Genomic DNA, 57671 nt, shown 5'->3' on the forward strand with positions numbered 1-57671 from the left:
TGGAACATCATCGGCCTTGCGGGCCAGCCAGAGGCGTCGATCTACATCTTCGACCGCTACGGCAAGCTCGTGAAGCAGATCAGCCCTGCGGGCTCTGGATGGGACGGCACGATGAACGGCCGCCCTCTTCCTTCGACCGACTACTGGTTCAAGGTCCTGTACCAGGAGAACGGGACGGGCAAGGAGTTCAGGGCGCACTTCTCACTCAAGAGATAAAAGATAATTTTTGTTTAGGTTTATTTTGATTGATAAAAGGAGCTTCTGTAATAACGGAAGCTCCTTTTTGATTTTGATGAAGAATGGATGAGCAGATTAAGAATCAACCCTTATAAATTCTCCTTGGGCGTTAAATACCAAATCTAGGCCACTGGAAAGCTCGATGTCGTAGCCGGTTGTTTCAATTTCGATAGTGTTTATGGTCTGCCCTGCATAATTTGCAGTAACATACGAAGTGATAGATGCTGGAATAATGGCGACAGGAACAGCTTGAGTATTTCCGTCAACATCTGTCCAATTTCCATTTGTGTCGAAGTCAATTTCGAAACCATTGGAAAGATAAACGTCATAGATGGAGCCGTCATCATCGGCAACAGAATTTTGTTTTACCAAAGTATACGTTGCTTCAGGAAAATGCGTCGTTATAAAGTTTCGAGCATTTTCAGGAAGGGCACTAGATTCAATAACATTCGAGTTGTTATTTTCATTATCATCGCTGGAACAAGAAGCCAGTATCAGCATGAATGATGCAAAAAATCCGGCTAGCAATACATTTTTAATAGTTTTCATATCTTTAATAATTTAAATGAATTAATTGTCTATTCTTAAGAATTTACCATTGGAGTCAAATTCTAATTCTATTCCGTTACTAAGATCAACTTCATAGCCCCAATGACCTTTGTCAATTTTAGTGATTGAAACCTCCTTATAATTTGACTTTACATAAGAAGCTATTTTTGCTGGAATAGTAGTGGTTGGAATTGGAGTATGGTTTCCGTCAATTTCTTCCCAGTTGCCTTTACTGTCAAATTCAACCTCGGTATTATTCGAAAATCGAACCTTATAGTCTGTTGAAAATGTCTCTTTGTCTTTTACGATAGAGACAGGATTTTCATTTGCGAAATGTTCCTTTAGAAAGGCTTGTGCTTTTGCAGGAAGCTCTGCTGTTGTGATTGTAGTTTTTTGTGCATGAGCCGAAAAACTGAATAGTAGACCTGCAATTAGGCTTAAACTCATTTGTGTTTTCATAACTAGTTGTTTTAAATTCTATACAAGATTACATGCAGAATTTGGAAACAATTAGGAATAAATGCCCAATAGCTTATTTTTTTGGAAAAATTATTTTAAACTGGTGGTTTCCATTAAAAGTATACGCAATGGAAATAGAGCAAGTATTGGTAATCGATTTTACGATTGCCAAGCCCAAACCAGTAGATTCATTGGTATTTGTAAGCCTGTAAAATCGGTTGAAAATGATTTCAGGATTTAAGGACGAAGCCGTGCCAGAGTTCGAGATTATGAAATCATGTTCATTTATTATAAATTCGACTGAACCGCCTTGATAGTTATGGATTAAAGCATTTTTAAGGAGATTGCTTACCAATGCCGTAGCCAGTCCTTTGTTCATGTTGAATTGAAGCGAGGCGGTTTCTTCGATAGTAATAGTAACTTTTTTGAAATCGGCTAAATCTGAAAAATCATCTGCTAATTGACGAATGAGTTCATTAAAATTGATAGGTTCTTCTTCTGAAAATTGTTGGTTTTCAATCTTAGACAGCATTAATAGCGATTTGTTCAAACGTACCAATCGATTTAGCGTATCTGTAATTTTTCCTATTTCGATCATCTGTTCGTCAGGAAGCGTATTGTTTTCTGCGAACAGCTCTAATTTGTTGATGCTGATAGCCAATGGCGTCTGCAATTCGTGCGAGGCATTTTCGATAAATTGTTTTTGGCTGGAATAGATCATTTCGTTGCGTTGCAGCATTTCTTCTACTTCTTTCGCCAAAGTCTTAAACTCGTCAATTGGAGAACTTACTGATTTTATACGAGCGCCCGTTCCTAATTTAAAGTTTTTCAGATTGGCCAGAATAGCGTGAAACGATTTCCAGATTCGCTTCAAGAGAAAATGATTTACGACCAAAATACTTATGACCAACATGACGTATAGGCCCAAAAGTGCTAAAAGCAAGTCTTCTAAAAGTTCGTCTTCTTCAACGATAGAAGCTTTGATGATGAGCTCGTGCGGCTTTCCATTTTTGTCGTTGAATACAGTTTTCAGGGTTCGGATGGGCTCGTCGTCATCGTCATATTCCATAAATTCTGCCGCTGTAAAGAATTCGTCTTTATAGGAGTAATTTCCTTTTGGAAGCGGCTTTATCGTGAATTTATTAATTCCAAATTCAGGGGTATTGAGCAATTTTTCATCAGCAAAAGCCTGTCTGATGATGATGATTTTTGAGTTTTTAAGATCGTCGTCGATATTGTCATAGACTTCATCCAAAATCAGTACATAAAACAAGCCCGCCCAGATTGGGATTACGGCAAGAAGCGTAATGGCCAGATAGCGTAGCGTGTAATTTTGTAGTTTCATCAGCTCATTTTATAACCAATGCCGTAAACTGCTTGAATGTCGATTTCGGCATCAGCATCTTTCAGTTTTTTGCGAAGGTTTTTTATTTGCGAATATACGAAATCTAGATTGTCGGCTTGGTCAGTATGGTCGCCCCAAACGTATTCAGCCAAGGCCGTTTTGTTAATCAGCCGATTCGGATTGATGACAAAATAATACAGCAAGTCAAACTCTTTTCGGTTCAAGACCAGATTTTCATTGTTGACGGAAACGCTTCGTTGTTCTGGAGATAGGGTCAGGTTTTTCCAAGTAATAAGATTGTCGCCATTGTGGCTTTTTCTGCGGATAGCGGATTTAATTCGGGCATGCAATTCTGCAAGATGAAATGGTTTGCTCAAATAATCGTCGGCACCCAAATCCAAACCTTTTACTTTGTCATCTACGGCATCTTTTGCAGAAATGATAATCACGGCTTCTTGTTTCCGCTGTTTTTTTATTTCGGCAAGCAAATCCAGACCGCTACCGTTGGGAAGCATGATATCGATCAAGACACAATCATAATCATAAGAACCGAGCTTGTCCAAACTGGAAATAAAATCGTGTGCTGTTTCAACGATGTATTTTTCCTTTTCGAGCGATTGTTGGATCACTTCCCTAAGTCCGGCTTCGTCTTCAATGATTAAGATTTTCATGCTTTTGAAATTTTTGGATTTGCAGCCAAAATAAAATCAGATTTTGGAAACAATTGGGAATACTAGTGAATAGCTTGGTTTTTTGAATTATACTTTGCTCTTTTTTACGCGTCGCAAATCCAGCATATTTAGCGGATTTATTCCCAACCCAGAAACATTTTTTCTAGTAAAACGAGCGACTTTGTCATAGAATAACAGAATTACAGGTGCCTCTTTCATGATCAAGGCATCCATTTTTTGATAAGTAGTAAAGCGCTTTGCATTGTCCGTTTCTAAAAAAGCCTGCTCGTATAATCGGTCAAATTCATCATTTTTGAAATGAGTATAATTAGGGCCGTTTGGAGCGAAATTTTTACTATAGAATAAGGAAAGATAATTTTCGGCATCAGGATAATCGGCAATCCAGCTGGCTCTGAAAAAAGAAACTTTCCCTGTGGAAATAGCTTGTCTCAATGTGGCAGGCGGGTTCACATCTATAGCAACATCCAGCCCGATTTTTTTCCATTCGCGCTGTAAATATTCTGAAATGTCCAGATAAGTAGCATTCGTACTCAATGCAATTTTTGGATTGAGATCTCCAGTTGTTTTTTTATAATCAGCTACCAAAGCTTTTGCTTTTTGGATGTCATAATCATATCCGATTTTTGTAGTATCAAAACTTGGCAATCCGGCCGGAATCATTCCATTGATGGCGGGAGTTCCCATACCATTTCTTAAATAAGTGACCAATTTCTGCCTGTCAAAACCATAATTCATGGCTTGTCGAATTCTTTTGTCAAGTACGGCCTTTTCTTTTGAATCCATGCGAAAGCCTAAATATTCGGTATTCAGATAAGGCCCGGTAATCATGTTCACGTCTTTCTTGTATTTTTCCTGAAGCTGTCCGCTTTGCGTCAGGATTTCATCTTTATAAGAAGGATGAAGGCCTGAAACAAAATCAATCTTTCCTTGTGCAAATTGAAGGAAACCGCTTTGTTTGTCTGGTAAAAAGGTAACAGCTACGGCTTCTAAATAAGGCAACTGATTTCCCTTTTCATCTTTTTCAAAATACAAAGGATTTTTTCTCAGAACTAACTTTACGTTTTCTTCCCAAAGCTTGAATTGAAAAGGACCAGTTCCTATCGGGTTTGTCCTAAAATCATAACCAGACATGGCAAAGGCTTCTTTCGGAACCACAGAAGCATATTTCATAGAAAGCAATCCTAAAAAGGCAGGAAATGGTTTCTTTAAATTGATTTCAAAAACAGAATCATTTTTCGCTTTAAAATTTTCAACATTCTGCATGATCCATCCGCCAGGAGAAGCTACTTTTTCATCTAAAAGACGATGGAAACTGTATTCAAAATCATTTGCATTTATAGTTCGAGTGGAATCTTTTCTGTTGACAAATACTTTGTTTTTGTGAAAAAAGACATCCTTTCTCAGCGTAAACGTATAGGTTTTTCCGTCTTCAGAAATTGCCCAAGATTTGGCTAGGTCTGGTTTTATGTTCAAGCTATCATCCAATTGAACAAGCCCGTTATAGAGCTGATTGCACATCCAGATATTCTCTTGTGATTTTGCAAAAGCCGGATCAAGGGAACTTACATTGGCATCTTGATTGAATCGAAAAACTTCATGGTCGCGATTTTCTTTCGCATCTTTTCCACAGGAAAATAAAGTTAACGATATCCAAAATATTGATATATAGTAAATTATTGATTTCATTTTGAAAAATATTGTATGTAAATTTGCAGGCTATTTGCAAAATGTAAATATAGCTAAAGATACCAATTTCCCAATTTCTCGGAGGATTTATAATGATAGAGAACAGAAAAAAAGTTGCCTTTTATACCTTGGGATGTAAGCTGAATTTTTCAGAAACATCTACAATTGCCCGTAATTTTCAAGACGAAGGTTTTGACCGTGTCGAATTTGAAGAAGTGGCTGATATTTACGTTATCAATACGTGTTCCGTAACTGAAAACGCAGACAAGCAGTTCAAGCAAGTCGTAAAAAAGGCAATGAAACTAAATGATAAGGCGTTCGTAGCGGCCGTTGGTTGTTATGCACAATTGAAGCCAGAAGAACTCGCGGCGGTTGACGGTGTGGATTTGGTTTTAGGAGCAACAGAGAAATTTAAGATTACCGATTATATAAACGATCTGTCGAAAAATGATTTCGGCGAAGTGCATTCTTGCGAGATTTCAGAAGCCGATTTTTATGTAGGCAGCTATTCTATCGGCGATAGGACGAGGGCCTTTTTGAAAGTACAAGACGGATGTGATTATAAATGTACGTATTGTACGATTCCTTTGGCTAGAGGAATTTCAAGAAGCGATACTTTGGAAAACGTATTGAAAAATGCCAAAGAAATTTCACAGCAAAATATCAAAGAAATTGTCCTGACAGGAGTGAATATTGGCGATTACGGAAAAGGAGAATTTGGCAATAAAAGACACGAACATACTTTTTACGAATTGGTTCAGGAGTTAGACAAAGTTGAAGGTATTGAACGCTTAAGGATTTCTTCAATCGAGCCGAATCTGCTTCGCAATGAAACGATAGAATTTGTTTCAAAATCAAGAACTTTTGTGCCACATTTCCATATTCCGTTGCAATCAGGAAGCAACGATATCTTGAAAAAAATGAAACGCCGTTACTTAAGAGAAGTGTATATGGAGCGTGTGAATAAAATCCGCGAAGTCATGCCGCATGCATGTATCGGTGTTGACGTGATTGTGGGATTTCCAGGTGAAACGGATGAGCATTTCTTAGAAACGTACCACTTCTTAAACAATTTGGATATTTCCTACTTGCATGTTTTTACGTATTCTGAAAGAGATAATACTGAAGCGGCTCAAATGCCAAATCCTGTTCCGGCTAATGTTCGTGCGAAAAGAAGCAAGATGTTGCGCGGACTTTCTGTCAAGAAAAGGAGAGCTTTTTATGAAAGCCAGTTAGGAACCAACAGAACTGTTTTGTTTGAAGGAGAAAACAAAGAAGGCTACATTCACGGTTTTACGGAGAATTACGTAAAAGTAAAAACACCTTGGAATCCAGAATTGGTCAATACATTGCACGAAATCAATCTGACAAAAATTGACGAAGATGGTTCAGTGCGTATGGAATTCTTGAATGTCGAAGCTTAATTAAGCGCTAATATTTATAGTGAAACTTAATTTTGGTCACCCTAAAAACAGACTGTCCGTATTTTTCAATAAATTCAAAAGAATTCCTGCCTGTCTGCTCAAAGCTTACGATGAGGGCGGCAGAGATTTCAAAATACATCTTTTCGCCTTCCATCATCATTCTGTCGCCAGTTTTTCTATAGCCAGAACGAATGAGCGTGAATTCCGATAAATTCCATGTTGTAGAATGGTTGTCAAAACTTTCCGTAAGGCTATAAAGTCCTTCCGTAATTTCAGTCTTGCAGCCGTAATATTTTTCGATGTTTTCGAAGAAGCTGAGGATTTTGAGATTATTTTCTTCCGTCATTGGATAAAAATAATAAAAAATAATATTTCAAAACATTAGAAAAAAAAATAACTTTCTGACTTTCGACTTTAAGACTTTCGACTTAAATTCGGATTCCAGGTGGAAGCAATTCCCTGTAAATAGGATTCTTTTTGAAAAATGCCGCAATTTTTGGGTGAATAGGAACTACTTTTAGCTTTCGCTCCTCTGCAATGGCCATAATGTCCTTTAAAAAGTCATTTATGAATTCGTCATTTTCAAAATGGTCGGGCAGGTTGATTTTGGTGAGGAAAATTTTTTTCTCCTGAAAGGAGTATTCAACCGCAACTAATTTTCCTTCAAACTGTGTTTCAAATTGTCTTGAAAAAGTATTGTCTTTAATTTCCATAACTTAAATAATGTTTCAACGATGTAGCAATCGATAGTTGTAAAAGGCGCGATTTCTCTTTGATTTCGAAAACATTCCTATCCTTAATTTATCGATTATTTAAAATAATGAGAAGAGCGGTTTAGAATAAAAACCATAATTTTATACAAATTTCGTAATAAAAACCTTTTGTTGCTGTTATGATAGCGTTAAAACAATTATGATGGAAAAAATTCCAGTGTATTTTATGCCAGGAATGGCGGCAAGCTCAACAATCTTTGAAAGAATTCATCTTCCCGAAGACCAGTTTGAAATCTTCCTTTTAGAATGGGTACTTCCTTTAGATGGCGAAAGCCTGACGCAATATGCTGAGCGTATTTCAAAAGAAATAAAACATGAAAATCCTGTGCTGGTCGGAGTTTCATTTGGAGGTGTCTTGGTGCAAGAGATGGCCAAATTTGTAAATCCCAGAAAGATTATCATTATTTCAAGCGTCAAAAGCAATGCTGAGTTTCCAAGAAGAATGAAGATGGCAAAGTCTATCAAAGCCTATAAGCTGTTTCCGACCGGACTAATGCAAAATGTAGAGACGTTTGCCAAGTTTTCATTCGGAAATGACAAGATGAACAAAAGGCTGAAGCTTTATGAAAAATTTCTGTCGATGCGAGACAAAAAATATCTAGATTGGGCTTTAGAGCAAATTATTCTGTGGGATAGGACAGAGCCGGATAGTAAAGTGGTTCATATCCATGGAGATGCAGACGAAGTTTTTCCTCCAAAATACATCAAGAATTTTATTCCCGTGAAAGACGGAACGCACATCATGATTATTAATAAATTCAGATGGCTGAATGAACACCTGCCAAAAATTATTCTAGATAATTAAAAATTGGTAAAATGTTTGTAGGTTTACAAAATACACTCAAAGAAAAAAGAACATGAACTTGATGAAAAAGACAGGCTTGATAGCCTCAGTTGTTTTGGTAAGCGGAATTTTAATTCATGCTGTTTCCAATGAAAAAATAGGAGAGAAGGCTCCTGTAGCGAAAGGATATTTTTTTCCAACAGAAATTGATTTTGCTGGCGAAAAAACACCTTTGCATATTGCCGACGTGAAAGAGCGTTTGGACAGAGAATTGCTAGTCAATGCGAATCTGGATGCTTCTACTTTGCTGATCATAAAAAGAGCCAATCGCTCTTTTCCGATAATTGAGCCGATTTTAAAGAAAAATGGCGTTCCAGATGATTTTAAATATTTGGCTGTTGCCGAAAGTGCCTTGATGAATGCGACTTCTTCTGCCGGTGCAAAAGGGTTTTGGCAATTTATGCCCGATACGGCAAAAGAAAGAGGCATGGAGGTAAATGATGGTGTCGATGAAAGATACCACTTAGAAAAATCAACGGAGGCGGCCTGCAAATACTTGCTAGATGCGTATAGAAAATTCGGAAGCTGGACACTAGCCGCTGCTTCGTATAATGGTGGTTTCGGCGGCGTAAACAAACAGATTACAATTCAAGGAGTCACAAATTATTACGATTTGTTGCTAACGGATGAAACGGCGCGTTATGTCTTTAGAATTTTAGCCTTGAAACAGATCATGAAAAATCCAGTTGAATATGGATTTAATGTAGCGCCAGCCGAATTGTATCCAAACATTCCAACTAGAAAGCTAGAAATCGATAGTTCCATAACAGATTTGGCTGCTTTTGCAAAAGCACAAGGCATTAATTACAAGATTTTGAAAATCCACAATCCATGGCTCCGCGATAGAAAATTAACGAATCCGGCCAAGAAGAAATACATAATAGAAATTCCGACTGAAGGATATTAATCAAAAAGCGTTGCACCTGCAGCGCTTTTTTTTAGTTTGTAGCAAGTCGTTCTTTTGATATGTTCTTATTGATTAAGATGGTGCTAAGTCCATCTCGAAACGCATTATAATTTTGGGTATACGCCTTCATGTAGGCAACACTTGGACTTGAATTTCCTCCGCCTCTCTTGATATCTACGATTTTTAAATGCTCATCTAGATAAAAACAAGTAGGAAATCCCAACGTATGCTTGATCGAAGAAATGGCAGGCGCATCGTTTTTATAAGTCTCATGTGCAAAACACACGGTAATATGGCTGTTGAATTTTTTAGCCACTTTTTTGACATTGTGTTTTTTGTCCCAGAACAAAACAACAAACTTTACGTCGTTGCTATATTTTTGTGCCAACTTGTTCAATGCAGGAATTTCTCCTTTGCTGGGAACACACCACGAAGCATACGTAAGAAGGAAGATAGGTTTTTTGGACGATTCTAGATTTAGCTTGCCGCCTTGTATTTTTTTAAAAGAATAATTGTCAAATTTTGTTCCGACAAGCTGTCCTTTTACTAAGGAATCGAATAAGAACTTTCCTCTTTTGAAATCTTTGTTTTTATAGGCCAGATTGCTTTCTGAGCTGTATTTCTTGAAGTTTATTTTGATTGCATCAGAAAAAAACATGTCATGCTCTTGGCTGAAAAGGAAGAGGGGGAATAGTAAAAGTGCTATTTTAACTAATAAATCTTTCATGTATTAGTTAATTTGTTAAGTAAATTTACTGTAATTTATTAAAATAATACGATAAACTTATGTTTTAATCTAAAAATTGCCGAATTCACCGATAAACGAATAAAAAAGCCGTCTTAGAAACTTCCAAGACGGCTTTAAATCTTTTGTATGCAGAAAGCTTATATTTTTTTCATCTGCTCTTTCATCATTTTTATCTGATCTTTTAGCATATTCTGTTTGTCAAGTCTTTTGGCTTCGTTTAATAAATTCGTAGCTTCAATTTTTCGTCTTCTCGACATCGCAACTCCCGCAAGATTTAATTTGGCAACAGCCAAATCCATATCCATAGACAATCCTAATTCGATCGCTTTTTTGAAATACTTCTCAGCTTGCATCAAATTAGTTTGAGAAAGCATCAGTCCGTGAAGGTAGTTGTAGTAACCCTGCTGTTTTCTGACCAAAGCGGTTTCTGGGTTCTTGATATAAGCCAGCCATTTTTGTGCTCCAGCAAAATCTTGCTTCCTTAATTTTAAGAATGCCAAAAGGATGAATTCGTTTTTGAAATAAAGCAGAATGAAGACTAGCGATAAAAGGATAAGAAAAATTCCATTTCCTATATTATTTTCTGTAAATTGCCAAATGCCAGTAGCAATTATTAATCCGGCTAAGATGAGTTTGATATTTCTGTGAAACATAATTTTTACATATTTGAGTCGCAAAGGTAATAAAATCAATTAAAAATATTTTTATAAAACCACTTGCCAGAAAAAAAAGTCTTCGTATATTTGCACTCGGTTTTGGAACAGCATTGATTTCGAACCTATAAAAAGATATTTAATTAAGATTTTTAAAGATACAAAGCAATGAGCAAAAGAACGTTTCAACCATCGAAGAGAAAAAGAAGAAATAAGCACGGTTTTATGGACAGAATGGCTTCTGCCAATGGAAGAAAAGTGCTTGCTCGTAGAAGAGCTAAAGGAAGACATAAACTTACTGTTTCTTCTGAACCAAGACACAAAAAATAATGTTTTAGATAAACATCAATAAAGGCGTTACTTAATGTTAGTATCGCCTTTTTTTATACCTTGTCGCTAAATTAAATAGGCTCAGGGTCATAGATACGAGGTTTGAGGTTGCCTTTTATCTTGAATTCAAAACCCTGCATCCAGAATTAACTACAACAACACACAACAAAATGCCGAAAGACAATTCAATTAAATCAGTTTTAATCATCGGTTCAGGTCCAATTGTTATCGGACAAGCCTGCGAATTTGATTATGCTGGCTCGCAATCTGCACGATCTATCAGAGAAGAAGGAATTGAAGTTATCCTGATCAATTCCAATCCAGCCACAATCATGACCGACCCGTCAATGGCCGACCACATCTATTTAAAGCCACTGACGACAAAGTCGATTATCGAAATCCTTAAAGAACATCCTCAGATTGATGCCGTCTTGCCAACAATGGGCGGACAGACAGCTTTAAACTTATGTCTTGAAGCGGATGAAAAAGGAATCTGGGCTGATTTTGGCGTACGATTGATCGGAGTAGATATCAACGCCATTAATATTACCGAAGACAGAGAGCAGTTCAAACAGCTTTTAGAAAGAATCGAAATACCGACAGCGCCTGCAAAAACAGCTACATCTTTCTTGCAAGGAAAAGAAATCGCGCAAGAATTTGGGTTTCCATTGGTAATTCGTCCGTCGTTTACATTGGGCGGAACTGGAGCAGCTTTTGTTCATACGAAGGAAGAATTCGATGAAAAACTGACTTACGGATTAGAAATGTCCCCAATTCATGAAGTTTTGATTGATAAAGCTTTGTTGGGTTGGAAAGAATACGAATTAGAATTGTTGAGAGATAAAAACGATAATGTCGTGATTATCTGCTCTATTGAAAATATGGATCCAATGGGAATCCACACAGGAGATTCTATTACGGTAGCTCCAGCGATGACTTTATCTGACGCGACTTTCCAAAAAATGCGCGATATGGCCATCAAAATGATGCGAAGCATCGGAAACTTTGCTGGCGGCTGTAACGTACAGTTTGCAGTTTCTCCAGATGAAAAAGAAGATATCGTAGCGATTGAGATCAATCCACGTGTATCTCGTTCTTCAGCTTTGGCTTCAAAAGCAACAGGCTATCCGATTGCGAAAATCGCTTCGAAATTAGCTTTAGGTTATAACTTGGATGAATTGCAGAACCAGATTACAAAATCAACTTCAGCATTATTCGAGCCGACTTTAGACTACGTTATCGTAAAAATTCCACGTTGGAACTTCGATAAATTTGAAGGCGCAGACAGAACTTTAGGACTTCAGATGAAATCTGTTGGAGAAGTGATGGGAATCGGACGTTCGTTCCAAGAAGCGCTTCACAAAGCGACACAATCTCTCGAGATTAAAAGAAACGGTCTTGGTGCTGACGGAAAAGGTTATACCAATTACGAGCAAATCATCGAGAAATTGACGTATGCAAGTTGGGACCGAGTTTTCGTGATTTATGATGCTATCCAGATGGGAATTCCATTGAGCAGGATTCACGAAATCACTAAGATTGACATGTGGTTCCTGAAACAATATGAAGAATTGTATACGTTGGAAAAAGAAATCTCCAACTTCAAGATAGACACGCTTCCAAAAGAATTATTGCTGGAAGCAAAACAGAAAGGTTTTGCAGACAGGCAGATTGCTCACATGATGGGATGTTTGGAAAGCCAGGTGCATAAATTGCGCGAAGACATGAATATTAATCGCGTTTATAAATTGGTAGATACTTGTGCAGCAGAATTTACGGCTAAAACACCGTATTACTATTCTACTTTCGAGGCAGAAATTGAAACTGCCGACGGTAAAAAATACGTTCATAACGAAAGTATTGTAACCGATAAAAAGAAAATCGTTGTCCTAGGTTCGGGCCCAAACAGAATCGGACAAGGAATCGAATTCGATTATTCTTGTGTGCACGGCGTATTGGCTGCGAAAGAATGCGGTTATGAAACCATTATGATCAACTGTAATCCGGAAACGGTTTCTACAGATTTTGATACGGCTGATAAATTATACTTCGAACCAGTATTTTGGGAGCATATTTACGACATCATCCAACATGAAAAACCAGAAGGAGTAATTGTACAATTAGGAGGACAGACGGCTTTAAAATTAGCTGAAAAACTTTCTAAATACGGAATCAAGATTATCGGAACCAGCTTCGATGCTTTGGATTTGGCGGAAGACAGAGGGCGTTTTTCTGAACTTCTGACAGAACTAAAAATTCCTTTCCCACAGTTCGGTATTGCAGAAACAGCTGACGAAGCTGCGGCTTTAGCAGACAAATTAGATTTTCCTTTGCTGGTTCGTCCATCGTATGTTCTTGGCGGACAAGGTATGAAAATCGTAATCAATAAAAAAGAACTAGAAGAGCACGTAATTGATTTATTGCGAAGCATTCCAGGAAACAAATTGCTGCTGGATCATTATTTAGATGGCGCAATCGAAGCGGAAGCCGATGCTATCTGCGATGGCGAAAATGTGTACATCATCGGAATCATGGAACATATCGAGCCATGTGGCGTGCACTCTGGAGATTCTAATGCGACATTGCCTCCTTTTAATCTTGGTGAATTTGTAATGCAGCAGATTAAAGATCATACTAAGAAAATCGCTTTGGCTTTAAGAACTGTTGGACTAATCAACATACAGTTTGCGATCAAAGACGATATGGTGTATATCATTGAGGCCAATCCTAGAGCTTCGAGAACTGTTCCGTTTATCGCGAAAGCGTATGGCGAGCCGTATGTGAATTATGCAACCAAAGTAATGCTCGGACATAACAAAGTGACTGACTTTAATTTTAATCCGCAGCTAAAAGGGTTTGCCATCAAGCAGCCGGTATTCTCTTTCAGCAAATTCGCAGGCGTAAACAAAGCTTTAGGTCCGGAAATGAAATCTACAGGAGAAAGCATTTTGTTTATTGATGATTTGAAAGACGATCAATTCTACGAATTGTACTCCAGAAGAAAAATGTACTTAAGTAAATAATAAAAAATCCCGATTGTAAAATCGGGATTTTTTTTGCTATTCTGGCAAACGATCTCTATCGCTCTTTTTTCGATTCAGTCGATACGTAAATGTGGCATATACTCTAGGACCAACGCTTCTAAAATTATAATCCAAAGTATAGTCATTCCCTCTTACAAGCCCTTTTGAAATTCGGGAGTCAAAAATATTATCCGCCTTTAATGTGATTGTTGCTCTTTCGTTCCAAATGTCTTTCCCCATTCCCAAATCAAACCAGTATTGCGATTTGGAATTGTATTGGCCGCTGCTGGTAGCTCCTAAATAATTCAAATTAGTTTGAAAATTCCATGTTGAAAATTTTATCCGCGTACTTTGTTTTGAGGTAAAATTTTTGTCAGAAACATTAAATATTCCCTTTTGCTCAAAGGTATAGTAGTTCATCTCGCCATTAAGAGTTAGCCATTTTAGTGGAGAATATGAAATACTAATTTCTGCACCAATTCGACTTTCTGTTCCAGAATTTATCGCTTGTTCTACTAAAAAGCCATCAGGGTTTGTGATGCGAATGTCTTCAAAAATGTTTCTTGAAAATTGATGGTACAAACTCGGATTGATAATGAATTTTCTCCATTTTATTAAAGTCCCGAGTTCATAAGAATTGGTATATACCGGATCTAAATCAGGATTTCCGATTCGGATATTTCTTCTGTCTGCAATACCTCCAAACGGATTGAGCTGCCAAAAAGCGGGACGGCTGATACGTCGGCTATAACTTAATTGAAGATTGAAAACATCATTGATTTCATAAGTAAAATGGGCTGTTGGGAAGAAATCAGTATACTTTTTGTCAATATTAAACTGATTGATTTTGTCATTGCTTCCTGTATTTGAATCTTCAATTCGGAGGCCTAACAAATAGTTGAGCTTTTTTATGCTACTTCCGTATTGAACATAAGCACCGATGATTCTTTCATCATAATGCAATAAGTTGTTCAGGCTGTCAATGGCCACGTTATTATCGTAAGCTTGATAATCGCTGTTAATTCTTCGAATTTCGCCTTTTATTCCGAATTCAATTTTAGATTTTTCATTAAACGGCAGACTGTAATCTGATTGAAACAAAAAATCTTTACTGCTTTCAATATTTCTACTTTTTAAGGCTCTGAAGGGTAATGAAACTGGAAAGATTTCTTGCTCAACGATGGATTCGTTTTCATCATCATTCCAAAAGTCATATTGCAGGTTAATTGTGAATTTTTGACCTTCTTTAGCAAATGTTTTGATGTAATTCAATTCAATCTGATTGGCAGTTTGAGGTTCCTTATAAGCTTCCTTGGCATTGGCAATGCGTTCAGGATTGCGGTTTTCATCTAAATAGTTGAAAGCATAATCAACCTTGCTTCTGCTGGTATTGTTTCTGTAAAAATAACTCAACGTAATCATGTTTTTGTCATTAAAATAATAATCACCGCCAAAATACGTGGTAAATGTTCTATTTGTTCTGTCCCTATCAACGGTTCCATTTAAATACGAATCGATAGTATTATCATCGTAAATAGCCCTTGAGCTAGATTCCTTACCGAGGAAATTGATATATCGGTACCTTAAATCAGAAAAAATATTGATTTTTTTATTTTTATAATTCACGTTATAGCCCAATGCATAGTTGTCTGGAATTCCGGCGGTAACTTGAACGGAGCTGCCAAATCCTTTGCTTTTATTTTTCTTTAAAATGATATTAATAATGCCAGCAGTTCCTTCTGAATCGTATTTAGAAGATGGATTGGTAATCACTTCCACCTTTTCTATATTCTCTGCCGGAATTTGCTCGAGACCATTATTGGCAGTTAAAACAGAAGGTTTTCCGTTTATCAGGATTCGAACGCCTGTGTTGCCTCGCAAGCTAACCGCACCATTGTAATTGACGCTTACTGACGGTACATTGTTTAAAATATCGATTGCATTTCCACCTTTTGAAACTAGGTCGCTGCCTACATTAAAGACCTTTTTGTCTAATTTATGCTCTATTGTTGTCTTTTCTGTTTGGATCTCAATAGTTTCGAGTTGGGTTGGCATCTCTTCTAGCAAAAACGGTGGTAAAACCTGATTGTTTTGCAAGTCGAAATTTTCAAGGGTACTGCTTTCTAAACCAATAAACTCCGCTTTGATGTTGTATTTCCCAGGAGTTATTTTTAAGCTATAAGTTCCTTTGCCATCAGTTATCGTTTCTACAATTACTTTGCCGTCCGAACTATTTATTAAAGTGATGGTTGCAAATTCTATTGCAGTAGCCGTCTTTTTTTCGATTACTTTTCCGCTGACAGTTATTGACTTCTGAATTTCCTGTGAATAAATGGTCGTAAAGGAGAGGAAAATTGCTATAAATACTATTTTTTTCATCATGCTTTTGTTTAAGATTACAAGGCAAAGATTGGATGTTTTGTAATGCAGAATAAAGGCATAAGATAGAAACAGGTTTTTTATAGGCAAACAGCCTATTTTAGGTCCTAAAATGGTCTTTAGTTTCAAAAAAAGAGTGTTCAGGAGTTAAAATTGCGTTTTTGTCGACTGTGATTGAATTTAAAAAGTTCTTGATTATCTTTAATTTTTTTTAGCTATGGATTATCTTAAGAAAATATCAGAATATGTCCGGAATAATAGGTTAGCACAGCATCTAGTATTCTGGATGGTTATAGTAGTAACCTACATTCCTGCGGGTTTGCTGGATGAGAATAATGATCCGCTATGGGTAATTTTGTTATTCAATTTTTGCGTCCATATTCCGCAAATGCTGGCGTCTTATTTTCTTGCCTATTACCTGCTTCCTAAGTTTATATTGAAAAAGAGGTATTTTTTGTCACTAATTTTATTTTTCCTGACCTGTTATATCTTTTCTGCCCTTGCCAGGATTTTGACGATTCATGTAGGTGAAGAATTGGTTAGGACGCCGCCTTTTGAACAAGAGTCGGTGTATGAAATTTTGACGGATCTCCATTCGCTGGTAGTTAAATATTTCCCTTCGGTGTATACGGTTTCCTTTCAGTTTTTATTTGTAAAATATTTTTTCAATAACGAACAGAAGAAAAGCGAAGCAACACAATTAGAACAAAAAAAAGTAGAATCTGAGCTAAAGATGCTGAAAGCACAATTAAATCCGCATTTTCTGTTCAATACCTTAAACAATATTTATTCGCTCTCATTGGATAATTCGCCTAAGACAGCCAGCGCTATCGGGAAACTGTCTGATATTCTGGACCACGTCTTGTATAAATGCAATAACCAATTCGTTTCCTTGTCAAGCGAAATAGAACTGATGAAGAATTATATCGAATTGGAAAAATTGAGATACGACAATCGATTAGAAATTACCTTTGATACCGATCTTGAAAACGACATGCAAATTCCGCCATTATTACTTTTGTCATTAGTAGAAAATGCCTTCAAGCACGGTGCAGGAGAAGATAGCGGTTCTCCAAAAATCTGGATTTCCATCATTCAGACAAAAGAAGCTTTTACCTTTAAAATTTCAAATACAGTTTCAAGCGATTATGTAAGCAAGGATGAGGATAGGATAGGGTTGACTAACATAAAGAAACAGTTGGATCTGATATATTCGCATAATTATTCATTGGATATAAAACAAGCTGTAAATTCGTTTTCAGTAGTTTTACAAATCAATCAAAACAACAGCTTATGAAAATTAAATGCCTGGTAGTTGATGATGAACCGCTAGCGATTCGATTAATAGAAAAGCATATTGCCAAAATAGACAACTTAGAAGTTGTGGCAACTTGCAATACAGCATTAAAAGCATTTGAGATATTGAATTTGCAAAAAATCGATTTGATGTTTATTGATATAAAAATGCCAAATATTACGGGTATAGAATTTTTAAAAAATCTAAAAAACCCGCCCAAAACAATACTGACTACTGCTTACCGAGATTATGCAATTGAAGGCTATGATTTGGGTGTTGTCGATTACCTCCTAAAGCCGATTACTTTTGAACGTTTCTTAAAAGCTGTTGACAAATTTTTAAGTGAAACTGCCAAAAGCGAAGTAAAAAGTAAAGAATCTGTTTCGGATGATTTTATTTTGGTTAAATCAGGAATCAAAAATTATAAAATCAATATGAACGATATCGTCTATATCGAAAGCCTTAAAGATTATATAAAAATCAATATGATAGGCGATAAAAATATCACTTCAAAATATAAAATAGGAGATATCCAACAAGAATTAAATGAGGATAATTTTTTGCGAATTCACCGATCCTTTATTATAAATACTTCCAAAATTACAGCTTTTACAATGAACGAAATCGAAGTTAGCAATATTGAAATTCCAATTGGAGCTAGTTATAAAGAAGATGTTTTATTGTATTTAAAGACATTGAAGAATTCAAAATAAATATATAGTTTGCTAAAATTAAAAAGCCCCAAGTTGGGACTTTTTAATTTGTTGTGTTTTTTAGTTCTGTCTGCTTGCAGCTTGATTGTCACGCGTATTTTTCTGAACAGCAATACCTCCAAACAAGGCCAATAAATAGCCAAAGGCATAAAAGCCTTTTTCGCTTGGCAAAATAGTAGCATTCCACAATCCTACGACTAGCAAGACGATTGATAATATTGTGGCAAACCAGCAGATTCCATAATAAATATCAGTTACGGGAAGGCCTTCCATTCTATCTCTAACACTTTTCTGTAATGATACTACTGCAAATATTCCGAACATCAGCACTGTGAAATAGTAGCCTTTTTCATTAAGTTCCATCTCGGCTCTCCATAATCCTATAAAATAACCGATCATTCCCGCAGCAAGCGCAATCCAAGATGCTGCAACAAAGGCAGGTGAAGTTTTTTGACTCATAGTTTTCAGTTTAAGTTTGTTTTCAGAATTTGCTTATTCCAAATATAACAAAGTTTTTTATTTTGGGCATTTTCTTACGACAGAATCATTTTTAGAAAACTAGATAAAAGAGAAATACAAAAGATGGCTTGCTGTATAAATTTAAATAATTAACTTAATATCATTAGATTATAAAAATAAATAGATAAATTTGTGATGATATATCGGTTAATTTACGAATTGAAGTTTTTTATTTTTATGGATAGAAACATACGATTATAGAGTGGACTATCGTGATTTATGGTTCAAAATTGCTGAAACTTTGCCTATGAAAAAAACTACTCTTTTTATCTTTCTGCTCTTCCTTTCTCTAAATGCTTTTTCGCAAAAAGATATTTTTAATGTCGCTAGAACAGGTACGGTAGATGAAGTAAAAGCATTAATGAAAGCTAATCCTGGGTGTATTAATGAACTTTCTTCAGAAGGCTATTCTCCGCTAATATTAGCCTGCTATAGAGGAAATACGGAAGTTGCCCAATTTTTAATGCAGCAGGTAAAAGACATAAACACGGCGAGCGGCATGGGAACGGCACTGATGGCCGCCACCGTAAAAGGCAATGTTGAAATAGTAAAAAAACTATTGGAAAATAAAGCCGATCCTAATATTCCCGATTCTAATGGCACTACGGCCTTGATCTATGCCACAATATTTAAAAAGTATGAAATTGCGGATTTTCTTATAAAAGCTAAGGCTGATCCTGCGGTCAAAGACAACAGAGGTAATTCGGCGATTGATTATGCCGTACTTGCAAATGACGATAAATTAATACAAATCTTAAAAACCAATTGATATGAAAAAAAATACGCTTACTTTTTTTGCTATAGTCCTGATGAGCTTCGGTTTGTCTGCACAGACGTATAGTACGGGAACTGTAACCTTTATGGCTGGATTTACTGCAAAGATAGATGTTACCAGCACTCTGGTTACTTTGAATCTTGTTGGACCATCTACAGACTGGCTTAGTGTGTCTTTTAATGCTACATCTATGGATGATAATGGTAGCGATGTCGTAATTTTTGACGGGACAAACATGACTGACAGGACCTTTAACGGAACGGGAGTAACTCCTCCTCTAGATTCTAATCAAAATTGGACAGTAACTTCTAATACAATTAACGCAGGTGTAAGGACAGTGGTTGCGACACGAGCTCGTGATACAGGTGATTCAAACGATCATACTTTTACCGCCGCCGCCCAACCTCTTAATTTAGTTTGGGCGCATAGGCCGGGAAGCTTGGCTATCGGTTATCATGGATCGGGTAATTGCGGTGCTACTGTGGCTGCTTTTTCACTTGGGACAGAGGATTTTGCAGTTGAATCGTTTAAGATTTATCCAAATCCTGCAAAAAGCTTTGCAACACTAGAGCTACCTCAATCTATTGCTGTAGGAGAAGTTAAGATTTATGACAATTTGGGCAGGGTCGTGAAAACGATGTCGATTTCTGATTCCCATACAGAAATCAATACTTCTGATTGGACTACAGGCGCCTATATGGTGGTTTTAAGAACTGAATATGGAAATGCCACAAAAACATTAGTGGTTGAATAACTTCGAAAGAGCAATTCTCTAAATAAAAAAATCCCGAATAACTTTCGGGATTTTTTGTAGTATAAAACAAGCTTTATTTTTTGACAAACTTCTGAGAGAACTTTTCGCCATTGCTGTTTTGCAATACCATCATGTAGTTTCCTGCAGACAGTGATTGAATGTCAATCTGGTTTTCTTGTATTTTTACATCTGAAACCATTCTGCCTTGATAATCATAGATTTTTACGCTGGCAATTTCAGACTGCATGTCAGTAAGCTGGATTCGAATGTAATCGGAAGCTGGGTTAGGATAAAGTATAAACTGATTGCTATTTGTTTCAGAGATTCCTAAAGTCGAGCCTTCTACAACAAGCAGTTTTGAATTTATAGCTGGATTTAGGATTTCTTCGACCAAGCCAGAAGGCCATTTTATTACGAGTCTCGTAATTTCTGTTGCAGTTCCGATTCCGAAATGTGTATTTAATGAGTTTGCAAATTCAAAGCCTTCGCCGCTTCTCACGTCTCTGATCTGTCTGCCCCAAGCTCCATATATCTCTACTCTTGCCCCAATACCATTTCTGGTGCTTTGGATACCTTGAAGGTTCAGTATAATCCAATTGTTGTCGTTTCCGTTATTGTAATAGACCGTGTTTTCGACCTGAACATCTAAGAAGCCGTCATTGTTCAAATCTCCGATAGGTCCGTTTTGAGGTGCTCCGCCTGATTTTGTAAAAGTCCAATCTCCATTATTGATCATGATAATACCGCCTGGTCCAAAGACATCAATGAATCCATCATTGTTAAAATCACGAGCAATATATTCTCTTCCAGTATTAGTATAGGATTCAAATCCTGAACCTGCACTTACATTCGTAAAGGTGCCATCACCATTATTACGCATCAATTTTTGAGTCGTTCCTCCGGCGTTTGAACCGATTAAAGCGTCCATGTCGCCATCATTGTCAAAATCACCAAAAGCACTTGACCAAGATTGATCAGGGTCAGCCATTCCTGCTGCTACAGATACATTGGTAAAAGTGCCGTTTCCGTTATTTCTGTGTAATTCGTCAATATTGGCACCTGTATTACCACCACGGCATTTTGCGATAAAAAGATCTTGGTCGCCATCATTATCATAATCGACAAAAATAGAACCGTAATTTCCGCCACTTGGGAAATCGCCCATACCCCCTTGATGGAAGACAAGGTTTCCGTTTCCGTCATTAAGGTAATATACATTAGGATTTACGTCATGGCATACAAAAGCATCAAGATGCCCATCGTTATTGAGGTCTACAAAGTTGGAACGCTGGCTGAAAATAGATTGGGGTCCCGAGATAGGAGTATAACCCGTGCCTGTGCTGTTGGCTTTCATAAAAGTCACGCCGCTGCCAGATCCAAACAATAGATCGGTATAGCCGTTTTTGTCATAGTCGGCCGCAGTGACGCTCCATGACGGCATATAAGTGGCTTGCGGTGTAGTTATCGTAGCTGGAGTAAATCCGCCACCGCTAGCATTTTGATATAAAATGTTGAGGCTAGTATTGCTTATGCCTACAATGTCATCCAAATAATCACCGTTCATGTCTACCACGCAATTTTTATAGGAACCGCCCAGCGCTATAGTCTGCGGCGTAAATCCGACAATTTGCCCAGGTACTTCAGGCTGTTCTGGAGTATATGGTCCTTCGGCAAGAACAAAATTGAAGCCTGTGCTTCGCCATTTGTTGTCGAAAACTATAAAATAGGTAGTACCAGCAACAGCGTTGAAAGTAAATGCTGATAAAAATCCGTTTCCTAAGTTTCCGCTGTCATCATCACCGCCTGCGCAAGTTAATGCACCGCAAGCACCTCTATAGATATGGAAACGGGTGTCTCCTCCAATGTTGGCTATAAGGTCAGTTGTTACGGTCACCGAAGTGTTTATTGAAGGTGAGTATTTATACCATTCGCTGTTTGCTGCCGTACCGCTTCCGGCACAAATGCCATACGTATTAGCATTTCCGTTAATTGCATCAATGGTATGCGTGCCTGCTGTAATTTCCAAGGCAGTTTGGCAATTGTCTTGTGCCTTGGCCAAAAAAGCCGTCAGGCATAGCATAATTAGGGGTAGTCTTTTTTTCATATTGTTGTTTGTTTATTAGTTACATCTCATATCTAAGGTAGTTATCCATTCGTCTATCATTTCGACAGCTTCTTCATGAACGATCGATCTTCCCAGCAGCGGCATTCTTGTAGATTCATTTACAGACGTGATTCTAAAATGCATCACGGATCTTTCAGGACTGCCTGGTGCTACAATGTGGGAGAGTCCGCTTCCTACAATGTCAACCGGTGTCATGCACACGCCTAGATTTGTAAGATCGGTTGTCTCGCTGAAAGCAAAACGCATCGGCCTGTAAGAACAATGGCTGTCCTGTTGATGACAGTGGGCGCAGTTTATATCGATATAAGACCGCACTCTTTTTTCCAAGGGTTGTGACTCGTCGTTCCATCGTACTGTCGATACTATATTTCTTGGGAAGTTATTGTCTAAGTAGCCAACTTCTGCCCATTTTTCTAATTGATTTTTGCTTCCAGAAGCGTAGTTTATAGCAAAATTTAAGTTTTGAGGTTTTAAGCCAATCGGGATAGGCTTGTCGTTTGATTTGTGGCAGGTCAAGCATTCGCCTCCTGAAGAAGATGGAATACGGTAGTTCGTGTTTTTAAGTGTTCCTTCCTCCAGCCATGTAATGTCTGTGAAACTACCATTAGGATCAAGGGTAGCTTCGGTTTGATCTGCATTCCATACATAATTGGCAAAAATCCATCCTTCTTCTTTGCGTATCATGACTCGAGTTTCTATAATCCGTGTTGTATTGCCAGGCTGGATATTGTCGTAATAAAATGTTTTTATAAGCGCAGTGCCTACAGGAAAAATTAAGGTTTTTCCATCGCCGTCATATACCGCTTTTTTATTTTTTGGCATCCAAACAAATCTTTTTTTATGGGCATAATCTGTGAAAAGCTGACTTGCAGGTTCGTAAGGAAGTACGTCAAGAGACGGAACTTGATTTTTCATTGTGCCATCGAAAAATTTATAATCGGATAGCTTGGCGTACGGAACGGATGCCAAATCAACCACGACTGGCGAAGTAGGTTCTACTGGGATATAATCATTATCGGATCCACATGAAAAAATGATAAAGAAAAGAATAAATAACAGTGATTTCTTTAAAAAATAGTTTTGTTTCATAGATGTGTTTCAAAAAATTAGGAATAAAGATAATAAATATAAAATAAAATTATGAAGAAAATATTGTTATAGTAAAAAAGTTATAGCGCTGATACTAAATTGTTTAATTGTGTTTTGTGTAATGCCTGATAACGCTAAGGTTGGGAGAATTTTCTGTACAAAAAAAATCCCGAATGAAACCATTCGGGATTTTTCTTATTGTGAGAGATTACTACTTCTTGATGAATTTCTGAGCGTATTTTTCTCCTTTTGTATCATGCAGGATGATTACATAGGTTCCTGCAGGAAGTGATTGAACATTAATTTTGCTGTTTAAGACTTTTGCGTCAGAAATCATTCTTCCTGTCAAATCATAGATTTTTGCTCCATCTATTTCAGCTTGCAATTCATTGAGCTGAATGTTTAGGAAGTCAGCTGTAGGGTTTGGATACAATGTGAATTGTTTTGTGTTATTTTCTGCAACTCCAAGTGTTGCTCCTTCTCTTACATGTAATGTCTGGCCTGTTGAAGGGTTTAAGACTGTATCCACAATTCCAGATGGCCATCTGATAATTACTTTTTCTATTGAAGATGCTTGGCCGATACCAAAATGTACATTCAGAGAGCTCATGTTTTGGAAACCAGTTCCGCTTTGCACGTCTCGGATTTGTTTGCCCCATGGACCGTAAAGTTCCACTCTTGCTCCGATTCCGTTTCTGTTGCTTTGTACGCCTTCAAAACTGATTTTTATCCATTTATTGCTGTTTCCATTGTTAAACAATACATTAGTTCCATTTTGGATATCCAAGAAGCCATCATTGTTTAAATCTCCAACGGGTCTGTCAACTGGAGATAATAGGTATTGATTTGGATTTGGCGTAAAATGGAAATTACCATCGCCAAACATAATATTGTTTCCTGAGCCCAAAACATCTAAAAATCCATCATTATCAAAATCATGAGCTACATATTCTCTTCCAGTGCTAAAAATAAGATCGAATCCTGAACCTACTGTAACGCTGGTAAACGTGCCATCGCCATTGTTTCTCATTACATTTGTATTACCGTCAGAGGTTGCATTTACGCCTAAGATGATATCCATCCATCCATCATTGTTGAAATCTCCAACTGCTGACGACCAGCTTTGTTCTGGTGCTGCCAAATTTGCTGTTGCAGCTACATTGGTAAACGTTCCGTCACCATTGTTTCTGTACATTTCATCAATGTTTCCACCGGCACCTGAACCTCCTTGCCCGCATTTTGACATATGCATGTCGATATCGCCATCGTTATCATAATCAAACCAGTTTGAGGCATAATTTCCTCCAGTCGGGAAAATTCCCAGACCGCCTTGAGTTTGATTTCCAATATTGCCCAAGCCATCGTTAAAATAATATCGATTTGGAGAGTTATCATCACATACAAAAGCATCTAATTTGCCATCGTTATTGATGTCTACAAAATTGGTACGTTGTGTCAAGTAACTTTCGGGTTTTCTAAAGGTACTATATGCCGAACCGTCTGTATTGGCTTTTAAAAACACGACTCCGCTGCCTGAGCCATAGATCAGGTCATTGTATCCGTTGTTGTCATAATCGCCTGCTGCGATGCTCCAGGTTGGTTGAACTGATGTATTTGCTATAGTGAATGTCGTAGTCGTAAATGTACCACCAACTTGTTGATAGCTAATGGCTAATTGTGTATTGTTGATTGCTGAAACAATGTCGTCTAAGTAGTCGCCATTCATATCTACGATACAATTGTTATGTTGTCCAGCTATTCCCGCAACCGGACGCGATGTGAATGACAATCGGTCTACACCTGGAGAGGCTGTTTGCGTAAAAGAGAAATCAAAGCCATTGCTACTGTATTTGTTATCAAACGCAATGATGTAGGTTGTGCCTGCAGTAGCCGCAAAGCTAAGTTGTGAAGCTTGGCTGCCATCATAATCATCGTTAGAACCTATACATACTAAATTGGTGCAAGATCCGCTATATACAATTACCCTGGTGTCGGTATTAGGATTCTGAGGCAAAAGCGTAGATACGGTCACATTGATGTTTTGTGTGGCAGTATATTTATACCATTTGCCTTTTGTGCCGGGACCATTATTAAGTCCGCACAAGTTACTTGGCGCAGTTCCGTTTTCAGCAGCATACGAAGGAGCTGTGGTGATGGAGTTAAGCGTAATATTTAATGCAGTATCGCAATTGCTTTGGGCTATTGCGATTGAAAAGCAAAAAAATAGGCTAAAGAAAAATAAAGTTTTTTTCATAATGACTATAGTTTTTAGTTGGTTGTTGTTAAGCTGTTTTATTGGATTTAGTTGCAAGTTTGCGTTAATGAGCTAATCCATTGCTCTACTAGCGCTATTCCTTCATCGTGAGTAATCGTTCTTCCTAATAGGGGCATTCTTTCGCTTTCGTCATTAGTTCGCAATCGATAATGCAGTATCGATTTGCTGAAGTTGGACGGCAAGACAATTTTTTGCAACGTAGGGCTTACGATCTCATCGGCGTCAATACAAATACCTAGGTTGGTCGGATTTGAAGTTTCGCTGAAAGCAAAACGTATGGCGCGATAATCACAGCGTCCTTGGTCTTGATGGCAATGCGCACAGTTAGCATCCAAGTAAGAACGCATTCTTAAATCTAAAGACTGTGAGGTGTCGTTGTAATTAACTGTTGTGGCAATAGTAGAAGGATAGCTTTCCAGATAGCCCTGTTCTAACAATTTCTGCAATTGGTTCTTGTTTCCTTCTCTATACGCATAATTGATATTTAAATTCTGAGGTTTGACACCGATCGGAGTCGCAATCTCATTTATCTTGTGACAGGCGAGACATTCTGATTCTGACGGAATTCTATACTCGGCTGTAATTACCTCGTCGTTTGGTTTCTTGAAGGTAATTGTTTTGGTGCTGCCGTTTATAAAGTCATCGTTTACGATCAGGTTCGCTTCTGTCTGTTCGTCATTCCACACATATTCGTAAAATTTCCATCCATCAGCTTTACGAATCATCAATCGGGTTTCGATCATCTTTGTCGTGTTTCCTGGCTGTATCGTAGAATAATAGAATGTTTTTATTAGAACAGTTCCTACCGGAAAGTTTAAAATCTTTCCGTCTGCAGTATAAGTCGCTTTTACATTTTCAGGCATCCATATGAATCGCTTCTTTTTGGCGTAATCGGTAAAAAGCTGACTTGCTGGCTCGTAAGGAATTACATTTAAAGAGGGTATGTGTTCTTTCATATCGCCTTCGAAAAATTTGTAATCAGATAATTTGGCGTAAGGAACCGCTGCCAAATCAACTGTAACTGGAGAAACGGGTTCTGGTACGGGAACATAGTCGTTGTCTGACCCGCATGATAAAATGGTAAAGAAAAGTAGTAATAGTAATGATTTCTTTAAAAAATAGTTGTGTTTCATAAGATTTACCATCAAAAAATTAGGAATAAATATGGCAAATATATAATAAAACTAAAAAGAAAATGATTTTATAACAAAAAAGTTAGAGGGCTATTATTAAATTGTTTAGTTGTGTTTATAAATGAATTCGGATGTCCATGTTTTTGATGTCCTGCAAGGCTTCAGTTGAGGTATGGTCAAATAAATGTTCTTGTTCTTTATGCTCTTTTTTCGCCTTAATTCGTCTCATGGCATCGCAAAAACGACGTACTTCCTCGACAGTAGTCAATGTTAATCTTGGAACGGAAACATTTTTGCCCGAATCGTCTTTCGCAACCATCGTAAAGTAGGAGGAATTGCAATGTTTTACTTTTTGAGTTTGTATGTTTTCGGCTGTGACGCGAATGCCAATTACCATGGAACTGTTGCCGACGTAATTTACAGATGCTTTTAGCGTAACCAATTCTCCAATCTCGATCGGATTTAGGAAATCGACCGTATCAACCGAAGCCGTGACACAATAGGAACCCGAAAATTTAGAAGCACAGGCAAAGGCGATCTGGTCCATCAAAGACAGAATGTAGCCCCCATGGATTTTGCCGCTAAAATTGGAATGCGACGGCAGCATCAGTTCCGAAATCGTGATTCGGGAAGATTTTGGTGTTTTATACGTTTTGTCCATACAGTTTTGGGTTGGGTTCTTTATTAGTTTTCAGAATCGTCTGTCTCGGCTCTTTTCAGGATATTCTCTGGCAATGATTTTTTAGCTTTGGCGCCCATTTTTTTCAGCCTTTCTACGCTGTTTATCAGATTGCCTTTTCCGTCAAAAAGTTTGTTCATGGCACCTTGATATTCTACTTTGGCTTCATCCATCTTTTTGCCTATTTTGACAAGATCGGTTACAAAACCTTCAAATTTATCATAGAGGGCTCCGGCTTGCCTTGCAATCTCAAAAGCATTTTCCTGCTGTTTTTGATTGGCCCACATGCTGTCAATAGTTCGGAGCGTAGCCAACAAGGTAGAAGGAGTGACGATTACGATATTCTTTTCAAAGGCTTTGTTGTAAAGTGTAGTATCCTCGTTTAGCGCAATGGCAAAGGCAGGCTCCATTGGGATAAAAAGCAAGACGAAATCAGGACTCTCGATTTGATAAAGGTCGTGATAGTTTTTGGCGCCAAGCTGCTCGACATGCCTTCTGATTGAATTCAAGTGTTCTTTTAAGAAGGCTGTTTTCAAGACTTCATCTTCTTCGTTGATGTATTTTTCATACGAGACTAAGGATACTTTGGAATCCACTACCATTTTTTTGCCGTCGGGTAAGTTGATGACCACGTCTGGGAAAACCCTTGTGCCGTCTTCGGTTACAAAACTCTGCTGTACTTCGTATTCGCGGCCTTTTTCCAAGCCAGATTTTTCAAGCACTCTTTCCAAGATCAATTCGCCCCAGTTTCCTTGCATCTTGCTGTCGCCTTTCAACGCTTTGGTCAGGTTGAGCGTTTCTCGGCTCATCTGCTCGTTCATTTCGCGAAGGCCTAGAATCTGCTGCCTTAGTGCGGCATGATAGTCGATACTTTCTTTGTGCGTATCTTCTACTTTTTTCTCAAAAAGCTGGATTTTGTCTTGTAGCGGAGAAAGTATATTTTTCATATTCTCCCTGTTCTGCTCGGTAAATTTTGTGGATTTCTCTTCTAATATCTTATTGGCAAGGTTTTCAAATTCTTTGGTGAATTTTTCTTGCAGCTGTTCTACTTCTTGCTTTTGTTCTTTGTTGCGTTCCCAAAGATTTTCGAAATCAACTTCTTTTTTTGAAAGCTGTATGGCTAAATATTCTTTTTCTGTTCTGAGGCCTTCTCTTTCCAAGGCAATCTGCTGCAATTGATTTTCTGAGCTAATGCGGTCCTGCTGTTGCTGTAATTTTAATTGTTCTATCTGAGAAAGCAGTCCGTTGATTCGTTCTTCAAGGCCTGCTTTTTCTGATTTTGCATTGGCAGAAAAAAGCAACTTTCCAATAAAAATTCCTATGGCTAAGGCAATTATAAAAGCGATAATGGTGATGATAGTGTCGTTCATTTTAATGTTTTTGTAGAAAGTAAAAGTAAGAATAAATTATAGGTTTTTATTACCGTTATTTTTCAATGAATATTTCTATGAATGTTAAAATTTGGTATTTTAGACCGTGTTTTCGTAAGAGAATTTTTATTTTAATCTTAAAAGTCATACTTTAGTGAATGTATAACGATGCAAATAATTTTAATACTAGAATTATTATCCTCTGGTTTATAGCTATTTGCATGAAAATAATTTTCATGAAAAAAACTACTTTATTTTCGGCTTTGCAACAAAGCCTTGGAGGAGCTAGATCCTTATTTTTCGGAACTTTTTTATTGGCCTCGACTGCAGCTCAGGCACAATCGTATTGTACGCCTGGAACTGGAGATTGTTCTGAAGGTGATGAAATTGTGAATGTTACTTTTGCAGGAATTAATAATAATTCTGGTTGTGGAACAGCAGGCTATAGCGATTTTACGGGCGGCACGGCTGCTAGTGTTATTGTAGGACAGTCTTACGACCTCTCTGTAACAATTCCTGCCCATTTTGGAACACAGCAAGTAGGAGTTTGGTTCGACTACAATGATGATGGTGCTTTTGATGCCTCAGAATTTACAAACTTAGGAACTTCGCCAGCAGCGGGCTCTGTGGTAACAGCTTCTATCGCAATTCCAGTTACGGCTACGGTAGGAAATATTCGAATGAGGGTTAAAGCCCAATATTCTCAAGCGATTGTTGCAACAAGTTCTTGTGCAGCACCTTATATTGGTTATGGAGAATACGAAGATTATTCAGTAGATGTCATTGCTGCAACAGCATGTACGGGTACTCCAGCAGTGGGAACTGCAACATCTACACAAGCTTCTGTTTGTAATCAGACTTCTTTTGTCTTGGGTGCTTCTGGCGTGACTCCGGCAGCAGGGTTCTCTTACCAATGGCAGTCTTCTCCGACCGGAACAGACCAATGGACTAATTTAGGAGCCTCACAAGTTTCTTTGAATTATAGCATGACAGGCCAGTCGCAAGCTACTTTTTACAGAGTTATCATAACTTGTTCAGGAAGCGGTCAAAGCGCTACTTCTGCAGCAGTTTCTGTTGGGCAAAATGCGGTAGATACTTGCTATTGTTTAAATGCAATTAATTTCAATTGTGGCGATGGTGACGTAATTACGAATGTTACTATTGGCACATTGAACAATACTACAACTTGTGGAAATGCAACTACAGGATACACCAATTATAGTGGCTCTGTTGCGCCTCCTGTATTTAATGTAGGGGCAACCATCCCCGTTTCTGTTTCTGTAGGGCCATCTGGCGACGGTTGGTTAGATGAATCGGTTGGCGTTTGGGTCGATTATAATAATAACGGAGCTTTTGAGTCGACAGAGTATACTTATATAGGTACTGGCTTAAATCAAGCAGTTACTGGTAGTATAACAATTCCAGCAACAGCTTTGACGGGTACTACAAGAATGCGTGTTGTTGTTGCGGCATCATTGGCAACTTCTTTTGGACACCAATTTGCTTGCGGACCAGTAGTAGCTAACAACAACTTTGGTGAAATGGAAGATTATGTAGTCACTATTGATCCTCCATTAGCGACACCAGGATTTGAAAATGCTTCAGTGTCTGTCTATCCTAACCCAACGAACGGTCTTGTGAACATACAGTTTGCAGAGATGACAGCTGTTGATACAATCAATGTGTTTTCTATTTCAGGACAATTGGTGTACTCAAAACAATTTAGCGGTTCGTCTGATGCATATACGATTGACCTTGCAAAGGCTGCAACGGGAGTTTATATCATGAAGCTAGAAAGCCAAAACGGTACAATGATTAAACGATTAGTCAAAAACTAACAGAGACTTTTTAAAAATAGAAACCGCCTTAGGGCGGTTTTTTTGTAGTATGAACTTTATACAATTTATTATTTTAGGAATGTTCTTTAATTTATAGATGTATTTCGAGGGTTATTTTGGCATTTAATCGATTTTTTAATGTTTTTTTAAGAAATATTCTTACTATTGTAGGTTCCCCCTAAGTTCTTACACAATGAAACCACCAAAATTAACTTTAGACAAAGTTACAGATTCTACTATTAAATATGAATTTGTAGCTAATGTAGCCTCGCGCCTTTTAAAGATCCTTTTCAGGTCCGACAGAAGCATAAGGCTAATTTATTCCAACTATTCCAATAAGCATTTTTTTGGAGACAAATTTGTAATCTTAGATTATAGATTCCGAAATGCATTATGGTATAAGATAGGAGATTCGATAACCGAAAAAAGACATTTTCTGCTTGAAAAGCCCGAAGCTTCAAAGAAAATTCTTCTTACCGTACATGGACTTTTTAGAAAGAAAATGTACCTATTGGATTTTTCAGAAGCAGGATATGTGGACAGCAGCACCTTCTGCATAGAAGTAAAAAAATCTGACTTTCAGGATATAAACAATCCGATTATGGGTTAGAATAGCCCGAGAAGGCACTGTCTATTCAAACTTATTGAGTATTTTTATAGGAAATAACCAATATCCTATGAAAAAGCAAGATTATAAAAACCATATACGTTTCTATTATACACCGCACCATTTTGTCTTTTATCCCCTGTTGCTAATCCTGCTCGGGGTAAGTGTGTATTTTATTTTTGGCAGAGAAAAAGAAAGCCTGCTCTGGATCTTTATCAGCATTCTCCTGCTTCTCTTTTTTGGACTGGCTTTCATGCTTCGCCAACATTATGCCTTGCTGTTGCAGGACAGAATCATACGACTCGAATTACGATATCGTTATTTTGCTCTCACTAACGAAAGGCTAGAACTGCTGGAAGACAGGCTGTCCGACAGCCAGCTGTTTGCCTTACGGTTTGCACCAGACGAAGAGCTGCCTGCCTTAGTAAAAAAAGCGCTGGATGAAAATCTTTCTGGAAACCAAATCAAAAAAAGCATCCAAAACTGGAAGCCCGACCATCACAGGGTTTAAACTTTAACAAACAATTCACGGTTTGTTTTTATAAAATGAAAATCGCTATGCGTAAATTTATACATAGCCATTTTTAAACGAACCATTATGAATTTCACTACGCATTGGATTATCGATCCTGACCACTCGAATATAGATTTTAAAATCAGGCACTTGCTGATTTCGCATATTTCAGGCACCTTCAAGATTTTTAACGGAAAAATGACGACGAAAAATGATGATTTCGAGACCGCGCAAATTTCCCTTTCGATTGATGTCTACAGTTTTGATACCAACAATATCGAAAGAGACGAGCACATCAAATCAAATGCTTTTTTGGATGCTGACCAATTTCCAGAAATTCATTTTACTTCTTCAGAGCTCAAAAAAATTGAAGGCGACCACTACAAATTAAGCGGCAATATAACCGTCAAATCAGTAACTAGAGAAATTGTCTTAGATGCCGTTTTTGGCGGACAGGCAAAAGATGGCTTTGGAAAAATGAAAGCAGGTTTTGAAATAAGCGGAAAACTCAACCGTAGTGATTTCGGAATTGTAGCCGAAGACGTAACCGAAACCGGCCATCTCATCATAGGCGAAGAAATAAAAATCCACGCCAATATTGAATTTGACAAAGAAGAAGACTAGAACAAGCAGGGTTTTTAAGCCCTGCTATTTCATGTTTCCACGATCCTTTTTATTTTCAGGATGCGAGGTAGGATAACGATTCGGGTCGATATCTGAATTTTTATCCCTATTCTCAGGTTTCTTCTTGTTTTTTAGAGGCGCTCCGCTAGTTTCAGTAGGAGTTACATTACTCTCTACAGAACGCGCGCGTTTCACGACATGCACATTACCCGCAGTATCTTTTTCGATTTCCGTCTTAAGCTTTCCTTTTGACGGATCATATTCGTCGGGAAGGTTTTTGCCGCTGAAGCCTTCGTTGATTTCACCCTTTGCTTTTTCCTGTTCTCCGTTCCATTTTTTATTTCCTAAGTCTTTTGCTGCTGCCATGATGGTTGTTTTTAAATTGCCTAATCAATTTACAGCTATATAAAAACAAAAGCTACATCTTTAACATTGCTTTAATTTGCCGGATTTCCAAATGTTAGTGGTAAATTTGCCGAAAATTCAGTCATGTCTGCCCACAAGCATTTTTTGATTCACAAACCTTACGGCTATCTTAGCCAGTTTGTGTATGAACTCAAGCGAAAAAAGAAGCTTTTGGGAGAACTCCATGATTTTCCAGAAGGCACGATGGCTATCGGAAGGCTTGATGAAGATTCCGAAGGTTTGCTGCTTCTAACGACAGACGGACAGATGAGCGAATTAGTTCGAAGCAAAAAAGTAACCAAAGAATATTATGCCCAAGTAGATGGGCTAATAACCGAAGACGCCATCGAAAAGCTAAAAAGTGGTGTCGAGATTGGCTTTGACGGAATAAAATACATAACCAATCCCTGCCAGGCTTTTAAGATTGACGACCCGGGGTTTGCGCCTCGTTCTAAGAAAATACGCGACGAAAGGCACGGACCTACCAGCTGGGTATCCATCACCTTAAACGAAGGCAAGTTCCGCCAAGTCCGAAAAATGACCTCGGCCGTAGGGTTTCCGACATTGCGGCTTGTGCGAGTGCGGGTTGGGAATGTCTATCTAGGCGATATGCATTCGGGAGAAGTAAAAGAAGTCAGCGAGTTTTCGCTCTAACAACAGTTAAATTTAAAAAGATGCTAAATATTGTTCTTGTAGAACCAGAAATACCTAACAACACCGGAAATATTGGCCGCCTTTGTGTCGGTACCGAAAGCCGCCTTCATCTGATCCATCCTTTCGGATTCCAGATTACAGATAAAAACCTGAAGCGTTCCGGCCTTGACTACTGGGTGCATTTGGATTGGAAAGAATACCAGTCGGTCGAAGAATGGATAGCGCAAATACCGGATACTTCAAGAGTATTCTTATTCAGTTCTCATAGCACGAAATCGTATCTTTCTGAAACTTTTCAAGAGGGCGACTGGCTGGTTTTTGGCAAAGAATCGGTTGGACTAAGCCAAGAGGTCTTGGATAAGTTTGAGAACCATTTGACCATTCCGATTTCACCTTTGGTTAGGAGCTACAATCTTGCCAATTCGGTAGCCTTTGCCATAGGCGAAGCAAAAAGGCAGCTTTCCATCTAAAAAATAGTATATTTGAGAATAGCTTTTCTCAAACATCTATGATTGATAAATCCCACCTTCGCAGTTCTATTTTCAGGCATCTCGACGGCCTGGCAGTTGCTCCGGTAGCAATTGCCTTAAGAAATAAAGGAGTCCTTGAGCATATAGTAAAAAACGGAGAGGCCGACTTGGCCGATCTGTCTGCCCGATTTAAGGCAAACGAAGGCTATCTGAATGTGGGACTTCGCGTGCTCTGTTCGCAGGGCTTTTTAGACTACCATATTGATACGGCAACGGATACCATCAAATTTACTACCAACGAGAAGACTGCGATAGCATTTTCACTATTTCATTTGTATCAAGATGTTGTCGATCTGCTACAATTCTCGACGCAATTTCATCCTAGGATTTTTGAAGAAGCTCCGTTTGAACGCCTGGATGCTATCTTCGAAAAATTCAAGGTCCATTATGGAATCGAATTCTCTGACGATGCTTTGACGCATGAAATCCAGAAACAGATACTAAAGCATATTGAAGGCTACCTGATAGGACCTACCATCGTACGGCTGGCCATGAACGGCATGTTTCACAAATACTTTATGGAAACGTCTTTCCGTCCGGAAGAATTCCATAAGACACCCGATAAATTCAAGAAGATATTAGACTTTTTTGTGCATCTGGGCTGGTTTCTGGAAAAGAACGGCAATTACCAGTTTACAGAAACAGGCTTGTTTTTTGCCAAAAGAGCCAGTGCCTACGGCGTGACGGTTTCGTATCTGCCGACCTTTGCCAAGATTGAAGAATTGATTTTCGGCGACCCGAATGTGTTGCGTATGGTGGCCGACGGCGAGAACGAAATTCATGTCGACAGAGAGATGAATGTTTGGGGAAGCGGCGGCGCGCACGATACTTATTTTAAGGTAGTGGACGAAATCATCGTGCACTTGTTCAACCGTCCGATCGAAGAACAGCCTAAGGGAATCTTAGACATGGGCTGTGGCAACGGTGCCTTCTTGCAGCATATTTTTGAAGTCATAGACAGGCAAACCCTTAGAGGGAAAATGCTTGACGAATACCCGCTGTTCTTAGTAGGGGCCGATTATAACCAAGCCGCCTTAAAAGTGACGCGGGCAAACCTGATCAAGGCGGATATCTGGGCAAAAGTAATATGGGGCGATATCGGAAGGCCAGATCTGTTGTCTAATGACCTGATGGAGAACTATAATATCGATTTGAAAGACCTCTTGAACGTCAGGACGTTTCTCGATCATAACCGTATCTGGGAAGAACCAAAGCAGATTTCTGCCGATAGGGTAAGCAGTTCTACGGGCGCTTTTGCCTACAGAGGAAAAAGAATTTCGAACAATCTTGTAGAAGACAATCTGTTGGAGCATTTAAAAAAGTGGTCGCCTTATGTCAAGAAATTTGGACTTTTGTTGATAGAACTGCATACCATAAATCCAGCGTTGGCCGCCAAGAATATAGGAAAGACAGCAGCGACGGCTTACGATGCCACGCATGGTTTTTCTGACCAGTATATCGTCGAAATTGATGTCTTTAACAAGATTGCGGCAGAGGCACAGTTGTTTCCCGATAAGGCTATTTTTAGAAGATTTCCGGAAGCCGACATCGCTACCGTAAGCATCAACCTGCTTAAAGGAGAGTAGGAGGGATTATCTGAAATTGTTCATGTATCGGGCATACGAATCCACTATAATGCCCGCGGTTTTCTCAATAGAAGGCTTCACATCTTGGAAACCGTCTTTTGGTTTTCCGTCAGCCGTCAGATAATCTGTAATGGCTGATTTTAAGAGCGTCTTCTTTGCATAAATTTCAGTGACCTGAAACGTAAGTGAATAGCGGTTTCCTTCCTTAAAAATCTTGATACGGTATTTTACTTTATGGAAGAAAGTCTCGCCCAAGTTCCGATAGAAAAAAGCATTGTCCCTAAGCGCATCGATTGTCATCGAATTTTCTGTGACTTCAGAAATATCGGCTTCGCCTTGGCTGAATTCTTGCGCCCAGAGCTGCGTGCCTTCGATGAATTTTTCGTTGGTCATTTGCGGCAGGCTGCCGACAATCGGATTGGGCTCAAAACCTTTTGGCGTCAAGGTTATCTTGTTTTGCGCATTGGAGAGAAAAACCGTGAAAACGAAGAGAATGGATAGACAAGTTTTCATTAGTACTGCTTTTAGTGTCTATCAAAGATAGCAGATGCGGGCCTTATTTTATAAATTTTTAAGAATAAATTTAGCCTTGTCGGCATCAAAAAAGATGTTTTCGTCTTCAAATAAAGAATTCAATATTCCATTGTGGATAAGATTCGGGGGCGTGTCCTGCACGGTTTGCTTTGAGTTCATTACGATCATCTCGTCGCTTAATTGCAATGCCAGATCCAAGTCGTGTGTCGAAAACAAGATGCACTTTTTTGTTTCGGAGGCTAGCTTTTTTAGCAGTTTCAAAAGCGAAACTTTATGAAGCAAATCCAAATGCGTCGTCGGTTCGTCTAAGATAATCAGGGGCGTGTTTTGCGCCAAGGCTCTTGCCACCAATACTTTTTGCAACTGTCCGTCGCTGATCTCGTAATGTTTTTTCTGTGCCAGATGCGTGATTTGCGTCAGGCTCATGGCCTCCTGTATCTTTTCGAGATCTTCCGCCGCAAGCTTTCCGATCCAATTCGTATACGGCTGCCTTCCCAAAGCGACCAATTCAAAAACCGTCAGATTGCTGGGCGGCAAGCTTTCGGTCAATACGATGCTCAATTGCTGCGCCAGTTGAATCGGGCTATAGCTTTCGATGCTTTTCCCGTTTAAGACTACGTTTCCAGAAAGTGCTTTTTGTATTCCGGTCAGCGTGCGCAAGAGGGTAGACTTTCCGATTCCGTTCGCGCCGATCAAAGCCGTCAGCGTTCCCGATTTCAAATCCAGATGGATGTCAGAAGCGATACCATTTTTCCCTTTCTTGGAAGAATAGCCGATGCTTAGTGCTGTAGCCGATAGTATCGTTTGTCCTGTTTCCATCATATCATGAATTTTCGTTTGCGTACCAGAAGCCAGACGACAATCGGGGCTCCGATAATAGAGGTGATGGCATTTATCGGCAGCGTAAAATCATTGCCCGGCATCTGCGAAACGGTGTCGCAGATCAGTAAGATGGTAGCACCGAGAAGCAGGGTGCCCCAAAAGAGGATATAGTGGCTGCTGGTCTGAAAGATCATTTTAGCAATGTGCGGCACGGCCAATCCTATAAACGCAATCGGTCCGGCAAAAGCGGTGATGCTGCCTGCCAATAAGCTGGTGGCTAGGATGATGGCGAGTCGTGTCTTCTTGAAATTGATTCCCAAACTTTTCGCATAGCGCTCGCCCAAGAGCAAAGCGTTTAGAGGCTTGATGCACAAGGCGCTCAACAGCAGTCCGATACAGCAGCATATTGAAAGCACAAGGATATTCGACCAAGGCTGGTTGCCCAAGCTTCCTAAAGACCAGAAGGTAAACTTCTGCAGTTCTTCTGCAGTACTGAAATAGGAGAGCACGCCTATGATGGCATTGGTAAAGCTTCCGAACATCAAGCCCACGATCAAGATGGCCATAGTATTGCGAAGCTTTTGCGAAACGACCAAGACGGCGGCCAAGACAATAAGGCTGCCAATACACGAAGCAAGTACGATTCCGTAGGGAGAAAGAAAGAAACTGCTTAAAAAAGGAGGCAATAAGCCAGCGCCCAAAATCACAAAAGCAACACCCATGCTGGCTCCCGAGCTCAATCCCAATACATCAGGACCGGCTAACGGATTGCGAAACAGGGTCTGCATCAACAGTCCGCTGATGGACAGTCCCATGCCGACAAGAATGGCGGTAAGGGCTTTCGGCAGGCGGTAATTCCAAATAATGATTTCCCAAGAGTTTTTGCTGGCCTGCCCTCCCGAAAGGGAACTGGCAATGTCTTCTATCGGAATATGCACCGAACCCAGGCTGATGTTCAGCAGAAAACACACTGCAAGAGAAAGGAGCAGTGCCGTGAAAAGAATCCTATTTCGACTGTTTTGATGCAATGGCTTGTTATTTCAGTTTTTCAAAAAAGTACAGCTCGTAATCGGGCAGGATTTCAGGATGCAATATCTTGATAAGGTCTTTCAATATTAGGTCCGGACGGTTGGGCGCCAATTCATAATACAATAGTCCGCCCGTCTTTCCCTTTTTACTGCTGAAGGAATAAACGTTTTTATCTTTAAAAGCTTTGAAATAAGCGTAATTCGGATTGCTGTCGGTCATTTCCTTAAAGGTAGTGAACTGCGCTGGCCCGACCCAGAAATCTACGTTTTCGGCCTTTTCCAGAACCGTTTCGAACGATAGCGACAAGCTGCCAGTTCCTTCGGTATCGGCCCAAAGATAATCGGCATTCGCATCTTTCAAGAACAAGGACGCCCAGCTGTTACCGCGCGGCATGTACCATTGCCCTTTGTAGATAGCGCCGCTAAGCACCGTAGGCCTAGTCGTTGCTTTTTTGGCCAGTTCAGAAGCTTCTTTATAGGCCGTCTCGACCTCAGAAAATAGCTGTTCGGCCTTTTCGTCTAAGCCATACAAGGCTCCAAAGAATTTGATCCATTCCGCTTTTCCCAAAGGCGATTCTTCGGTCCAGTCGCCGTTAAACAAAATCTTGAGGCCGCTTTTTTCAAGATTGTCATAGGCTTTGGTATCGCTGCTACTGCTGTATCCGACGATGGCATCGGGAGCGAGATCAATCAGCACTTCCGTATTGAGCAATTGGTTTTCGCCTACTTCCTTTACTTTTCCGGCATCGATCAGCTTTCGAGTTTTTTCGGAAGAAATATACTCAGTATTCGGAAAGCCGAGCAGCGTATTTTCTACGCCCAGCATTTCTAGCGAAGGAATGTGCGTCGTTGAGGTAACGACTATGTTTTTTATCGGCACTTGTACGGCGATATAATTTTTTAGGCTGTCGGGTATGGCAACGCCCTTTTTGTGCAATACATAAGTAAAGGTCTTGTTGGCATCGGGCCATGGATTAGAGACTTTTACGGTAGAATATCCTTCATATTTATACAGCTCGAAGCCTTTGGCATAACGGATAGCATTCGTGATTTTTGCTGCAGCTATAGTCGTATTTTCTTCATTTTTTTTGCATCCAATAGCAAAAACTAAAAACAGAAATAGAGTGTATCTTGAAAGAATTGGTTTCATAAAAAAGTTTTTGTGAAGACCGCAAAGATAAAAGTTATTGTCTTGAACCGACATCAGTTTTTATGATTTTTGGATTGCGATGATTTTAGGGCAGCTGAAAACTGCAGTTTTTAGCCTTGTTTTTATGGGGCTGAAAACCATGTACGACAGCATGAATAATGTTCAATGCAACATGAAAACTATTTACGACAACATAAAGTGAGTGTAATGCAACCTAAAAACTATGTACGACATCTTGAATCATATTCAATGCAAGATGAAAACTGTTCATGATAACATGAAGTAAGTTTGATGCAAGCTAAAAACTATGTACGACAGCATGAATCATGTTCACGTCAACATGAAAACTGTTTATGACAACATAAAGTGAGTTTACATAAACATAAAAACTAGGCACGACACTAGGAAGTAACGACACATCAACCTAAAAACTGCTGACGACAGCATGGCTTTCTGGATTAGATCTTAATCAATTTTTGGGTGTAATTCTCTTGGTTGTCAAACGTTAGTTTTAAAAGATAAGCACCGCTTGAAATCAGGCTGGAATGATTGTCTAGTTTGGCTTTAGAATCGGTAGAAATCAAAAGTTTTCCAGAAATATCGTAGAGCGAATAGTTGGAAACAACCGCGTTTGTTTCGATCTGAAAACTGGAGCTGAAAGGATTCGGATAAATTTTAGGGTTCGGGTTTTTAAAGTCTTGGTTGCTTAAAAGATAGGCAGCGTTAAAAAAATCTGTAGTTAGGACAATAGTATCGTAATTGTCTAAAGCCGCTTTTAGCAATGTGTTATCGCAATCGCATCTTAATTTATAATGGTTGAGATCCCCATAGATATCATACGATCGCACATTAAAGTTTTGAAAAATCTGGTTCAACCCAGAATCATTGGTAGTAGCGATGTTCATGACCGTTCCGGTAGACGTTCCTGCTGCTGCGTTTCGTAACATGACCGACAAGTTGTTTATAAAATAGGCAGGGCTTGCCAGCGTAGCTTTTGTGACTACCGAAGAATAGGCTTCTAGATCGGCCTTGAGCGCATTGAGATTGCAGTCGGCACATTGGATCTGCACCGTTTTGGTGTCGTATTCGTAATAAGGATTTCCAAGTTTCAGTGTATAGACTGTTACGGCATGTGACTGTAAAATAGCGTTCAAGCCAGAATCGTTTGAAGTACGGGCACCCCAATAAGACGAAGGAGTTCCGACATCAGGGTTTACCAATAGCATTTCAATTCCTGTGTTTTGCGCAAAGGATAGCATCGGAACCAGCAAAAAAAGTAGTATTCTCTTCATAATTGAGATTTTTATGATGTACGTAAATATATAAATATTTAGGAAATCAGGAGAAAATATAGAACTTATAGTATATTTGCACTCGAATTAAGGTTGTGATTGGTGTTTTATAATCACATTAAAAGGGAATTTGGTTCAAGACCAAAGCTGTTCCCGCAACTGTAAGCTATCCAGCTTGCTGTTATCTACAAACCACTGTCCGCTCGGCGGATGGGAAGGTAAACAGCAAGACGCAAGCCAGGAGACCTGCCTTTTTTCTTAACAATTATCAAGCCTTCGGGAAAAAGGTTTCGAAATTATGACTTTTAAAAAACTATACCTGTTTTTGCTTTTCAGCATCTGCCAATCTGCATTGGCACAGCACGACAGCATCCATCATTTAGAGGTTGTGGAGATTTCGGATCTGCAGCTTAAAAATTATTCAGATTCCCAGTCGGTGCTAAAACTGTCCGATTCCATCATCAACAAAAACCAAGCTTCGCTTACCTCGCTGCTGAATTACAATACTGTAATTTATTTCAAGGAGAATGGCTTGGGGATGGTGTCTTCGCCTTCGTTTAGAGGAACGACCGCCCAGCAAACCGCCGTGGTCTGGAACGGAATCAACATCAATTCGCAGCTCAACGGACAGACTGATTTTAATACGATTACCACAAGGGATTTCAACAGCATATCCGTAAGGGCAGGCGGCGGAAGTTCTATTTATGGAAGCAGTGCCATTGGAGGCAGTATCCACCTGAACAATACCTTGAAGTTTGAGGATCATTTTTCAAACTCGCTCCGTCTCAACTACGGCAGTTTCAATACGTTTGGAGGCAATTACAAGCTCGATGCGTCTGACGGAAAATTCAGCGCGCAGGTCAGCATTTCCAGAAACAGCTCCGACAACGACTATGATTATGTGGATTCTGACGACAAAAACCTGAACGGCCAATATTACAATACCAGCATGAATGCGACAATTGGGTATAAGATCAACGATAACAATTTCTTGAAATTATACAGCTATGTGTTTGACGGGGAAAGGCATTTTTCGCTGATCTTTCCTTCGGAAATCAAGACCAAATACCAAGACCTGAATACTAGAAATCTGCTGGAATGGGACAGCTTTTTTGGACGGTTTGTTTCCAAAGTAAAAGTCGGCGCCCTGAGCGAAAAATATAAATACTTCGACAATATCGATTCGGAGTCTTACACCTTTGGCGAGGTAAAAACCTATATCGGGAAGTACGATCTTGCCTTTCAAGCTACTGATGCCATTCAGCTGAATGCGATCTTGGATTATACGCAGAACAAAGGAAAGGGTTCTGACATCAAAAACGAACAGCGAAACATTGGTTCGGCCAGCTTGTTGTTGAAGCACAACCTGACGAAAAAGTTCTTGTATGAAGCAAGCCTTAGGAAAGAATTTACGAATAATTACAAAAGTCCGCTCCTGTTTTCTTTAGGAACGAGCTGGAAAGCGGCTGATTTTTATACCTTGAAACTTAACGGTTCTAAAAACTTTAGGGTGCCGACATTCAATGACTTGTACTGGCAGCCGGGAGGAAACGAAAACTTAAAACCTGAATCGTCATACCAAGCTGAATTGGGCAATGAGTTCCGTTTCAATACTTTCAAGATCACCCTGACAGGGTATTATATCGATATCAAGGACATGCTCCGCTGGATTCCGAACGGTTCGAACTGGTCGCCACAAAATACCAACAAAGTAAGGACGTATGGAGGGGAAGCAATCGTAAGCTGGAGCAAAAACTTCGGAAACCATCATGTGATGCTGAACGGGACATACGGGTATACGGTTTCGGAAGACATGGAAAAAAAGAAGCAGTTGATTTATGTGCCGTACCACAAAGCTACTTCATCACTAAGCTATTCTTGGAAGAAGCTGTCGGCAGACTATCAGCTGTTGTATAACGGCGAAGTCTTTACGAGATCCGACAACAATTCAAGATATAACATCGACGCTTATTTGGTAAGCAATGCTTCTCTCCATTATGACTTTGGCAAAAAGAATTCTTGCATTCTAGGCTTCCAAGTACTGAATCTCCTGGATAAAAAGTATGCCAGCGTCGAAAGCCGGTATTTGCCGGGACGCAATTTTAATATGTATCTAACCTTAAATTTTTAAATATGAAAAAGTTCAATAGAATTTTTGTAATGCTGTTCGCTAGCTCGCTTTTCTTGGCTTCCTGTAGCAGTGATGATAATTCGTCAAATGAGTCGCTCGGCGATTATGATAATGGAGTTTTTGTATTGAACGAAGGAAATTCTACCATTACCACAAGCTCTGTCACTTTTATCAGCAATTCAGGTGCCGTAGAACAGGACGTTTTTAGAAATGTCAATCCAGAAGCCGCAGAAATGGGCACCTTGCTCCAGTCTATGTTTTTTGATGATACAAGAGCTTTTATCATTTCGGGTTTAGCCAATAAGATTACAGTAGTAGACCGTTATACGTTTAAGTTTATCGCAACTATCAGCACTGATTTTAGGAGTCCAAGATATGGCGTAGTGGTGGATGGCAAAGCTTATGTGACCAATTACGATAATTATGAAGTAGGTTCCGATGATTTCCTTACCGTAATTGATCTTTCAAACTATACGACAAGCCGAGTGGCGATGAACAATTGGTCGGAAAAAATCATAGAAGAAAACGGCAAGATCTACATTATGAACGGCTACTTCGGCAGCGGTACCTCTGTAACTGTTTTTAATCCTGCTACAAATAGTATCGAAACAACAATTCCATTAGGATTTAGCCCTAACGCATTTGAAGAAGAAAACGGGACCTTATATGTTCTAGGTTCTGAAAAGCTGGCAAAAATCAACCTCTCTACCAATACGGTGGTAGGCACGCCGATTACGGTAGCAGCAGCGACTTCGGCTGGAGCAAGAAACCTCAATATTGAAGACAATAAAATTTACTATACGGTCGATACGGCTGTTTTTGCGATGGCGGCCAATGCAACAGCAGCGCCTACGGTTCCGTTGCTTACGTACGAATCGCAATCAATATATGGCAGGATGTATGGTTTTGCAGTAAACGATGGCAAAATTTACATTGCTGATGGCGGAGATTTTTCTTCAGACAGCCAAATTTACATCTACTCAACAACAGGTACTTTATTAAATCCGGTTGCAGTAGGAGTAGGACCAAACGGTTTTTATTTTAACTAACAATTCAATTTATTTAATCCAATCTCATGAAACAACTTTACGGCTTTCTTGTAGTAAGCTTATTATCTCTTTCCAGCCTGCCTGTTGTAGGCCAAACCTTTAATGACGGCGTATTTATTCTTAATGAAGGAGGCGCAGGCTCTAATAACGCTTCGGTTTCTTTTCTTTCGAATACAGGAAACCTGCAGAACAATATTTATGCAACCGTAAATCCTACTGCTGGAGCTCTGGGCGATACTGCGCAAAGCATCAACGTTAATGGCGACTATGCTTATATCGTGGTAAATATTTCCAATACCATCAAAATTGTCAATAAAGAAACGTTCCAATATGTGGCCACTATCAGCACAGGACTTAACAATCCTAGATATATTGCTTTTAGCAACGGGAAAGGATACGTGACCAATTGGGGAAGCGGAGGAAGCGCGACCGATGATTATGTGGCCGTAATCAACCTTTCTAACAATACGATTGAAGCCAATATTGCTTTGCCTGAAGGCGTGGAGAGAATCTTAGAAATCAACGGAAAGCTGTATGTGGCACACCAAGGAGGTTATGGTTATGGCAATACCGTTTCTGTAATCAATCCGACAACCAATACATTAGAGCAAACGATCCAAGTGGGAGACGTGCCTAATTCGATGGTAGAAAAAGACGGCATCTTATACGTTCTTTGCGGCGGAAAGCCGAGCTGGGCCGGAACTGAAACTTACGGTGCTTTAGTCAAGATCAATACGACAACAAATACGGTGATAGGGCAGATGGATTTTCCGCAAGAACATCCTTCAAACTTGAAAATAGACGGTACTGATATGTATTATGGCATCGATGCCGATGTTTTTAAAGCAACGACAACGTCAAACGTAGTGCCTACAACGCCTTTCTTTACGCTGCCTCCACAAAACCTATACGGCATCTACGGCATGGAAATCATCAACAACAAGATCTATGTAGGCGATGCGGTCAATTATGTAGCAGACGGTAAAGTATATGTACATTCTACAACAGATGGCGCCTTGCTAAACACCTATACGGTCGGCAAATTGCCAAACGCTTTCCTTAAAGCTGTGGATAGCAATTTGGGAACAAGAGAGCACGCCAAACTCGATATTGCGCTTTATCCGAATCCGGCTACAGATCAATTTTACATCAACACCGACCAGCCTGCTACAATAAAAATGTATGACATGTCTGGAAGATTGGTTAAAAATCAAGCATATGCCGTTTCTGGAGTTGCTATTTCAGAATTAAATCCAGGAATGTATGTCGTAGAAATTACGATCGATAACGTAAGAAGCGTCCAAAAAATAATAAAAAGATAAATGAAACGATTCCTGTCTTTCGCTTTCCTGATATCGCTGGCAGCCAATGGCCAATCGTATGCTCCTGCGGCCGGCATCGCCGGATCAACTGCCATGGAGCCTAGCAGTCCGCTTTTTGTGGCCTGGGCAACAGGCGCTACGGTAGAAAGAGGCTATGTGAATAAGGCAAACCCGAGTCTTGTTGTAGCTGGAAGTAACAGAGCTTCTGTAGGCGTTCCAGAAAACGCGATAGGGCCTGCGACGGGAAGCATAGTAAGCTTGGGAGACGAAGGCAGTGCCATCTTGACATTTGAACTGCCGATCATTAACGGACCAGGATTTGACTTTGCTGTTTTTGAAAACAGCGGGCCCGCATTCTTGGAACTCGGTTTTGTAGAAGTAAGTTCCGACGGGATTCATTTTTTCAGGTTTCCAGCCCATAGTGAAACGCAGACAACCACGCAGATCGGCAGCTTTGGAACCCCTTCGGCACCTTATCTCAACAACCTTGCTGGGAAATACGGAAGCAAAGGCGTGCCTTTTGATTTGAGCGATATTCCGAACAGCCCGTTGTTGGACAAGAATACTATTACCCATGTAAAGATTATTGATGTCGTAGGGTCTATCGATCCTTTGTATGCGACCTACGATAGCTTTGGTAATGCCGTGAACGATTCTTTTCCGACGCCTTTTAATTCGGGAGGATTTGATCTCGATGGGGTAGGTGTTATCAACCAAGCGACTTTGGGAGTACAGAATCCTTCAAGGAAAGAACTTCGCTTGTATCCGAACCCCGCTTCTGAAAAATTCTATATTGGCAATCTGCAAGAAGCAGCTTTGGTAACAATCTATGATATTTCGGGAAGGATGGTGTTCCAAAAAAACATACAAACTCAGGAAGGTATACCGGTTTCGGAATTGAACAAAGGCGTTTACATTGTCGAAATAGTGTATGGAACCAAAAAGAGTAACGAACGATTGGTTGTTCACTAATCGATTATAATTGCATACTAAAAAGGCTTCCAAACGGAAGCCTTTTTTATTTGGTATAAATGATGAATTTAGAATTTAAAGAAGTCTGTGATTCCATCCGGAACTTTGTCGATATACATTTCAGTACCGAAGCGCTGCATCGACTTCCTATCTTTAAAGTGTTCGTAAACTTTATCCGGATGCTGCATGGTTCTTCTGCCAACGCCTGTAATTTGAGCAATAGCTGTACTCAAAAGAGGTTCTGTCGCATCGCCAAGCACTCCTAAGTTTCCAAGATTTTCAACGAATGGAGTTGTTGGAGTCAGTCCGTTTTGGTAATCGCCGAATCCAGTCGAGTTTACAATCTTAAAGCAGATGGGCTGCATGGCATATTTATGGCGATTAGTACGTCCTTGTTTTCCAAAGGATGGCGAATCATATAAGGTAACCGAACCTACATTTTTTCCAGTCGTTACATCGCCGATTTGTACAACCTCGATGTGCGACTTCAGTCCGTTGATAACCAATTCGCTCGCCGAAGCCGTGCTTTTAGAAGTCAGCACATATACTTTAGTAAGATTCAAGCTGTTGATCGGGCTATTTCCGATACTGTTTGAGAATCGGTTGATCAACTGCTCTGGGTCATTATCGGCAAAGTAATCTTCGATTTTGGCATTCCATTGCTGTTTTGCAAAAACCTGTCCGTTAAATTGTCCCGTAATCATGCTGGCAAGATAGGCCGCAGATTTGACAGCGCCTCCAGAATTATAACGTAGGTCTAAAACCAAATCGGTTACGCCTTCGGTTCTAAACTGTCCGAATGCAGCATTCAGGTTTGTGTCGTATTCCCCATAAAAACCATTATATAATAGGTAGCCTATTTTATGCGTGTCATAGGTAAGGACTTTATTGATCAAGATCGGATTTTCTGCAATAGTAGTCTTTGTCAAGGCCACCGAACGCGAATTTGGCGTGATGTTTCCGCCGTCATAATCCGCCAGATTTAAAGTGTAGGTCTGATCGGCAAGCAAATCTCTATAATTAGAAACGGTCAGCGGAGTTCCGTTCACGGCGTAGAAGATATCGCCGCGGCGAATGTCTTTAGAAGCCGCATCGGAGTTTGGAATGATATAACGTACCCAGCCGAAAACTTCGTTAGAGCCTTCTGATTTTCTTAATAATTGGTAATCGACTCCGTTGTTGGATGTATTTCCGGTCAAGACGCCTTCTAAAACGGTATAATCACTAAAAATGACGCTGAATCGGTCTGTCGTAGGATAATTGTTCAGCAAGCCGTAGAACAAATCTTCTGGCGATTCGTGATTATAAAGAAAAGCATTTAATTCGCCTTGATTGGCAAATCGGCTATCCGACAAATCCGGTACATCTGCTTGCCAGTAATAATATAAATTTAATCCTTTCCAGATAAAATCGTTAATTTTTAATTCGGTTGGAACTTCGATGTCGTCAAGGTCATCTTGACAGGCAAAAAAGGTAGAAATCCCAATGAATAAAAGGATTGCAAGGCTGAATTTCTTTTTCATAAATACGGTATCTTATAGAGGTCGTAATTTTTATTAACGTAAATTTAGAGGTTTTAGTCTTATTTTCAATTTTTATTGTAACAAAAAATAAAGTGCTTCGTCTTGATTATATAACCGACCAATTAAAACGTCACAATGAACCAAGTTGAGTTTGTAAATCTTATAGCTCCTTTTAAGGATAAAGTCTTTAGGCTGGCAAAGCGATTGCTCGTTAGCACAGAAGAAGCTGAAGATGCGACACAAGAAGTTTTGGTCAAGCTTTGGGATAAGAAACAGGGATTGGACAAATACAACAGCGTTGAAGCCTTTGCCATGACAATTACAAAAAATTATTGCTTAGACCAATTGAAATCAAAAAGAGCCGGAAACCTGCAGATCGTACATAATAATTTTACAGACCGGCAGCCCTTGATGCAGCAACAGCTTGAAGATTCAGACAGCTTAACCTGGGTCGAAAAGATTATCAACGAGCTGCCCGAACAGCAAAGGATGATCGTTCAGTTTCGGGATATTGAACAATATGAATTTGAAGAAATTGCCAAAATGATGGATATGAATGAAACCGCAGTGCGAGTTGCGCTTTCAAGAGCAAGGAAGACGATTAGAGAATTTATGACAAAAACACACAGTTATGGAATTGGATAGAAAAGAAAACAGAATAGAATTATTATTAGAAAAATACTTTGAGGGAGAAACCTCTATTGCCGAGGAAAATGAATTAAAACTTTATTTTTCGTCTGCAGATGTTGCGCAGCATCTGGAACAGTATAAGGCAATGTTTGGCTATTTCTCTTCAGCGAAAGAGCAAAAGTTTGAGCAAAAGATTCCACTAAAATCTAAGACACAAAAAGTGGCGTGGCTTTCTATTGCAGCATCTGTTGTGATTTTGCTGGGAATGTTTACATTCTACAATCGAAGCATCAATCAAAGTGAAGATTTAGGTACCTATAATGATCCTGAAAAGGCATTTGAGGAAACCCAAAAAGCACTGAACCTGTTGTCAAAGAACGTGAATGTAGGCGTTGAAAGCATGCAATACGTTAAAGAGTACCAAGATTCAAAAGATTTAATATTTAAAAATTAGAAAAAATGACAAAATTTATAGTTACCCTAGCATTAGCCTTAGTTCCAGCCTTATTTTTTGGACAATCTGCATTTGATAAATTCGACGGTCAAGATGACATTACATCTGTAGTCGTGAATAAAAAAGCATTCGAGATGCTTGGAGAAATCAAGACCGACGTGAAAGAAAAAGAAGTGGCAAAATACATGAAGATGGCTGACAAGATTGATAATTTCAAAATGTTCTCGACTTCAAGCATCAAAAAAGCAGCAGAAATGAAAACAGCTTTTGATGCCTACAGAAAAAAAGAATCTTTGGAAGAATTAGTACGAGTGAATGACAAAGGAAAGAATGTGCAGATTTATATGAAATCAGGCAATTCATCCTCTAAAGTAAAAGAATTGCTTATGTTTATAGAAGGCGGCGATAGGAAAGGTGATGAAACTGTCTTAATTTCGCTGACTGGAGATATCGACTTGAGCAACTTAGACGGTCTGTCTAAATAAAAAAGTGCATACAAAATAAGTAAATACAACTAAAATGAAGAAGTTTTTAATAACAGTAGTCCTAGCATTAATGCCGTCCGTGTTTTTTGCGCAGTCAGCTTTCGATAAGTATGATGGGCTCGATGAAGTGACAGCAGTTATCGTAAACAAAAAAATGTTTGAAATGATGGGAAGTGTCAAGTCCAACGACAAAGAGGCGCAGCAATACATGAGCCTTGTCAAAAAGCTTGATAATTTGAGGGTCTTCGTGACATCGAGCCCGAAAATAACTTCTGATATGAAACTGACTTCAAGCAAGTATCTTAAATCTGCTGCGCTGGAAGAGCTCATGAGAGTAAACGACGGTGGCAAAAACATCAGGATTTATGTCAAATCAGGCGGAAGCGCGACCAAAGTTAAGGAACTGCTGATGTTTATAGAAGGCGGAGGCAAAGATGAAACTGTCTTGATGTCCTTGAAAGGAGATTTCGACCTTAATGATGTTTCGGCATTGACAGACAATCTTCCTGGCGGAGATGCCCTAAAAAAAGGATTAAAAGGTTCTAAAGGACCAAAAGGATCGAAAGGTCCAAAATAATCAGACTATGAAAAGATTTTCACTACTTACAGTTTTATGCCTCCTGTTGGCAAGCTGCAACTCAGAGCCAACATTGCAGCAATATTTTGTAGAGAATACCGAATCGAAAGACTTTATTGCTCTTGATCTTACGACAGATATACTAAAGTTGAATAAAGCAAAAGTATCTGCTGAAGAAAATGCGGCACTTGAGACTTTGAAAAAGATGAACATTTTGGCTTTCAAGGCGGATGAAAAGAATCCGGCTAAATTCGAGACTGAACGTACCAAAATCAAAGGCATCTTGAAAAACGAAAAGTACCAGGAACTGATTAAAGTCAATTCTGGGAAAGAAGGCGGTGCCGTTTATTTTGTCGGCAAAGACGATGCGATTGACGAGTTTGTCCTTTTTGCAAATAAAAATGATGCTGGCTTTGCGGTAGTGAGGGTTCTTGGAGATAACATGACACCGACGTCTATCATGACAATGCTTTCTGTACTAAAGAAAGCAGATCTGGACATCGAGCAACTAAAGCCATTGCAAAAGATGGTGCCCAATTAAATTAGGTTAGTAGTTAGTTAATGAAAAAAGCGATCAAAATCTGGTCGCTTTTTTATTTTTTACGAAACTCTTGCTTGAAATATTTAAAGGGAACTATGAGCATGCCAAAACATTCTCCTTCTTCTTTGCCGATATGTTTGTGGTGCATTTTGTGCGCCCTTCTCACGGCTCTTGCATAGCTGTTGTTGGCATTCCTGAACAGCTTGAACCTTTGGTGGATAAAAATATCATGTACCAAGAAATAAGCACACCCATACGCAAAAATGCCCAATCCGATAGCCAATCCAATCTCTAGGATGTTGTTTTGCCAAAGCAGAAAAAAGATGATGCTGATTACCGCATAGATGATAAAAAAAGCATCATTCCGTTCAAACCAAGAATCATGATCTTTTTTGTGATGGTCGGCATGGAGATTCCAAAGAAAGCCATGCATAATATATTTATGGCTAAACCATGCCATGAATTCCATGAAGCAGAAAGTAAGGATGAAAACGAATATATGAATCCACATAACTAAATCTTTTATATGATATTCAACTTATAACTGAAATAACATTTAGCGAAAAGGCCTAATTTTTCATAATCTGGAACACGAATCCGCGCATTTTTTATCTCAGCCGACGGTGTTTTCTTTAGCTTCTGCAATAGCTTTTTGTAATAGACGTAGGCCGTATATACTCCGAGTTTTGCTTCTAAAGGCAATTTTGTGATTCCTTCATAGCCGGATTTGAAATCATTTTCGATATCAGCAATGATCTGGTTTTTTGAAGCTTCATCAAGCCTGTTGAGGTTTGTATTCGGAAAATAGGTACGGCTCAGATTCTCAAAATCAGCTTTCAGGTCTCTAAGGAAATTGACTTTTTGGAAAGCAGAACCTAATTTCATAGCACTCTGTTTCAGCTCTTCGTATTTGGCCGTGTCGCCTTTTACAAAAACCTTAAGGCACATCAATCCCACGACATCAGCAGAACCGTAAATGTATTCCTCGTATTCTTGAACGGTTTTGTATTCTGTCTTTACCAGATCCAATTTCATACTTTCTAAAAAAGCCCTGATTAAGTCTACGGGAATATCGTATTTTTTTACGGTATGCTGAAAGGAATTCAGCACCGGATTCAGGCTGATACCGTCTGCTAAGGCTCGAAAAAGATCTTTTTCGAATAAATCAAACAGCGTATTCTTGTCGTACTCATGGAAGCTGTCTACGATTTCATCGGCAAAACGCACGAAACCATAAATATTGTAGATGTCCTGACGGATTGTAGGCGAAAGCATCTTTACGGCCGTAGCGAAAGAAGTACTGTAAGACTTGGTTACGTTCCTGCTGCATTCAAAAGAAATGATGTCAAAAATAGCTTTCATGAGTGGTGGTGGTTTGCAATTTTATACTGTATTCTTATCAATCAATTCAGAAACTAATTTCCCCGAAATCAATGCAGGAGGAACTCCTGGGCCTGGAACGGTAAGCTGTCCGGTAAAATATAGGTTCTTTACTTTTCGGCTTTTTAGTTTTGGGCGTAAAAATGCGGTCTGAAAAAGCGTATTCGCCAATCCGTAAGCATTTCCTTTATATGAATTGTATTCCTTTATAAAATCATTGACACAAAAGGATTCCTTAAATATAACACTTTTTCTGACATTTTGTTCCGTCAATTTTTCAAAACGGTCCATGATTTTCTCGAAATAAGTTGCTCTCAATTCTTCGCTATCTTCAATTCCTGGGGCTAACGGAATCAAAAATATTCCTGCTTCTTTTCCTACAGGCGCTGCTTCCGCATCGGTTTTTGACGGAAAGCTGGCGTAAAACAACGGCTCGTCAGGCCATTTCGGATTATCATATATTGCTTCGGCATGCCTGTCGAAATCTACATCGAAAAACAGCGTATGGTGTTCAACGTTTTCTATTTTCTTATCAAAACCTACATAAAACAGGAGCGAAGAAGGAGCAAAAGTCTTTTTAGCCCAATAGTCTTCTGTATAGGCACGGTCTTTTTCATCTAGCAACGTTTCAGTATGATGGTAATCGGCGCCGCTTAAGATGATATCTGCTGCTATTTTCTCTCCATTGATAATCAGCCCTTGGGCTTTTCCTTTTTCAACGATAATCTTTTCAATCGTACAGCTCGTATTTATTTCGACATCGAGTTCTTCAGCCAGCTTTTTCATGGCCAAGATTACCGAATACATTCCGTTTTTCGGATGCCAAGTTCCCAAACCGAAATCAGCAAAATTCATAAAGCTGTAGAAAGAAGGCGTATCCGACGGCTTGGCTCCTAAAAACAATACCGGAAATTCCAGTATCTGGATCAGCTTTTTGTTTTTGAACCGTTTCCGAATGTCTTTCGAGATGTTTCCAAAGAACTGTCCTATTTTTTTTGCCGTTTCGGGCGTAATCAATTCCAAAGGCGAAACCCCTGGGCGATAAACGAGATCTTTTATGGCGATATCATAATTGCTTTGGGCTTTTGCCATAAAGCTTCTCAATTGTTTTGCGCTTCCTTTTTCAATCGTTTCAAACGTAGCGGCTATTTCTTCGAGATTGTCTGCTATGGTCACAAAATCCTTGATTCCGAAATAAACGCGATACGCCGGCGACAGCTTTGTAAGCTCATAATAATCGGATGGTTTTTTGCCGAAATCAGCAAAGAACCGCTCAAAAACATCAGGCATCCAATACCAAGTAGGACCTATATCAAATGTGAAACCTTCTTTTTTTAATTGCCTTGCTCGTCCACCAATAGTCGCATTCTTTTCATAAATGGTAACCGTATGGCCTTGTTTTGCCAAATAGCAAGAGGCTGCTAAGGCAGAAAAACCAGAACCGATAATCTTGATATCTTTATGCATATTGTTTAACAAATATATAAAATTGATAAACAAAATTGTAGCTTTAAGAAATAATTATAGTTTGTTTAAGACTTCCTGCATACTAAAGTATACGGATATTTGGGAGGTGAGGTTTTGTGCAGGAATATACTTGGCCAATTTTCCTAAAATCCATAGCTCGGATTTCTTATCAGTTAAAATTTCTTCCTGTATTGTTTTTATATAGCTGGCCGTTTCTTCAATTTCGGGAAAGACCGTCCAATAGCTAACAAAAACGGTAGTGTCAAAAAGATTGGTCAGGTCTTTTAAATTTTCGATTGGAATTGACTGTCCGAGGTAAATGGTCTTGTATCCATGGAAAAGGATTTCATAATTGAGATAGATCAGTCCAAGCTCATGGATTTCGTTTTGTGGAAGATACAGTATAAAGACCTTGTCTTTTTTGGCGGGTTCTAAAATCTGAAGCTGCTCGATACTGCTCAACAGTTTCTGCCGAATAAGGTAGGATATAAAATGCTCATGTGAAGGCGTAATCGTTCCGGTTTGCCAAAGAATCCCAATCTCATTCATCAACGGAATGAAGATTTCGGTGAAGACTTCGCGGAATGATTTTTCGAAAAGCAACTTGTTATATGTCGTAAAAAATAAAGTCTGGTCAAAATTCATCATTGCCATTTTAAAAGCATTGATTGCATGGTTTTTTGCGCTTTTGTCAGAAACAATTTCTTGTACCAGCTGTGGAATTTTTTCAGGCGGGAATTTAGATATTTTAGAAATCTTATACCCGTGGCTATGCAATAACGTAATATTGAGCAGCTTCTGGAGATTTTCAACATCATACAAACGAATGTTTGTAGTAGTCCTCATCGGTTCCAGAATATTATATCTTTTCTCCCAAATCCTTATGGTATGGGCTTTAATGCCTGATAAATTCTCCAAGTCTTTGATGCTGAAAACACTTTTAATGCTGTTCATTGTTTTTGATGGTTTGTTAAACAAAAATAATAAAAAAACGCAACCTAAAGAGTAGATTGCGTTTTTATAATCTTCAGCAAAGTAGTTTATCTGTTGCTGTTAACAGCATTCGTAATGTTTGGATTCGCGTCAATTTCTTCTTGCGGAATCTTAAGCTCGAATCTCTTGCGTCGGCAGTCACATGCGACCCCACAGCCATTCTTATGATTTCTTATTAAAACTTTTATTGGATGACATGGAAGATTATCAAAATTTCGCTGTTCATAAAATCTCCAAGCTTGAAATTATTTCAAATATAAAGAGTGCTTTTGTGATTAGGAGCATAAAGGAAAGTCCGGTAATCAACTGCTTGTAAATAAAGAGAAAGAGCTTCAATATAGAAATTGCTGATATTGAAATCAGATTTATCCATATAAATATTTATATGTTTCTATATGTTTATGTACTTTTGTCCTGTTCTTTTTATCACAAGACTTATACTTGTGATTGCATAAATTAATATATGATGGACAACAAAAAAATAGAGAAGATATCCAAAGCCTTGAGCGATACAAGCCGAATTGCTATTTTACAGCAAGTAAAGAAAAAGCATGAAGGTCTTTATTGCGCTGAGGTTAACGATTTGTTGGATCTCACGCAGCCTTCTGTTTCCCATCACCTAAAACAATTGGTCGAAGCGGACCTTCTTATCCCTGAAAAAGAAGGACGAAACCTCAAATATTCGCTGAACCAAAAAGTACTTGACGATTATATCGCATGTCTTAGTAGTCTTAAAGGATAGGATTATCCTAAAATTAATGATTTTTTTACTTTATATTAATAGAAACATTTAAATATTTGAATTAATGAATAAATCGATTTATATAATGGCTCTGGGAGCCTTCGGGATAATTACTACTGAATTTGGCGTGATTGGAATCTTGCCTACGCTGGCGAAAGAATTTCAAGTTTCTATTGATACTGCTGGCTGGCTTTTAAGCGCTTTTGCATTGACAGTAGCCGTAGCTGGTCCTTTTACGACAATGCTAACAGCGAAGATAAACCGCAAAACAATTATGTGTGCTGTTTTGGCGATATTCGTAATTTCTAACTTGCTCTCAGCCATTTCTCCTAATTTCACGATGTTGATGATTGCCCGTATTGTGCCTGCTTTCTTGCATCCTGTTTTTTGGGCCGTATCCATGTCGGCCGCCGCAAAACAAGCAGGACCTAAAGATGCGCCGAAAGCAATTTCGGTAGTTATGGCGGGTCTTAGTGTAGCGACTGTGTTAGGTGTGCCGATAACGACTTATATGGCTGATTTGTTTGATTGGAGAGCTTCCTTTATTTTAGCTGGAATCATTAATCTCGTTGCTTTTGCTGCCTTGGCGCTTTTTGTGCCATCCATGCCAGTAGAAGAGAAGCCATCTGCAGAAAACCAAGTAAAAGTATTAGACAAGCCACAAGTTTGGTTCAAGCTTTTCACGTCGCTAATTATAGTAGCAGGAATGTTTGCAACGTATGGTTACTTGGCAGAATATATGAACAAGATTTCGCACATGAACGGTACTGAAATCAGCATCATGCTCTTGGTTTTTGGAGTTACGGGTATAGTAGGGAATTGGCTTATGGGAATCGCGCTCAGCAAAAACGTAGCGCTGACAAACCGATTGTTTTTACTTTCTTTGATAGCTATCCATTTACTAGCCTACCAGTTTGGCGGCGCTTTTGTTCCAATGGTTATTATTATTTCTGTGTGGGGTTTCATACACACGGGCGGCTTTTTGTCGGCTAATATCCATATCATAGACGGCGTTCCTCAACAAGCACTCGAAAGCGTAAACAGTTTGATGCCTTCTTTCTTTAATGCGGGTATTACATTAGGAGCTTTACTAGGTGGTTTTATTATTGCACGATATGGCATCCATGAAGTGATCTGGCTAAGCGTGCCGTTGCTTTTATTGGCATTCGGATTTACTTTTATTACGCTAGATAAGAAACAAAAAACAATTGAAGCAGAAGAAACAGAAGAACTAAAACCAGAGCCTGTTCAAGCAGTTTCTTGTGAATAATGTTCTAAACTAGATATAAAAAAGCCTCAAACGAGGCCTTTTTTGTTATTGCACTATTGCTTTTCAAAAGTAGATTCGGTACCATCGGCGGCAATAACTCCGTCGAATAAAATGAATTTATTCTCAGATAAAAGCATATATAGCTTTTCTTCGTTGTTGAATTTAATACTGTAGTTGGCCTTGCGGTTATTTACAGGTACATCCTTTTCAGGCGTAACGGTAAAACTGCCACTGAGTACTTTTTTGCCATCGCTGTATTTTTCGAAATTCTGTCCGTCAAACTTGAAAGAGTTCCCATTGCCGGGCTTAAAATTAGGATCTACTCCTCGAACTTGTATTCCTGCTACATGCCTGAGTTCCCATGTTCCGTCTAATTCAGGTCCTGTTGCTTTTTTTTCGCAGCTTATGATCGTAAAAAGTACTATCATGCTTAAAGTTAATCTAAAAATGTTTTTCATAGAATTTTTATAAATGTTAGCAATCCACCAAATTAAGCAAAATAGTGTCAGCTTTTACATAGAGAATGGGAGTTAGATTATTGTTGATCGGAAATCTTTTCAGGCTTTTTCTTGCCGAAGAAATCAAACGAATCCAGCCTCAAGATATACGATAGCTTAAAATTTCCTGAGTATAAGCCTACATTCGAATTTTTATTATCCGAGAAAGCAGAAAATATGGCATTACTGACGTAGGATAATCCGATAGACCAGTCTTCTTTATTATATCCTACAGCAATTCGCGGAAATAGCGTTGGATAAGCTTCTATTTTCCGCTTGCCGAAAGTATTTAGTCTTTCGGATCCTACGTTGATTCCAACGGTAGTAGAAGCACTGGCAAACCATTTATTGTTGATTGCCCATAGATAGGCGTAGCCGCCGCTTACACCAAACTGGAAATTCCGCAATGAATTTTTTTCTTTGTGGACGAAGGAGCTGTCCGACTCAATTTTTGTAAAATAAACGCCACCACCAATCAGAAAGCTTCCGGCCGATTTCAATTGTTTTTCACTTTGGTTAAAAGCGGCTTTATAAGAGAATTTTTTGTTATTGAAAACATATTGTCCATACGCACCATATTGCTGGATTTTCAGGTCAGGGTAGAGCTCGATGTTGTTGCCGTCATCATCTGCAGTATAAAATCCTCGGTATTTTTGAATAAAGACATCGATGATGATTTTTTTTCCATAATTATGAATTTGAAGATCTAATGCCTTGGTTTTTCCTTTATCTTTCTCTCTCATAAAATTGAAACCTTGGCCGTAGCTTACATTGACAATAGTGTTATTCAAGGAAAACCCTAATCCGATATTGGGCGGATTATTCGGCATGAATCTTTTAGATTCTTCGGTACCCGTCTGCTGTTCCATCGAAAGGAAATTCTTTGCAAGATAAGTCATTACCGAAAATTTATGCTCGTAAGGCTTGATATAAGTACTGTCGCGCTGTCCGCTACATAAGCAAGGCATCTTAAAAACCAAGAAAAGAAGAAAATGCAGCTTCATGTAGTAGTAAACGTAGATTTGTTGTCTTGATTATTTGTTGTGAGAAAAAATCTTCATAAATGTAAGAAATGCTACTTTGTTGGAGTAGAATGTAGCGTACTATTTTAGTCTTAAATGAAAAGTAGGAGCCATCCAATTAGCAACATAAAAAAGGACAAACCAGAAGAATTCTGATTTGTCCTAGATGTGACCACGGTGGGATTTGAACCCACACGCCCTTACGAGCACCACCCCCTCAAGATGGCAAGTCTACCGTTTCTCCACGTGGCCTA

At 39.0% G+C, this 57671-nt stretch carries 58 protein-coding genes, 1 tRNA gene, 1 pseudogene and 1 riboswitch; of the genes and pseudogenes, 29 read left to right on the plus strand and 31 right to left on the minus strand.

All coding sequences use genetic code 11. The features are described 5' to 3' along the window. On the plus strand, positions 1-216 hold a 216-nt coding region (locus GGR22_RS16305), incomplete at its 5' end, for a T9SS type B sorting domain-containing protein (RefSeq protein ID WP_182494521.1). A 96-nt stretch (positions 217-312) separates the two neighbouring features. Here GGR22_RS16305 and GGR22_RS16310 read toward each other — a convergent pair. The 5 genes from GGR22_RS16310 to GGR22_RS16330 form a co-directional block, all read right to left on the minus strand. Continuing rightward, on the minus strand, positions 313-786 hold the full coding sequence (locus tag GGR22_RS16310; RefSeq protein ID WP_182494522.1) for a PepSY-like domain-containing protein: 474 nt from the start codon (positions 784-786) through the stop codon (positions 313-315). A gap of 21 nt (positions 787-807) precedes the next feature. Beyond that, entirely contained in the window at positions 808-1245 is a 438-nt protein-coding gene (locus GGR22_RS16315; protein WP_182494523.1) for a PepSY-like domain-containing protein, read from the minus strand. A 73-nt stretch (positions 1246-1318) separates the two neighbouring features. Next, positions 1319-2590 carry a sensor histidine kinase gene (locus GGR22_RS16320; protein ID WP_182494524.1) on the minus strand — a complete coding sequence of 424 codons (1272 nt, stop codon included), beginning with the start codon at positions 2588-2590 and terminating at the stop codon, positions 1319-1321. Beyond that, entirely contained in the window at positions 2590-3261 is a 672-nt protein-coding gene (locus GGR22_RS16325; RefSeq protein WP_182494525.1) for a response regulator transcription factor, read from the minus strand. The genes GGR22_RS16320 and GGR22_RS16325 overlap by 1 nt, the downstream gene beginning before the upstream one ends. 87 nt (positions 3262-3348) lie before the next feature. Then, a complete protein-coding gene (locus GGR22_RS16330) occupies positions 3349-4968 on the minus strand; it encodes an ABC transporter substrate-binding protein (RefSeq protein WP_182494526.1) in 1620 nt (539 codons plus the stop codon). Between the two features lie 95 nt (positions 4969-5063). On the opposite strand from GGR22_RS16330, the gene mtaB reads away from it, so the two are divergent. Further along, entirely contained in the window at positions 5064-6392 is a 1329-nt protein-coding gene (gene mtaB, locus GGR22_RS16335; protein WP_121377573.1) for a tRNA (N(6)-L-threonylcarbamoyladenosine(37)-C(2))-methylthiotransferase MtaB, read from the plus strand. 7 nt (positions 6393-6399) lie between these two features. Here mtaB and GGR22_RS16340 read toward each other — a convergent pair whose 3' ends face one another. Further along, positions 6400-6738 (minus strand): hypothetical protein, encoded by a 339-nt coding sequence (locus tag GGR22_RS16340; protein ID WP_121377561.1) that lies wholly within the window; start codon positions 6736-6738, stop codon positions 6400-6402. An 82-nt stretch (positions 6739-6820) separates the two neighbouring features. Then, positions 6821-7105, minus strand: coding sequence for a GNAT family N-acetyltransferase (locus tag GGR22_RS16345; RefSeq protein WP_121377560.1), 285 nt, complete (start codon positions 7103-7105; stop codon positions 6821-6823). A gap of 202 nt (positions 7106-7307) precedes the next feature. Between GGR22_RS16345 and GGR22_RS16350 the strand changes: the two genes are divergently transcribed. Together GGR22_RS16350 and GGR22_RS16355 are read left to right on the plus strand one after the other, a co-directional pair. Next, positions 7308-7970: an alpha/beta hydrolase family protein gene (locus GGR22_RS16350; RefSeq protein ID WP_182494527.1), complete on the plus strand. Its 663-nt coding sequence runs from the start codon at positions 7308-7310 to the stop codon at positions 7968-7970. A 52-nt stretch (positions 7971-8022) separates the two neighbouring features. Then, positions 8023-8916, plus strand: a complete 894-nt coding sequence (locus GGR22_RS16355) for a lytic transglycosylase domain-containing protein (RefSeq protein ID WP_121377558.1) — start codon at positions 8023-8025, stop codon at positions 8914-8916. A gap of 31 nt (positions 8917-8947) precedes the next feature. Here the strand turns inward: GGR22_RS16355 and GGR22_RS16360 are convergent, their stop codons facing one another. Together GGR22_RS16360 and GGR22_RS16365 are read right to left on the minus strand one after the other, a co-directional pair. After that, entirely contained in the window at positions 8948-9643 is a 696-nt protein-coding gene (locus GGR22_RS16360; RefSeq protein ID WP_182494528.1) for a TlpA family protein disulfide reductase, read from the minus strand. Positions 9644-9801: 158 nt separating this feature from the next. Next, positions 9802-10317, minus strand: coding sequence for a DUF2892 domain-containing protein (locus tag GGR22_RS16365; RefSeq protein WP_121377556.1), 516 nt, complete (start codon positions 10315-10317; stop codon positions 9802-9804). A 168-nt stretch (positions 10318-10485) separates the two neighbouring features. On the opposite strand from GGR22_RS16365, the gene rpmH reads away from it, so the two are divergent. Both rpmH and carB read left to right on the plus strand, forming a co-directional pair. Continuing rightward, on the plus strand, positions 10486-10647 hold the full coding sequence (gene rpmH, locus GGR22_RS16370; RefSeq protein ID WP_008464848.1) for a 50S ribosomal protein L34: 162 nt from the start codon (positions 10486-10488) through the stop codon (positions 10645-10647). 170 nt (positions 10648-10817) lie between these two features. After that, positions 10818-13670, plus strand: coding sequence for a carbamoyl-phosphate synthase large subunit (gene carB, locus GGR22_RS16375; protein WP_121377555.1), 2853 nt, complete (start codon positions 10818-10820; stop codon positions 13668-13670). Between the two features lie 36 nt (positions 13671-13706). On the opposite strand, the gene GGR22_RS16380 is transcribed toward carB, so the two are convergent. After that, complete coding sequence (locus GGR22_RS16380; protein ID WP_182494529.1) at positions 13707-16049, minus strand: TonB-dependent receptor domain-containing protein; 2343 nt, start codon at positions 16047-16049, stop codon at positions 13707-13709. A gap of 217 nt (positions 16050-16266) precedes the next feature. Between GGR22_RS16380 and GGR22_RS16385 the strand changes: the two genes are divergently transcribed. After that, a complete protein-coding gene (locus GGR22_RS16385) occupies positions 16267-17346 on the plus strand; it encodes a sensor histidine kinase (RefSeq protein ID WP_246336977.1) in 1080 nt (359 codons plus the stop codon). Beyond that, a complete protein-coding gene (locus tag GGR22_RS16390) occupies positions 17343-18059 on the plus strand; it encodes a LytR/AlgR family response regulator transcription factor (protein WP_182494530.1) in 717 nt (238 codons plus the stop codon). The genes GGR22_RS16385 and GGR22_RS16390 overlap by 4 nt, the downstream gene beginning before the upstream one ends. A gap of 60 nt (positions 18060-18119) precedes the next feature. Here the strand turns inward: GGR22_RS16390 and yiaA are convergent, their stop codons facing one another. Further along, a complete protein-coding gene (gene yiaA, locus GGR22_RS16395) occupies positions 18120-18518 on the minus strand; it encodes an inner membrane protein YiaA (RefSeq protein ID WP_121377553.1) in 399 nt (132 codons plus the stop codon). 307 nt (positions 18519-18825) lie between these two features. Between yiaA and GGR22_RS16400 the strand changes: the two genes are divergently transcribed. Both GGR22_RS16400 and GGR22_RS16405 read left to right on the plus strand, forming a co-directional pair. After that, the gene (locus GGR22_RS16400) at positions 18826-19347 is read left to right on the plus strand and encodes an ankyrin repeat domain-containing protein (RefSeq protein ID WP_182494531.1); all 522 of its coding nucleotides are present in this window, start codon (positions 18826-18828) and stop codon (positions 19345-19347) included. Position 19348: 1 nt separating this feature from the next. Beyond that, positions 19349-20107 (plus strand): T9SS type A sorting domain-containing protein, encoded by a 759-nt coding sequence (locus tag GGR22_RS16405; RefSeq protein WP_182494532.1) that lies wholly within the window; start codon positions 19349-19351, stop codon positions 20105-20107. Between the two features lie 73 nt (positions 20108-20180). Here GGR22_RS16405 and GGR22_RS16410 read toward each other — a convergent pair whose 3' ends face one another. From GGR22_RS16410 to rmuC, 6 genes are all read right to left on the minus strand, one after another. Further along, entirely contained in the window at positions 20181-22211 is a 2031-nt protein-coding gene (locus tag GGR22_RS16410; RefSeq protein WP_182494533.1) for an FG-GAP-like repeat-containing protein, read from the minus strand. 15 nt (positions 22212-22226) lie between these two features. Further along, positions 22227-23321 (minus strand): hypothetical protein, encoded by a 1095-nt coding sequence (locus GGR22_RS16415; protein ID WP_182494534.1) that lies wholly within the window; start codon positions 23319-23321, stop codon positions 22227-22229. 211 nt (positions 23322-23532) lie between these two features. Then, the gene (locus tag GGR22_RS16420) at positions 23533-25575 is read right to left on the minus strand and encodes an FG-GAP-like repeat-containing protein (RefSeq protein WP_182494535.1); all 2043 of its coding nucleotides are present in this window, start codon (positions 25573-25575) and stop codon (positions 23533-23535) included. A gap of 47 nt (positions 25576-25622) precedes the next feature. Then, positions 25623-26729, minus strand: a complete 1107-nt coding sequence (locus GGR22_RS16425) for a hypothetical protein (RefSeq protein WP_121377569.1) — start codon at positions 26727-26729, stop codon at positions 25623-25625. Between the two features lie 115 nt (positions 26730-26844). Then, the gene (locus GGR22_RS16430) at positions 26845-27390 is read right to left on the minus strand and encodes an acyl-CoA thioesterase (RefSeq protein WP_121377548.1); all 546 of its coding nucleotides are present in this window, start codon (positions 27388-27390) and stop codon (positions 26845-26847) included. Positions 27391-27413: 23 nt separating this feature from the next. Next, complete coding sequence (rmuC, locus tag GGR22_RS16435) at positions 27414-28778, minus strand: DNA recombination protein RmuC (protein WP_182494536.1); 1365 nt, start codon at positions 28776-28778, stop codon at positions 27414-27416. A gap of 236 nt (positions 28779-29014) precedes the next feature. On the opposite strand from rmuC, the gene GGR22_RS16440 reads away from it, so the two are divergent. The 4 genes from GGR22_RS16440 (at position 29015) to GGR22_RS16455 (ending at position 32361) form a co-directional block, all read left to right on the plus strand. After that, entirely contained in the window at positions 29015-30616 is a 1602-nt protein-coding gene (locus GGR22_RS16440) for a T9SS type A sorting domain-containing protein (protein WP_182494537.1), read from the plus strand. Positions 30617-30809: 193 nt separating this feature from the next. Next, the gene (locus tag GGR22_RS16445; RefSeq protein WP_182494538.1) at positions 30810-31226 is read left to right on the plus strand and encodes a hypothetical protein; all 417 of its coding nucleotides are present in this window, start codon (positions 30810-30812) and stop codon (positions 31224-31226) included. Between the two features lie 67 nt (positions 31227-31293). Next, the gene (locus GGR22_RS16450) at positions 31294-31734 is read left to right on the plus strand and encodes a DUF6526 family protein (protein ID WP_182494539.1); all 441 of its coding nucleotides are present in this window, start codon (positions 31294-31296) and stop codon (positions 31732-31734) included. Between the two features lie 87 nt (positions 31735-31821). Further along, entirely contained in the window at positions 31822-32361 is a 540-nt protein-coding gene (locus GGR22_RS16455; RefSeq protein WP_121377543.1) for a YceI family protein, read from the plus strand. A 24-nt stretch (positions 32362-32385) separates the two neighbouring features. Here the strand turns inward: GGR22_RS16455 and GGR22_RS16460 are convergent, their stop codons facing one another. After that, on the minus strand, positions 32386-32727 hold the full coding sequence (locus GGR22_RS16460; protein ID WP_182494540.1) for a hypothetical protein: 342 nt from the start codon (positions 32725-32727) through the stop codon (positions 32386-32388). 123 nt (positions 32728-32850) lie between these two features. Here GGR22_RS16460 and GGR22_RS16465 point away from each other — a divergent pair, with 123 nt between their 5' ends. The 3 genes from GGR22_RS16465 to GGR22_RS16475 are packed head-to-tail and all read left to right on the plus strand — an operon-like array spanning position 32851 to position 35536. Next, a complete protein-coding gene (locus GGR22_RS16465) occupies positions 32851-33420 on the plus strand; it encodes a pseudouridine synthase (RefSeq protein WP_182494541.1) in 570 nt (189 codons plus the stop codon). 20 nt (positions 33421-33440) lie between these two features. Further along, a complete protein-coding gene (locus GGR22_RS16470; protein WP_182494542.1) occupies positions 33441-33890 on the plus strand; it encodes a tRNA (cytidine(34)-2'-O)-methyltransferase in 450 nt (149 codons plus the stop codon). A gap of 38 nt (positions 33891-33928) precedes the next feature. Further along, positions 33929-35536, plus strand: a complete 1608-nt coding sequence (locus tag GGR22_RS16475) for a class I SAM-dependent methyltransferase (protein ID WP_182494543.1) — start codon at positions 33929-33931, stop codon at positions 35534-35536. Positions 35537-35542: 6 nt separating this feature from the next. Here GGR22_RS16475 and GGR22_RS16480 read toward each other — a convergent pair whose 3' ends face one another. The 5 genes from GGR22_RS16480 to GGR22_RS16500 all read right to left on the minus strand — a co-directional run bounded on the left by GGR22_RS16480 (position 35543) and on the right by GGR22_RS16500 (position 40362). Beyond that, complete coding sequence (locus GGR22_RS16480) at positions 35543-36049, minus strand: hypothetical protein (protein ID WP_182494544.1); 507 nt, start codon at positions 36047-36049, stop codon at positions 35543-35545. Between the two features lie 48 nt (positions 36050-36097). After that, entirely contained in the window at positions 36098-36889 is a 792-nt protein-coding gene (locus GGR22_RS16485; protein WP_182494579.1) for an ABC transporter ATP-binding protein, read from the minus strand. Further along, a complete protein-coding gene (locus GGR22_RS16490; protein WP_121377536.1) occupies positions 36889-37920 on the minus strand; it encodes a FecCD family ABC transporter permease in 1032 nt (343 codons plus the stop codon). Before GGR22_RS16490 ends, GGR22_RS16485 begins: the two co-directional genes overlap by 1 nt. 7 nt (positions 37921-37927) lie before the next feature. Next, entirely contained in the window at positions 37928-39070 is a 1143-nt protein-coding gene (locus GGR22_RS16495) for an ABC transporter substrate-binding protein (RefSeq protein ID WP_121377535.1), read from the minus strand. Positions 39071-39528: 458 nt separating this feature from the next. Beyond that, positions 39529-40362, minus strand: coding sequence for a T9SS type A sorting domain-containing protein (locus GGR22_RS16500; RefSeq protein ID WP_182494545.1), 834 nt, complete (start codon positions 40360-40362; stop codon positions 39529-39531). Positions 40363-40435: 73 nt separating this feature from the next. Next, positions 40436-40630, plus strand: a riboswitch (cobalamin riboswitch). A gap of 30 nt (positions 40631-40660) precedes the next feature. Between GGR22_RS16500 and GGR22_RS16505 the strand changes: the two genes are divergently transcribed. Genes GGR22_RS16505 through GGR22_RS16520 form a run of 4 tightly spaced genes read left to right on the plus strand, consistent with a single transcriptional unit; the run spans position 40661 to position 45836 of the window. Further along, positions 40661-42493 (plus strand): TonB-dependent receptor plug domain-containing protein, encoded by a 1833-nt coding sequence (locus GGR22_RS16505; RefSeq protein ID WP_182494546.1) that lies wholly within the window; start codon positions 40661-40663, stop codon positions 42491-42493. A gap of 2 nt (positions 42494-42495) precedes the next feature. Then, complete coding sequence (locus GGR22_RS16510; protein ID WP_182494547.1) at positions 42496-43542, plus strand: DUF5074 domain-containing protein; 1047 nt, start codon at positions 42496-42498, stop codon at positions 43540-43542. Positions 43543-43568: 26 nt separating this feature from the next. Then, positions 43569-44864 carry a T9SS type A sorting domain-containing protein gene (locus tag GGR22_RS16515; RefSeq protein ID WP_182494548.1) on the plus strand — a complete coding sequence of 432 codons (1296 nt, stop codon included), beginning with the start codon at positions 43569-43571 and terminating at the stop codon, positions 44862-44864. After that, on the plus strand, positions 44865-45836 hold the full coding sequence (locus tag GGR22_RS16520) for a T9SS type A sorting domain-containing protein (protein ID WP_182494549.1): 972 nt from the start codon (positions 44865-44867) through the stop codon (positions 45834-45836). 68 nt (positions 45837-45904) lie between these two features. Here the strand turns inward: GGR22_RS16520 and GGR22_RS16525 are convergent, their stop codons facing one another. After that, on the minus strand, positions 45905-47359 hold the full coding sequence (locus GGR22_RS16525; RefSeq protein ID WP_182494550.1) for a S41 family peptidase: 1455 nt from the start codon (positions 47357-47359) through the stop codon (positions 45905-45907). A 135-nt stretch (positions 47360-47494) separates the two neighbouring features. On the opposite strand from GGR22_RS16525, the gene GGR22_RS16530 reads away from it, so the two are divergent. The 5 genes from GGR22_RS16530 to GGR22_RS16550 are packed head-to-tail and all read left to right on the plus strand — an operon-like array spanning position 47495 to position 50046. Beyond that, the gene (locus GGR22_RS16530) at positions 47495-48004 is read left to right on the plus strand and encodes an RNA polymerase sigma factor (RefSeq protein WP_121377528.1); all 510 of its coding nucleotides are present in this window, start codon (positions 47495-47497) and stop codon (positions 48002-48004) included. Then, positions 47991-48443, plus strand: coding sequence for a hypothetical protein (locus tag GGR22_RS16535; protein WP_121377527.1), 453 nt, complete (start codon positions 47991-47993; stop codon positions 48441-48443). The genes GGR22_RS16530 and GGR22_RS16535 overlap by 14 nt, the downstream gene beginning before the upstream one ends. Before the next feature lie 5 nt (positions 48444-48448). Further along, the gene (locus GGR22_RS16540) at positions 48449-48928 is read left to right on the plus strand and encodes a DUF4252 domain-containing protein (protein WP_182494551.1); all 480 of its coding nucleotides are present in this window, start codon (positions 48449-48451) and stop codon (positions 48926-48928) included. A 34-nt stretch (positions 48929-48962) separates the two neighbouring features. Beyond that, positions 48963-49505 carry a DUF4252 domain-containing protein gene (locus GGR22_RS16545; RefSeq protein ID WP_121377525.1) on the plus strand — a complete coding sequence of 181 codons (543 nt, stop codon included), beginning with the start codon at positions 48963-48965 and terminating at the stop codon, positions 49503-49505. Positions 49506-49512: 7 nt separating this feature from the next. After that, positions 49513-50046 carry a DUF4252 domain-containing protein gene (locus GGR22_RS16550; RefSeq protein ID WP_182494552.1) on the plus strand — a complete coding sequence of 178 codons (534 nt, stop codon included), beginning with the start codon at positions 49513-49515 and terminating at the stop codon, positions 50044-50046. Between the two features lie 52 nt (positions 50047-50098). On the opposite strand, the gene GGR22_RS16555 is transcribed toward GGR22_RS16550, so the two are convergent. Genes GGR22_RS16555 through GGR22_RS16570 form a run of 4 tightly spaced genes read right to left on the minus strand, consistent with a single transcriptional unit; the run spans position 50099 to position 53847 of the window. Next, positions 50099-50557 (minus strand): sterol desaturase family protein, encoded by a 459-nt coding sequence (locus tag GGR22_RS16555; protein WP_182494553.1) that lies wholly within the window; start codon positions 50555-50557, stop codon positions 50099-50101. Positions 50558-50568: 11 nt separating this feature from the next. Further along, positions 50569-51408 (minus strand): phytoene/squalene synthase family protein, encoded by an 840-nt coding sequence (locus GGR22_RS16560; protein WP_182494554.1) that lies wholly within the window; start codon positions 51406-51408, stop codon positions 50569-50571. Between the two features lie 21 nt (positions 51409-51429). Then, positions 51430-52893 carry a phytoene desaturase family protein gene (locus tag GGR22_RS16565; protein ID WP_182494555.1) on the minus strand — a complete coding sequence of 488 codons (1464 nt, stop codon included), beginning with the start codon at positions 52891-52893 and terminating at the stop codon, positions 51430-51432. Between the two features lie 54 nt (positions 52894-52947). After that, on the minus strand, positions 52948-53847 hold the full coding sequence (locus GGR22_RS16570; RefSeq protein WP_182494556.1) for a MerR family transcriptional regulator: 900 nt from the start codon (positions 53845-53847) through the stop codon (positions 52948-52950). Between the two features lie 202 nt (positions 53848-54049). Between GGR22_RS16570 and GGR22_RS16575 the strand changes: the two are divergent. The 3 genes and pseudogenes from GGR22_RS16575 to GGR22_RS16585 form a co-directional block, all read left to right on the plus strand. Further along, positions 54050-54202: pseudogene (locus GGR22_RS16575) on the plus strand (Lrp/AsnC ligand binding domain-containing protein); the annotation flags it as partial. Positions 54203-54349: 147 nt separating this feature from the next. Then, positions 54350-54628, plus strand: a complete 279-nt coding sequence (locus GGR22_RS16580; RefSeq protein WP_245982631.1) for an ArsR/SmtB family transcription factor — start codon at positions 54350-54352, stop codon at positions 54626-54628. Between the two features lie 64 nt (positions 54629-54692). Continuing rightward, the gene (locus tag GGR22_RS16585) at positions 54693-55898 is read left to right on the plus strand and encodes an MFS transporter (protein WP_182494558.1); all 1206 of its coding nucleotides are present in this window, start codon (positions 54693-54695) and stop codon (positions 55896-55898) included. 53 nt (positions 55899-55951) lie between these two features. On the opposite strand, the gene GGR22_RS16590 is transcribed toward GGR22_RS16585, so the two are convergent. The 3 genes from GGR22_RS16590 to GGR22_RS16600 form a co-directional block, all read right to left on the minus strand. Then, on the minus strand, positions 55952-56356 hold the full coding sequence (locus GGR22_RS16590; RefSeq protein WP_182494559.1) for a hypothetical protein: 405 nt from the start codon (positions 56354-56356) through the stop codon (positions 55952-55954). 77 nt (positions 56357-56433) lie between these two features. Further along, positions 56434-57399, minus strand: coding sequence for a DUF4421 family protein (locus GGR22_RS16595; RefSeq protein WP_182494560.1), 966 nt, complete (start codon positions 57397-57399; stop codon positions 56434-56436). Between the two features lie 187 nt (positions 57400-57586). Beyond that, a tRNA-Leu gene (locus tag GGR22_RS16600) sits at positions 57587-57669 on the minus strand. Between the last annotated feature and the right edge of the window lie 2 nt (positions 57670-57671).

Source organism: Flavobacterium gossypii, assembly GCF_014138495.1.
Taxonomy (GTDB): Bacteria; Bacteroidota; Bacteroidia; order Flavobacteriales; family Flavobacteriaceae; genus Flavobacterium; species Flavobacterium endophyticum.

Bases quoted from the DNA above. Each gene is read 5' to 3' on its own strand.
- GGR22_RS16310 (WP_182494522.1), bottom strand. From the start codon at position 786: ATGAAAACTATTAAAAATGTATTGCTAGCCGGATTTTTTGCATCATTC.
- GGR22_RS16315 (WP_182494523.1), bottom strand. From the start codon at position 1,245: ATGAAAACACAAATGAGTTTAAGCCTAATTGCAGGTCTACTATTCAGT.
- GGR22_RS16320 (WP_182494524.1), bottom strand. From the start codon at position 2,590: ATGAAACTACAAAATTACACGCTACGCTATCTGGCCATTACGCTTCTT.
- GGR22_RS16325 (WP_182494525.1), bottom strand. From the start codon at position 3,261: ATGAAAATCTTAATCATTGAAGACGAAGCCGGACTTAGGGAAGTGATC.
- GGR22_RS16330 (WP_182494526.1), bottom strand. From the start codon at position 4,968: ATGAAATCAATAATTTACTATATATCAATATTTTGGATATCGTTAACT.
- GGR22_RS16340 (WP_121377561.1), bottom strand. From the start codon at position 6,738: ATGACGGAAGAAAATAATCTCAAAATCCTCAGCTTCTTCGAAAACATC.
- GGR22_RS16345 (WP_121377560.1), bottom strand. From the start codon at position 7,105: ATGGAAATTAAAGACAATACTTTTTCAAGACAATTTGAAACACAGTTT.
- GGR22_RS16350 (WP_182494527.1), top strand. From the start codon at position 7,308: ATGGAAAAAATTCCAGTGTATTTTATGCCAGGAATGGCGGCAAGCTCA.
- GGR22_RS16355 (WP_121377558.1), top strand. From the start codon at position 8,023: ATGAACTTGATGAAAAAGACAGGCTTGATAGCCTCAGTTGTTTTGGTA.
- GGR22_RS16360 (WP_182494528.1), bottom strand. From the start codon at position 9,643: ATGAAAGATTTATTAGTTAAAATAGCACTTTTACTATTCCCCCTCTTC.
- GGR22_RS16365 (WP_121377556.1), bottom strand. From the start codon at position 10,317: ATGTTTCACAGAAATATCAAACTCATCTTAGCCGGATTAATAATTGCT.
- rpmH (WP_008464848.1), top strand. From the start codon at position 10,486: ATGAGCAAAAGAACGTTTCAACCATCGAAGAGAAAAAGAAGAAATAAG.
- carB (WP_121377555.1), top strand. From the start codon at position 10,818: ATGCCGAAAGACAATTCAATTAAATCAGTTTTAATCATCGGTTCAGGT.
- GGR22_RS16380 (WP_182494529.1), bottom strand. From the start codon at position 16,049: ATGAAAAAAATAGTATTTATAGCAATTTTCCTCTCCTTTACGACCATT.
- GGR22_RS16385 (WP_246336977.1), top strand. From the start codon at position 16,267: ATGGATTATCTTAAGAAAATATCAGAATATGTCCGGAATAATAGGTTA.
- GGR22_RS16390 (WP_182494530.1), top strand. From the start codon at position 17,343: ATGAAAATTAAATGCCTGGTAGTTGATGATGAACCGCTAGCGATTCGA.
- yiaA (WP_121377553.1), bottom strand. From the start codon at position 18,518: ATGAGTCAAAAAACTTCACCTGCCTTTGTTGCAGCATCTTGGATTGCG.
- GGR22_RS16400 (WP_182494531.1), top strand. From the start codon at position 18,826: ATGAAAAAAACTACTCTTTTTATCTTTCTGCTCTTCCTTTCTCTAAAT.
- GGR22_RS16405 (WP_182494532.1), top strand. From the start codon at position 19,349: ATGAAAAAAAATACGCTTACTTTTTTTGCTATAGTCCTGATGAGCTTC.
- GGR22_RS16410 (WP_182494533.1), bottom strand. From the start codon at position 22,211: ATGAAAAAAAGACTACCCCTAATTATGCTATGCCTGACGGCTTTTTTG.
- GGR22_RS16415 (WP_182494534.1), bottom strand. From the start codon at position 23,321: ATGAAACAAAACTATTTTTTAAAGAAATCACTGTTATTTATTCTTTTC.
- GGR22_RS16420 (WP_182494535.1), bottom strand. From the start codon at position 25,575: ATGAAAAAAACTTTATTTTTCTTTAGCCTATTTTTTTGCTTTTCAATC.
- GGR22_RS16425 (WP_121377569.1), bottom strand. From the start codon at position 26,729: ATGAAACACAACTATTTTTTAAAGAAATCATTACTATTACTACTTTTC.
- GGR22_RS16430 (WP_121377548.1), bottom strand. From the start codon at position 27,390: ATGGACAAAACGTATAAAACACCAAAATCTTCCCGAATCACGATTTCG.
- rmuC (WP_182494536.1), bottom strand. From the start codon at position 28,778: ATGAACGACACTATCATCACCATTATCGCTTTTATAATTGCCTTAGCC.
- GGR22_RS16440 (WP_182494537.1), top strand. From the start codon at position 29,015: ATGAAAAAAACTACTTTATTTTCGGCTTTGCAACAAAGCCTTGGAGGA.
- GGR22_RS16445 (WP_182494538.1), top strand. From the start codon at position 30,810: ATGAAACCACCAAAATTAACTTTAGACAAAGTTACAGATTCTACTATT.
- GGR22_RS16450 (WP_182494539.1), top strand. From the start codon at position 31,294: ATGAAAAAGCAAGATTATAAAAACCATATACGTTTCTATTATACACCG.
- GGR22_RS16455 (WP_121377543.1), top strand. From the start codon at position 31,822: ATGAATTTCACTACGCATTGGATTATCGATCCTGACCACTCGAATATA.
- GGR22_RS16460 (WP_182494540.1), bottom strand. From the start codon at position 32,727: ATGGCAGCAGCAAAAGACTTAGGAAATAAAAAATGGAACGGAGAACAG.
- GGR22_RS16465 (WP_182494541.1), top strand. From the start codon at position 32,851: ATGTCTGCCCACAAGCATTTTTTGATTCACAAACCTTACGGCTATCTT.
- GGR22_RS16470 (WP_182494542.1), top strand. From the start codon at position 33,441: ATGCTAAATATTGTTCTTGTAGAACCAGAAATACCTAACAACACCGGA.
- GGR22_RS16475 (WP_182494543.1), top strand. From the start codon at position 33,929: ATGATTGATAAATCCCACCTTCGCAGTTCTATTTTCAGGCATCTCGAC.
- GGR22_RS16480 (WP_182494544.1), bottom strand. From the start codon at position 36,049: ATGAAAACTTGTCTATCCATTCTCTTCGTTTTCACGGTTTTTCTCTCC.
- GGR22_RS16485 (WP_182494579.1), bottom strand. From the start codon at position 36,889: ATGGAAACAGGACAAACGATACTATCGGCTACAGCACTAAGCATCGGC.
- GGR22_RS16495 (WP_121377535.1), bottom strand. From the start codon at position 39,070: ATGAAACCAATTCTTTCAAGATACACTCTATTTCTGTTTTTAGTTTTT.
- GGR22_RS16500 (WP_182494545.1), bottom strand. From the start codon at position 40,362: ATGAAGAGAATACTACTTTTTTTGCTGGTTCCGATGCTATCCTTTGCG.
- GGR22_RS16505 (WP_182494546.1), top strand. From the start codon at position 40,661: ATGACTTTTAAAAAACTATACCTGTTTTTGCTTTTCAGCATCTGCCAA.
- GGR22_RS16510 (WP_182494547.1), top strand. From the start codon at position 42,496: ATGAAAAAGTTCAATAGAATTTTTGTAATGCTGTTCGCTAGCTCGCTT.
- GGR22_RS16515 (WP_182494548.1), top strand. From the start codon at position 43,569: ATGAAACAACTTTACGGCTTTCTTGTAGTAAGCTTATTATCTCTTTCC.
- GGR22_RS16520 (WP_182494549.1), top strand. From the start codon at position 44,865: ATGAAACGATTCCTGTCTTTCGCTTTCCTGATATCGCTGGCAGCCAAT.
- GGR22_RS16525 (WP_182494550.1), bottom strand. From the start codon at position 47,359: ATGAAAAAGAAATTCAGCCTTGCAATCCTTTTATTCATTGGGATTTCT.
- GGR22_RS16530 (WP_121377528.1), top strand. From the start codon at position 47,495: ATGAACCAAGTTGAGTTTGTAAATCTTATAGCTCCTTTTAAGGATAAA.
- GGR22_RS16535 (WP_121377527.1), top strand. From the start codon at position 47,991: ATGGAATTGGATAGAAAAGAAAACAGAATAGAATTATTATTAGAAAAA.
- GGR22_RS16540 (WP_182494551.1), top strand. From the start codon at position 48,449: ATGACAAAATTTATAGTTACCCTAGCATTAGCCTTAGTTCCAGCCTTA.
- GGR22_RS16545 (WP_121377525.1), top strand. From the start codon at position 48,963: ATGAAGAAGTTTTTAATAACAGTAGTCCTAGCATTAATGCCGTCCGTG.
- GGR22_RS16550 (WP_182494552.1), top strand. From the start codon at position 49,513: ATGAAAAGATTTTCACTACTTACAGTTTTATGCCTCCTGTTGGCAAGC.
- GGR22_RS16555 (WP_182494553.1), bottom strand. From the start codon at position 50,557: ATGTGGATTCATATATTCGTTTTCATCCTTACTTTCTGCTTCATGGAA.
- GGR22_RS16560 (WP_182494554.1), bottom strand. From the start codon at position 51,408: ATGAAAGCTATTTTTGACATCATTTCTTTTGAATGCAGCAGGAACGTA.
- GGR22_RS16565 (WP_182494555.1), bottom strand. From the start codon at position 52,893: ATGCATAAAGATATCAAGATTATCGGTTCTGGTTTTTCTGCCTTAGCA.
- GGR22_RS16570 (WP_182494556.1), bottom strand. From the start codon at position 53,847: ATGAACAGCATTAAAAGTGTTTTCAGCATCAAAGACTTGGAGAATTTA.
- GGR22_RS16580 (WP_245982631.1), top strand. From the start codon at position 54,350: ATGATGGACAACAAAAAAATAGAGAAGATATCCAAAGCCTTGAGCGAT.
- GGR22_RS16585 (WP_182494558.1), top strand. From the start codon at position 54,693: ATGAATAAATCGATTTATATAATGGCTCTGGGAGCCTTCGGGATAATT.
- GGR22_RS16590 (WP_182494559.1), bottom strand. From the start codon at position 56,356: ATGAAAAACATTTTTAGATTAACTTTAAGCATGATAGTACTTTTTACG.
- GGR22_RS16595 (WP_182494560.1), bottom strand. From the start codon at position 57,399: ATGAAGCTGCATTTTCTTCTTTTCTTGGTTTTTAAGATGCCTTGCTTA.